35 protein-coding genes and 1 pseudogene (2 of these 36 cut by a window edge) are annotated in these 57,671 nt (G+C 49.9%); 14 read left to right on the top strand and 22 right to left on the bottom strand.

The genetic code is table 11. The annotated features are described in order from the left end of the window. Positions 1-1,232 carry the 5' portion of a metallophosphoesterase gene (locus NNX04_RS16130; protein ID WP_261946452.1) on the bottom strand. 814 nt of this gene lie to the left of the window's left edge, so the window shows 1,232 of its 2,046 coding nt (coding positions 1-1,232); it begins with the start codon at positions 1,230-1,232; its stop codon lies beyond the left edge, outside the window. A gap of 351 nt (positions 1,233-1,583) precedes the next feature. On the opposite strand from NNX04_RS16130, the gene NNX04_RS16125 reads away from it, so the two are divergent. Next, on the top strand, positions 1,584-4,376 hold the full coding sequence (locus NNX04_RS16125) for a TonB-dependent receptor (RefSeq protein WP_261946451.1): 2,793 nt from the start codon (positions 1,584-1,586) through the stop codon (positions 4,374-4,376). 80 nt (positions 4,377-4,456) lie between these two features. Here NNX04_RS16125 and NNX04_RS16120 read toward each other — a convergent pair whose 3' ends face one another. From NNX04_RS16120 to NNX04_RS16110, 3 genes are all read right to left on the bottom strand, one after another. Then, positions 4,457-5,842 (bottom strand): ADP-ribosylglycohydrolase family protein, encoded by a 1,386-nt coding sequence (locus tag NNX04_RS16120; RefSeq protein ID WP_261946450.1) that lies wholly within the window; start codon positions 5,840-5,842, stop codon positions 4,457-4,459. A 102-nt stretch (positions 5,843-5,944) separates the two neighbouring features. Then, positions 5,945-7,576: a glycoside hydrolase family 16 protein gene (locus NNX04_RS16115; RefSeq protein ID WP_261946449.1), complete on the bottom strand. Its 1,632-nt coding sequence runs from the start codon at positions 7,574-7,576 to the stop codon at positions 5,945-5,947. A 110-nt stretch (positions 7,577-7,686) separates the two neighbouring features. Beyond that, entirely contained in the window at positions 7,687-10,236 is a 2,550-nt protein-coding gene (locus NNX04_RS16110; protein ID WP_261946448.1) for a glycoside hydrolase family 3 protein, read from the bottom strand. 655 nt (positions 10,237-10,891) lie between these two features. Between NNX04_RS16110 and NNX04_RS16105 the strand changes: the two genes are divergently transcribed. Together NNX04_RS16105 and NNX04_RS16100 are read left to right on the top strand one after the other, a co-directional pair. Beyond that, positions 10,892-11,518, top strand: a complete 627-nt coding sequence (locus tag NNX04_RS16105; protein WP_261946447.1) for a hypothetical protein — start codon at positions 10,892-10,894, stop codon at positions 11,516-11,518. 59 nt (positions 11,519-11,577) lie between these two features. Continuing rightward, complete coding sequence (locus NNX04_RS16100; protein WP_261946446.1) at positions 11,578-12,288, top strand: DUF6445 family protein; 711 nt, start codon at positions 11,578-11,580, stop codon at positions 12,286-12,288. A gap of 19 nt (positions 12,289-12,307) precedes the next feature. Here NNX04_RS16100 and NNX04_RS16095 read toward each other — a convergent pair whose 3' ends face one another. The 7 genes from NNX04_RS16095 to tkt form a co-directional block, all read right to left on the bottom strand. Then, complete coding sequence (locus tag NNX04_RS16095) at positions 12,308-13,783, bottom strand: tryptophan halogenase family protein (RefSeq protein WP_261946445.1); 1,476 nt, start codon at positions 13,781-13,783, stop codon at positions 12,308-12,310. A gap of 124 nt (positions 13,784-13,907) precedes the next feature. Further along, a complete protein-coding gene (locus tag NNX04_RS16090; protein ID WP_040390979.1) occupies positions 13,908-16,823 on the bottom strand; it encodes a TonB-dependent receptor in 2,916 nt (971 codons plus the stop codon). Positions 16,824-17,284: 461 nt separating this feature from the next. Further along, positions 17,285-18,187: a transporter substrate-binding domain-containing protein gene (locus tag NNX04_RS16085; protein WP_261946444.1), complete on the bottom strand. Its 903-nt coding sequence runs from the start codon at positions 18,185-18,187 to the stop codon at positions 17,285-17,287. 133 nt (positions 18,188-18,320) lie between these two features. Continuing rightward, on the bottom strand, positions 18,321-21,206 hold the full coding sequence (locus tag NNX04_RS16080) for a di-heme oxidoredictase family protein (RefSeq protein ID WP_261946443.1): 2,886 nt from the start codon (positions 21,204-21,206) through the stop codon (positions 18,321-18,323). Between the two features lie 474 nt (positions 21,207-21,680). Continuing rightward, positions 21,681-23,873, bottom strand: coding sequence for an AAA family ATPase (locus NNX04_RS16075; protein WP_261946442.1), 2,193 nt, complete (start codon positions 23,871-23,873; stop codon positions 21,681-21,683). Positions 23,874-23,945: 72 nt separating this feature from the next. Continuing rightward, positions 23,946-25,118, bottom strand: coding sequence for a phosphoglycerate kinase (locus tag NNX04_RS16070; protein ID WP_040390983.1), 1,173 nt, complete (start codon positions 25,116-25,118; stop codon positions 23,946-23,948). A 133-nt stretch (positions 25,119-25,251) separates the two neighbouring features. Continuing rightward, entirely contained in the window at positions 25,252-27,255 is a 2,004-nt protein-coding gene (tkt, locus tag NNX04_RS16065; protein WP_261946441.1) for a transketolase, read from the bottom strand. Positions 27,256-27,684: 429 nt separating this feature from the next. Between tkt and NNX04_RS16060 the strand changes: the two genes are divergently transcribed. The 4 genes from NNX04_RS16060 to metF all read left to right on the top strand — a co-directional run bounded on the left by NNX04_RS16060 (position 27,685) and on the right by metF (position 32,373). After that, entirely contained in the window at positions 27,685-28,710 is a 1,026-nt protein-coding gene (locus tag NNX04_RS16060) for an ArsR/SmtB family transcription factor (protein WP_007638495.1), read from the top strand. Positions 28,711-28,755: 45 nt separating this feature from the next. Next, complete coding sequence (gene metK / locus NNX04_RS16055; RefSeq protein ID WP_151055672.1) at positions 28,756-29,910, top strand: methionine adenosyltransferase; 1,155 nt, start codon at positions 28,756-28,758, stop codon at positions 29,908-29,910. Between the two features lie 128 nt (positions 29,911-30,038). After that, positions 30,039-31,427: an adenosylhomocysteinase gene (ahcY, locus tag NNX04_RS16050; protein WP_151055670.1), complete on the top strand. Its 1,389-nt coding sequence runs from the start codon at positions 30,039-30,041 to the stop codon at positions 31,425-31,427. Positions 31,428-31,521: 94 nt separating this feature from the next. Further along, entirely contained in the window at positions 31,522-32,373 is an 852-nt protein-coding gene (gene metF, locus NNX04_RS16045; protein WP_261946440.1) for a methylenetetrahydrofolate reductase [NAD(P)H], read from the top strand. Between the two features lie 87 nt (positions 32,374-32,460). On the opposite strand, the gene NNX04_RS16040 is transcribed toward metF, so the two are convergent. Next, the gene (locus tag NNX04_RS16040; RefSeq protein ID WP_151055666.1) at positions 32,461-33,303 is read right to left on the bottom strand and encodes a hypothetical protein; all 843 of its coding nucleotides are present in this window, start codon (positions 33,301-33,303) and stop codon (positions 32,461-32,463) included. Positions 33,304-33,712: 409 nt separating this feature from the next. Between NNX04_RS16040 and NNX04_RS16035 the strand changes: the two genes are divergently transcribed. Further along, a complete protein-coding gene (locus NNX04_RS16035; RefSeq protein ID WP_225318540.1) occupies positions 33,713-34,447 on the top strand; it encodes an FKBP-type peptidyl-prolyl cis-trans isomerase in 735 nt (244 codons plus the stop codon). Between the two features lie 101 nt (positions 34,448-34,548). Here the strand turns inward: NNX04_RS16035 and rsd are convergent. Then, positions 34,549-35,012 (bottom strand): annotated as a pseudogene (rsd, locus tag NNX04_RS16030) (sigma D regulator). 155 nt (positions 35,013-35,167) lie between these two features. Beyond that, positions 35,168-35,668 (bottom strand): disulfide bond formation protein B, encoded by a 501-nt coding sequence (locus NNX04_RS16025; RefSeq protein ID WP_151055662.1) that lies wholly within the window; start codon positions 35,666-35,668, stop codon positions 35,168-35,170. 244 nt (positions 35,669-35,912) lie between these two features. Here NNX04_RS16025 and NNX04_RS16020 point away from each other — a divergent pair, with 244 nt between their 5' ends. Then, positions 35,913-36,530 (top strand): flagellar basal body-associated FliL family protein, encoded by a 618-nt coding sequence (locus tag NNX04_RS16020; protein WP_261946439.1) that lies wholly within the window; start codon positions 35,913-35,915, stop codon positions 36,528-36,530. 61 nt (positions 36,531-36,591) lie between these two features. Here NNX04_RS16020 and gshA read toward each other — a convergent pair whose 3' ends face one another. From gshA to NNX04_RS15995, 5 genes are all read right to left on the bottom strand, one after another. Further along, a complete protein-coding gene (gshA, locus tag NNX04_RS16015; RefSeq protein ID WP_410004060.1) occupies positions 36,592-38,205 on the bottom strand; it encodes a glutamate--cysteine ligase in 1,614 nt (537 codons plus the stop codon). A gap of 111 nt (positions 38,206-38,316) precedes the next feature. Beyond that, the gene (locus NNX04_RS16010) at positions 38,317-38,667 is read right to left on the bottom strand and encodes a hypothetical protein (RefSeq protein WP_191966528.1); all 351 of its coding nucleotides are present in this window, start codon (positions 38,665-38,667) and stop codon (positions 38,317-38,319) included. A gap of 207 nt (positions 38,668-38,874) precedes the next feature. Beyond that, on the bottom strand, positions 38,875-44,517 hold the full coding sequence (locus tag NNX04_RS16005; protein WP_261946438.1) for an alpha-2-macroglobulin family protein: 5,643 nt from the start codon (positions 44,515-44,517) through the stop codon (positions 38,875-38,877). A gap of 325 nt (positions 44,518-44,842) precedes the next feature. Beyond that, complete coding sequence (locus NNX04_RS16000) at positions 44,843-47,095, bottom strand: arginine/lysine/ornithine decarboxylase (protein WP_261946437.1); 2,253 nt, start codon at positions 47,093-47,095, stop codon at positions 44,843-44,845. 307 nt (positions 47,096-47,402) lie between these two features. Beyond that, complete coding sequence (locus tag NNX04_RS15995) at positions 47,403-47,903, bottom strand: helicase (RefSeq protein WP_261946436.1); 501 nt, start codon at positions 47,901-47,903, stop codon at positions 47,403-47,405. A 206-nt stretch (positions 47,904-48,109) separates the two neighbouring features. Between NNX04_RS15995 and ubiE the strand changes: the two genes are divergently transcribed. From ubiE to NNX04_RS15970, 5 genes are all read left to right on the top strand, one after another. Beyond that, on the top strand, positions 48,110-48,859 hold the full coding sequence (gene ubiE, locus NNX04_RS15990; RefSeq protein ID WP_007638521.1) for a bifunctional demethylmenaquinone methyltransferase/2-methoxy-6-polyprenyl-1,4-benzoquinol methylase UbiE: 750 nt from the start codon (positions 48,110-48,112) through the stop codon (positions 48,857-48,859). Beyond that, positions 48,859-49,476 (top strand): ubiquinone biosynthesis accessory factor UbiJ, encoded by a 618-nt coding sequence (locus tag NNX04_RS15985; RefSeq protein ID WP_261946435.1) that lies wholly within the window; start codon positions 48,859-48,861, stop codon positions 49,474-49,476. The genes ubiE and NNX04_RS15985 overlap by 1 nt, the downstream gene beginning before the upstream one ends. Further along, a complete protein-coding gene (gene ubiB, locus NNX04_RS15980) occupies positions 49,473-51,131 on the top strand; it encodes a ubiquinone biosynthesis regulatory protein kinase UbiB (RefSeq protein ID WP_261946434.1) in 1,659 nt (552 codons plus the stop codon). Before NNX04_RS15985 ends, ubiB begins: the two co-directional genes overlap by 4 nt. A gap of 203 nt (positions 51,132-51,334) precedes the next feature. Further along, positions 51,335-53,173, top strand: coding sequence for a putative bifunctional diguanylate cyclase/phosphodiesterase (locus NNX04_RS15975; protein ID WP_261946433.1), 1,839 nt, complete (start codon positions 51,335-51,337; stop codon positions 53,171-53,173). 27 nt (positions 53,174-53,200) lie between these two features. Next, the gene (locus tag NNX04_RS15970) at positions 53,201-55,969 is read left to right on the top strand and encodes an ATP-binding protein (RefSeq protein ID WP_261946432.1); all 2,769 of its coding nucleotides are present in this window, start codon (positions 53,201-53,203) and stop codon (positions 55,967-55,969) included. Between the two features lie 15 nt (positions 55,970-55,984). Here the strand turns inward: NNX04_RS15970 and NNX04_RS15965 are convergent, their stop codons facing one another. The 3 genes from NNX04_RS15965 to pip all read right to left on the bottom strand — a co-directional run. After that, a complete protein-coding gene (locus NNX04_RS15965) occupies positions 55,985-56,353 on the bottom strand; it encodes a ribonuclease E inhibitor RraB (RefSeq protein WP_261946431.1) in 369 nt (122 codons plus the stop codon). A 53-nt stretch (positions 56,354-56,406) separates the two neighbouring features. Further along, positions 56,407-56,847 (bottom strand): D-aminoacyl-tRNA deacylase, encoded by a 441-nt coding sequence (gene dtd / locus NNX04_RS15960; protein ID WP_261946430.1) that lies wholly within the window; start codon positions 56,845-56,847, stop codon positions 56,407-56,409. A 94-nt stretch (positions 56,848-56,941) separates the two neighbouring features. Continuing rightward, positions 56,942-57,671: the 3' portion of a prolyl aminopeptidase gene (pip, locus tag NNX04_RS15955; RefSeq protein ID WP_007638533.1), read on the bottom strand. The gene runs 242 nt beyond the window's last position; 730 of the gene's 972 nt are visible here — the last part of the coding sequence; the start codon falls outside the window, past its right edge; it ends in the stop codon at positions 56,942-56,944.

Raw genomic sequence — 57,671 nt, 5'->3', positions numbered from 1 at the left:
CCGGCGACGTGAACTTTCAGGCCGGTATCTGCCAGTAGCTTGCTGGTGTGCGCACTGGGATTGCGGTTCAACTGGAATTTTCCGTCGCCCATCAAATGCGCTATGTCTTCAGCTGCACCATCATAAAATTCACTCATCGGAAAATGCGAAAATGCAATCAGGGTTTTGCCTTGGGCCTGCGCTCGCTGCACAAGGTCGCGTATCCATTCCACTAAATGTGGTTTATGGGTAATCACTTTGTTGTAGCCCGCATCACTGGAGCCCAAAAAATTATCCGCATCCAGCGCATTACCATTGCCACCCAGCTTGGGCTGATAAACATTGGCATCAATCGCCAACAACCAAAGCCCCGGTGTGGGTTCAACGAGATAGCTGGTATCTGCCACCCAATAACAATCGCTGTAATGCGGCTGTTTGTATTTCCCCCCGGCGCCCTGATGACAAATTTCGTATTGGCGCTTATCAAACTGCGCAGCCTCCTGTGCTACTGCATGGTGATAAGTCGCATCGCCATAAACGGAATTATTAGGGATGGTGAGGCCAACAAGCTTGCTGTAAGGGGTTTCATAATAAACATAATGGGAACGCGGAAAAAAACCTTGCTCACTGAATAAATTCATAATGGGCTGATAACCCAGTTCCTGCACTTCATCCGAACAAATAACCGCATTGGTTTGCTGAGATTTTTTTTCGGCACACAAAGGATGTTGCAGGCTAAAAATAGGTTGTTCTTTTCCATCCTGCCCCAAAAAATCCATTTTTCCCGCCGGATGAGAGACGGGGCGCGTTGGGTCGTGATTACCCGGTGCCATAAAAAATTCAATGCCGTGTTCACGCTGATATTTATCAAGAATTGTTTTTAACCCGCGCAGGTGCAGTGGTTGGCCGTCATCACTAAAATCGCCCGGTAGGGCTACATATTTTATTTCCCGCTTGACTATGTCATCCAGCGCGGCGAGTAGTGCAAAATAATTTTCGTTAAACAAGCGAGTGGAATGCAATTGTGCGCGCATCGAACGAATACTGGCGTGTTGTACACCCTGCTCAGTATGGGTTGGCAAGCCCTTGAATGAGCCATCAGTAAACTCACCATAAATATCGTGAAAGTGGATGTCCGGCATAAATGCGACACGCACAAACTCAGCGTTGTTGGGGATTTTTTCACTGGGCGACTCACAGCCGGATAAAAATATCACCAGATTTACTAACGCGAGGACAAAAAATAATTTCATGGTCACAGCAGATTCAACTGGAAAATAACCCGCGCAACAGATCATAGGCGAGCATGGAGAAGGGACTTTTTGCAAAAGCGGATTCTATGAAGCAATAACGACAGATTGATGACAGAAAAATATTTTTTACTGCTCACCGCACAGCAAATTGTTAATTACTGTTAATAGTACAAATAACAACAATGCCGCAATAAAACTGAAACGCAGCGGCATTACCGTGCCCTCGCGTTTCTAATTCCTGTTGGGGACTCTAAATCTGCATGGGAAGTAAGATGGAATTTTCTCTTTTTATGAGAGCTAGAAATGGTTGACCGTTGTTTTTCTAACTGTGATAGATAAGAGGAAATTAAAGTGAAAAAGGGCAAAAAAATCTCCCCGCTAGCAACACAATCAGCCTTAAGCCACGCCTTGGGTAACATTATTATGGGTACCGCATTAGCAACAGCCGCATTACCTGGCTGGGCGCAAGATGCCGACCTGATGGAAGAAATTGTAGTGACCGGCAGCTACTCCAAAAGTTTGGAAAAAGCGATTGATATTAAACGCAATACGGTTGGCTTTTCTGACTCCATTGTCGCCACCGACATTGCCGATTTCCCGGAACAAAACCTCGCCGAAGCATTGCAGCGTATGCCCGGTGTTACGATTGAGCGCAACAAAGGTTTGGGCAGTAAAGTAAACGTGCGCAGCCTGCCCAGTGAATTTACCCACGTCTCCATCAACAACCTGTCCACCGCTTCTGGCAGTGGCGGCCGTGATGTTGAGTTCGATATTTTTGCTTCCGAAATTATTCAAAGTGTGACCGTAAAAAAATCACCTACTGCCGCTGACGAAGAAGGTGGCATTGCCGGTTCAGTGGCAATTTCAACGGCACGCCCTTTTGACTACAGCGATGCAAAATTTGTGGTGTCCGCCGAAGGCGCACACAATTCTATTTCTGAAGAAATAGACCCCAAAGTTTCCTTCCTCGCCAGCGACACCTTCGGTGATTTTGGTGCGCTGGTTTCTGTTTCGGTGGCGGAGCGTACCAACAGAACAGATTCCAATTCCGGCATTAACTTTCGTCCGCTTTCACGCTGGACCGAAAAAACCGGTTCGTCACAATGGCAAGCGACTCAAACCCTTGAGGTACTGGAACGCGATACCGGTATAGTGATTAATGATCGCTTTGACAAAGAAGAAACCAACCGCATTGTATTTCATGACAAGATTGGCGATCGCGCTTATTTAAATGAACAGGAAAAGTGGGGCGCAACGGCGGCATTCCAGTATCAACCCAGCGACGTATTCAGTTTGACGCTTGATGCGATGCTCGGTGGTTACGATAATACCGAAGACGAATACGATGCAGCAGCCTACACCGCATCCAGTATTAGTGCGCTGGAAACGGTTCACGAATACGACAGCACCACATTGGCTAAACACGGCATAGTGGTGTTGCGCGATGTTTCTTACGCCGCTACCCAGCACGAATTTCTCAGCAAAGAAAATGTCCATGAAACTGATTTTTCCCAATACAGTTTAAATTTGGATTGGGAGATTGGCGGTTGGTATGTTGAAGGTTTGGTGGGTTATTCCGGCGCGGAAAAAACCTCTGACACCAGCAATTTGAAACACGTTGCCTTTGCGCCGTCACGCAGCCGTTACACCAGCAATGGTGGTGAAACACTCGTGAGTGCTAATCCGGCAAGTTTTGATATGTACAACTCGCCGGAAAAATATTTATTCGATTCCTATGAAGTGAATTTGGAAAAAATTCAGGACGATAAATATGCCGCGCAGTTAGATTTTATCAAACCACTGGAATTGGATTTTCTACCGGCATTAAGCCAAGTGCAATTTGGCTCACGCTATACCGACAAATCCAAAGAGCGCAACCGCGGTACCAATACCGTGCGCGGGCCACAAGCGGGCGACAATTCCTGGCGCAACGTACGCACCCTGCAAGACAGTGAATTGACCTTGGTGTCTGACATAGTACCGGGCGGAAAATACTTATCGCAATCCTCCAATAGTCCGCAGTGGGCTCAAGTTGCCAACAGCTATGCACGCGAAACCTTCCGTTATGACGGCTTTGCGGTGGACTTTGCCGATAGCGAATATTATCGCGTGGATGAAGAAGTACTTAGCCTGTATGCCATGGCAGATTTCAAATTCGATGTCGCCACTATGCCGGTTATGATCAATGCCGGTGTACGTTCAGTTGACACCGACGTATTGTCATTTGGTTATCACCAGGTGCAAAACTCTGACGGCTCTACCGGTTACACACCTGCACCGATTTCCAAACAAGGTAATTACAGCGACGTATTACCCAGCCTGAATATGAGCATGGAATTGCGCGATGGTTTGTTGTTGCGCGCTGCCGCATCGGAAACCTTAATTCGCCCTGTATTAGGCGACATCGCCTACAAACGTACCGTGAGCCTGAATGATTTTAAATATCGCGACGGCAACCCGGATCTGAAACCCACCTATGCCGATCAATGGGAGTTGGGTTTGGAATGGTATGTCGGCGAAGGCGCACTGTTTGCAGCATCCTATTTCGAGAAAAAAATTGAAGGTGTAGTGCGTGAATCACTGACCGGTGTGGTGCAGGACGTTGTTAAATACAATGCCAACGGCACTGTCGATGGTGTGTATGATTTTGAAATTTATCAAAAGGTTAATGCTGAAGGTGATTACGACGTATCCGGGGTGGAATTAATTGCGCAATTCCCACTGAATATGTTGCACCCATCGCTGGAAGGTTTTGGTGTTAATGCCAACTTCACCATGCTCGACAATTCACTGACCGGTGAATCCGATTTAGGCATTCCCACCCCACCCGAAGGTTTGGCAGACGAAACTTACAACTTGACCTTCTATTACGAAAATCAAAAATTTGATGCACGTATCGCCTACAACTACAAAGACAAATATGTGGAATATATCGCCAGCGATATGTACCCGGTGTACCGCAAAGCCTACGGCCAAACGGATCTGTCAGTGGGTTACCAGTTGACGGATTTCATCAAATTCACACTGGAAGGTATTAACGTCACCGATGAAGAGACCAGTGCGTACACCATCGACCCGTCATTCCCCTCCATGTACGAATTTTCTGGTCGTCGTATTAGTTTGGGGGTAAGAGCAGATTTTTAAGTTGTAAAAAATTATTGCTTGAGCCTGTTGCAAAAAAGGATGCTCTACACAGAGCATCCTTTTTTGTTGGAGTTTACTTATTATTTGATTGGAATCATCCAGCGATCATTTTCCATGTCCACACGTCCGCCCATCAGTTCAACCACTACCTTATCCACTATAGCAACACCGGTGTTCGCCATCTTGTCGAAAGTATCTATACCGTTGTTAGGAAAATTTTTTCGTGTTCTGTGAATATTGAATTGATTTGAAAACTGCTGATTAAACGTTCTTTCTATTTCTTTCTTACCATACATAAAACCTAATAGGCCGCCCCAGGTCGCCGTTGGATTATCCGAGTCCCACCCCATCAGCGCTCCGATTTTAATAGTTTCTTTTAAATCGCCTTCGCCATAAAACAAGCTGACCAAACTGGCAGCGAAATTAATACCGGCAGCAAAACAACCGTTGCAGTATAAATTTCTATCGGTGAGGTCATAACCATCGCGCTGATATTGCTGGTAGCGAATATAAAGCGTATCGCGGGCTTTTTCCCAGGGAACATCGGCGAGGTACATGTCTTTTACTAAATCGTACATGGCCGCTGGGTACTGCTGCGCCGGCATTTTTTTGCGTGCCTGCTCTGCCATCCACATAATTTGTGCTTTCAGCGGGAGAGTTTTGTCGGCAGCAGGGGCCAGTGAATAGAGCGTGATATAAAAATTGGCGATATCGACTGCCTCTTTATCTGCAACTGTTCGCACCGGCAGTTCACTTATTTTTAATGCGATGTCCGGGCGTGTGGGTGCAAAAAAACCAAAGATTTCCGTAGTGAGTTGCGCATCGATCATATCGTAGTGGGGATTCAAGGTTTTGCTTCCGGTTAAGGGTGGCAAAGTACCCGCTTGCATTAAATCAAACGCTTTTTGATTGGATACCCACAGAAAATTTTCGTAATTTCCCTCGGGGTCACGACCGAAAGGTGTCGGCTCTTGCGAGGAATAGATATGTTTGAGCCAACCATCGCGTATCTGTTCAGGTGTTAGTATGACCGACGGACTTTTGTTTAATAGCTCCTGGTAGATATATTCAATATCGGTGTCGTCATCCGCGCCCCAAATGCCTTCAGGTCCCACAGTCACAAAATCAATGGTCGACGATAAATCGCTCGGAACACCTTGCCCCCAAATACTTGGCTGATCGGGTTTACCCCAATCATGGCGCGTATAAAATTTGCCTGTTTTTAATTCCCCGATATTGCCGATCTTATCCATTTCCGTGACCAATCCGGTCCAGTTGGCAATACACTGCCCCAACCAAAAACCATAAAGTGAATCGCGATAGGCACTACGCGATATCGTAATAACTTCAGCAGATTTTATTGCATGATTGTCATGCAGACCAGTTTCTATCGCGGTATGCGATGCGCACCCCACCAGTACGTTTACAAACAGAACGATACTTATCGTGGGGTAGCGCATCAACATAATTTCTTCCACGAACAAAAAGATTTATTGTTATTGCAGCATTAAAAACACGTTTTGAATGCTGCGTTTTGTTGGCTGCACTTTTTATCGGGTACAACCAAATTAGTCAGGCACAACCAACCGCACATTATCAAACGATACGTTCATCGCTGCGTTGGGTTCAACCACAAACACATTGGAGATTTTTGCCAGGTTGGCGCTGCCCGGTTCAATGGAGTTGCCGCGCGCGATCAGGTTAGCAACCGAAATACGGTATTCACCCCAAGTGCCGGTGGCGGGTAAGGTTGCCTCTACGTCGCTCACACTCGGCCAGCCACTGTCCATTTTGATCAGTAGTTTGGCACCGGCCGCCATGGAGTTAACCTTGAGGTCAAATACCAGTTCACCCGCCGTGGCCCAGCCGGTTAAATCGGCGGTGCCGGCGGGGATATTAAAATACACATTGCCGGTTGCGCCGGTTTTGATCACGTTGAGCACCTTGCCGCGGCCTTCTTCATCCAACTGTGAATAGCTGATTTGGCCCTGTGGGTTGTAGGACTCAAACTTCAAGCCAGTCGCCAGCGCGTCGCTGTACATAGTGAACAGCGGCGGCTCCGCAAAGTCGCCCGACACTTGTGGATGGCCGGTTAAGGGCACAATGGCCGGGTCGACATTGGTCGCACAGCCTTTGCCGGTTTCAGGATTGGTTGCGCAGCGATAGACTTTTACCGATTCAACCTGCATTTCCTGCGGGAAGCTGGTGGCGTTGTTGGGCACACCCGGCCAGTTGCCACCCACGGCGACGTTCATAATCATGTGGAAGGATTCATCAAACGGCGCATTTTCGGCGGTTGACGCAGAGGTATACCATCCCGCCTTGGTTTGGGTGGCATAGTGTTTGTCGTTGATGTACCAGCGAATTTCGCCCTCTTCCCACTCAACGGCGTAAGTATGAAATTCTTCCCAGGTATTGGCGGTGGGTGTAGTGCTGGTGCCGGTGTATTTGTTGTTGGGCCAGACATCACCATAGTGCAAGGTGCCGTGAATAGCGTTGCCACCATTGGTGGTGTTGAGGTTTACTGCCTCCATAATGTCGATCTCGCCACTGAGCGGCCAACCGCCATATTTCCACTCGGTCGGCAGCATCCAAATCGCCGGCCATACGCCTTGCCCTTGTGGCAATTTGGCGCGAATTTCCATACGTCCGTATTTCCAATCCCCTTTATTTTTGGAGCGCAGGCGCGCAGAGGTGTAGTCGCGGGTGACGGATTTGTCATCCACGTTGTAAGTGGGGTCATCATCGCCCTTGGCTTGACCGGCGAAGGTTTCCTTTTTGGCAACTATGTGCAATTTGCCTTCGGCAACAAAGGCGTTATCGGCACGGTCGGTGTAGCACTGCAATTCGTTATTGCCGCCACCCATGCAATTTTTTTCAAACGACCATTTAGTGCTGTCGATGGTCTCGCCATCGAACTCATCGCTCCAGACCAATTCCCAACCAACCGCGGCGGATGAACTGGATGCAGCCAAGGAGCTTGCTTCGACGCTGCTCGAGCTGGCCTCAAGACTGCTCGAACTCGCCTCTACGCTCACTGCACTGCTGGATGCTTCCGCTACCACGCTCGATGGCGCGCTTGAGGAGCTGGCCGGCGAGCTGCCGCCGCCCGAACCGCCACAGCCAATCAAACTGAGCAATGCCAGGGTCAGGGATGCTTGAACCAGTGGTTGGCTCATACCTCGTTGTTGAATTCTCATACTTCTTACCTCGGTGCTGTTTTATTAGGTTTTATTATCGAAAGCGCTTGGTGGAACACTGCTAGCTACCGGCGCTGCGCGCTTGAACAACGCCGGCATTCACAGATGGGTTACTCGGGGCAGGCAGGTGCCTGGGTATTTTTCTCGATGCGCAGGTTGTACAGGCTGATGTCCGCGGTACCGCTGGTGCTGAGCGCAAAGGGTGTTAATACCATGTCCAGTTTCGTGCGTTTTTGCGCAAAACAGTCGAGCGCGATGCTCACACTGGTCCATTCACCTGCGGGCGCATTATTTAGCTGCTGGGTGATGGGAAGGGCGCCGCCACAATCGCTGCCGCAGAAAATTCCCACATTGACCTCGGCGCTGGGTTTGGCATCGACTTTGACATCAAACACCAAGGCGCCACCGGCATATGCACTCAGGTCGCTGCGCTCGGTGGAAGCAAAGTTCACACTCGCCAGTGCGGAGCCGTCCCACTGCAGGCGACGTGCATCTTCCTGCACTTTGTGGTCGATGGAGGACACAGTCACCGCCCCCAGAGTGCCGCTGCTGGTGGTCACTGGTTGCATATTATTGAGATGATCGAGCAGCACTAATTGCCAGGGGTTCATTACCCGCTGATTGAAAATAGGCAGGCTGTCAGGCGTGACGCTCGCGGCGATTTGACCGGCAGTTTCATCCAGCAAACCGGTCTCCGTGTTGTCGGCATAAGTCAGCCCAAAACCGTAGGCGAATTGGGGCTCATAATCCGCATCACCGACATTGAGTGGCGACTGGACGGGCGATGCCGGCCAGGAGAAGGGCAGTTTGCCTTTGACCGCGGCATTCACCGAACCATCGGCCTTGGCGAGCACTACATCGGCCACACCCGCCCCTTCGGAACCGGGCAGCCAGACCACCGCAAAAGCGTCGGCAGCGTTAATAAATTCATTGGCCCAGAGCGGACGACCGGTGATAAACAGCGCAACCACCTTGATGCCATCGGCATTTAATTTTTTCAGCAAGGCCAAATGGGTTGGGTCTTTATAGGCCAGTTGGTTTACATCGCCCTGCATTTCCGCATAGGGGTCTTCACCAAATACCACAAAGGCAACATCAGGCTTTTGTTGATAATTACCATCCACACTCAACTCCACCGAGCCACCGGCAGTGGTTACTGCGCTGGCGATGCCTTGATAAATAGACGTACCGCCGGGGAAATCCGCATTGGTATTGCCTGTGCCTTGCCAGGTAATACTCCAACCACCGGCTTGTTTACCAATATTGTCGGCACCATCACCCGCCACCAATATTTTGGCAGTGGGTTTAACCGGTAATACTTGCTGATTGTTTTTCAATAACACGATGGATTCACGCACCGCTTGACGAGCGATAGCGCGATGCTCCGGCGAACCAATCACCTCGCGTTTGCCGGCCAATTCGCGCGTAGAGGGAGCACCTTTTTCAAACAGCCCCGCACGCAATTTCACCCGCAAAATCCGCGCGACTGCATCATCCAAGCGCGCCATGGGAATTTCGCCGCTTTTCACTTGCGCCAAGGTGTTGTGATACAGCTCTTTCCAGTTGGCATCGGGCGCCATAAAAATATCCAGCCCGGCATTAATGGATGCCGCACAACTGACTGGCGTACAGCCAGGCACAAACGCATGACCATTCCAATCGCCCACCACCAAACCGTCAAAACCCATTTTGTTTTTTAGCTGATCGGTAAGCAGGTATTTATGGCCATGCATTTTTACATCCTGCCAACTGCTGAAGGAGGCCATGACCGTTTGCGCGCCGGCGGCCAGTGCGGTCTCGTACCCAGCGTTGTGGATACGCACTAATTCCGCTTCGCTGATTGCCGCATTGCCGCGATCAACACCACCCAGGGTGCCGCCATCGGCGAGAAAATGTTTGGCAGTGGCGATCACATGGCGCTCACTCAAAAAATTATTGCCTGCCGTGCCCTGCAAGCCCTCTACCATCATGCCGCCGTAGGCGCGCACCACCTCCGGATCTTCCGCGTAGGATTCATAAGTGCGCCCCCAGCGATCATCGCGCACTACTGCGAGCGTCGGTGCAAAGCTCCAGTCGATGCCAGTCACTGCAATTTCCGCCGCCGTCGCCGCGCCGATTTGACGAATTAATTCCGGGTTGCGCATCGCACCCAAACCGATGTTGTGGGGAAAAAGTGTTGCACCAATAATATTGTTGTGACCATGTACGGCGTCGGTTCCCCAGATCACCGGGATCGCAACGCGCCCGCCGTCGGTACTCATGGAAGCGTGATAAAAACCATCCGCCAATGCCAGCCAATCATCCACCTTCGCGTGTTTGTTTTCGCCGGGGAATGAGCCGCCACCATTTAAAATCGCACCGACGGAATATTCTTTAACATCTTGCGGGGTGACATGGCGCAATTCCGGTTGCATCAGTTGTCCCACTTTCTGCTCCAGCGACAACTGAGCCAATAATTCAGTAATTTTTGCCTCTAGCGCCGGGTCTTTTTTAACCGCGTTCTCAATACTGGGCCACAGGGATTTTTCAACAGCAACCGGCCCATCACCACTATCGCTTGCGCTGTCTTTCTCGTTGATATTTTTATCGCAACCGCTCAGCGCGGCCACTACAGTGAAACTGCACGCAGCGGCCATTAATGGTTTGTAAAAACTGGGCATAACCTACCTCATTGAAAAATCACTGTTCTTGTCTATGTACATTGCTGCCATGGGTTGATTGATAAAATGCTCGCCACCAAGAAAAAAGCCCCCGCTTTCTGCAAGACTGGAGAACGCGGGGGCTAAGCAAGGAGAGCTAACAATAGTAGAAGGATGACAGTGCATACTCACCACTCTTGCTAACACCCAAGGGGACCTGACATCACCCAGGGGTTCAACAGCTAATGAAAAAATCACATCAGCAAAAACACGCACGCGGCTCAACCACGGGCACATCGTTTGTGTTTACCAATTCAGAGTGACAGGAAATAAAAAGAGTGTCGTCCCACTTTCGCGGTATGCCGAACATGGGGCGGGTAGCACCTGCGGATGAATAAAAGAGGGAAGTTCGTTCGTGTAAAACACAGCAAAACAATATTACTCGAACAATAAAACGTCTCACTTTCGGTAAAGCACCGCAACTCAAACCAATCCACCCACGACCAGGATGTGAATCAATAGCCAGATTGCCACCACTGCTCATCCCATGTTCAGGTCGCCGCCAAAGTGGGACAACAAATCAAAAAAACTTTTGTTAAGGTTGCGACGTTCTGGCAGCGTCGCCGCTACCTGCCCAGAGCAACCAATTCCAGGGAGCCACACAAGGAGTCACGCAATGGTGCAACTAAAAACACTGGTGGGAACCACCGTTATTGCCGCACTCGGTGGTGCATTCGCCGGCTATTCCCTTACATCCCCAACAACCGCAACAGTACCCCCCACAAATGTGGACAATATTTCGCCGCAAGGCAGTCAAGTTGACTATGCCGCACAGCGAACCAACGCCGCACTGACAAAAACCATTGAACAACTACAGCAAGAAAATAATCGCCTGAAAAAATTATTGGCTGAGCAGCACTCTCCAAAAAAAGCAACACAAGCCGCCGCAACACCCCATAACACACCGGTGGAATTACAACAGCAACTCCACCAACTGGAGATGGAAAAACACCTGCGCAAAGCCAACGACTTCAGCGATTGGCTGCTGAAAACCCAGCAGGAAAACCCTGATTTCAACCTCAATCAGACACTGACGCAGCATTTTGACAGTGAAGTGCGCGACCCGCAGTGGGCCGACCAACAGGAAAACAGCTATCGCAATTTATTCAGTGAAACGCCGGAACTGTCCGGTTTTGCCCTCACCAATAGCCAATGGATTCAATACTCATTGAGTGACTTCTCACTGCACCAATATTTAAAATTATTATTCTTAACGTTTAATAACCCAACGGAGCATAGATAAAAATTAATAAAACATGGTATCTATGCTGCCATATACATTAATAATTTTAAGCCAATCATATGAATAACGCAGATGACTTTTCTATTAACAAAAACATTAGTATTAACATCCAGAACGTTGGCCTTGAGAAAGAAAAAATCCTTATTATCGATAACTTTTTAAATAACCCGAAACTACTGGTAAACATGGCGGCACATCAGCCTTTTATTCCTTACCATACTCAATACCCTGGGGTGAAATCCCTTGCGCCAGCAGAATACACTCGCCAGTTGTTTGGCACCGTTGTGCCTATTATAAAAAAACATTATCAATTGCCTGAGCAATGCACCATAGAGCACACAAAATGTTTATTTTCACTGATAACACATAAAGAAGATGATTTAAATTTGTTTCAACGCGCACCACATCGTGACTCATCTTACGAATATCAATTTGCAATATTGCTCTATCTATGTGGACCAGAACATGGCGGCACTTCCTTCTATCGCCACAACCTTACACACTTTGAAACTATTACCCGAGCAAGAAGTGCAACTTACGATCAAACTTACGACGATGACGTGAAACAACATGGCGAACCTGAACCTCGCTATCAGTTGGACAGCGACAGGCGCTACAGCAAAACAGGTGAAATAAATGCATGCTTTAATCGGCTGGTGATTTATCGCAGCTGCCTGCTGCACTCTCCTTATATCAATCTACAAAAAAGCATTGATACCAACCCCCATACCGGCAGACTAACGCTTAATTCTTTTCTGGCCTTTATGTAGCTAAAGCAATTATTAACACCTAATCAGGAAGCGGATATTTTTTTAGGTATTCAGCATGCAAAGGTAGGCCATTTAGTTTTTTACTAATCGTGTCTTTTATTTTCAAAAGGAAAACGGTCAACTCATCACGCGACATAGTATCCACTAATGGATTATGAGAGCTCGGCATCAACCCCTGCCCTATCATCACCTGTAACCATGAGTCATCAAATAGCTCGTTGCCTTCGCGGAACATACGCCCCGTTTCTTTAAACAACTTAATCCGATGCGCCAAAGAATCCGGTAGTGACATGGTGCGACAGTGATTCCAGAATGGCGAATCGGTACGTTCAGTCACGCAATAATGCAAAATAATAAAATCGCGAATATGCTCCAAATCAAATTTTGCTTGTTTATTAAATTCATCTATATCCGACTGCACTATGCCCTGAGCCGGAAACATACGCATAAAACGCACAATATTTTGTTGGATTAAATGAATACTGGTAGATTCGAGTGGCTCAAGGAATCCACCGGACAACCCCACCGCCAGACAATTTTTGTTCCATTGCTGCAAGCGGCGCCCGGTACGAAAATGAATCAGCCGCGGCTCGGTCAATAGTTTTCCTTCGACATTTTCCAGCAATAACTTTTTTGCATCTTCATCTGCCAGATATTTACTGCAATAAACCAAACCATTTCCCACGCGTTGGCGCAATGGAATTTGCCATTGCCAGCCAGCAGAGTGCGCAATAGAACGAGTATAAGGCACAGGCTCACGCACAGATTCCGTTTGCACTGCAATCGCGCGATCACAAGGAAGCCAATGCGACCAATCTTCATAGCCTGTGTGCAAGGCTTGTTCAATCAGCAAACCGCGCATACCACTACAATCAAAGAAAAAATCACCTTCAATGATTTTCCCGGAATTAAGTGTGACCGATTGAATAAACCCTGTTTGAGGCTCTGTTGTCACCTGCTTAATAGTTCCCTCTATCCGGGTTGCCCCCTGCGCCTCACTGAATTGGCGCAGAAATTTTGCGTAGCGCGAGGCATCCAGATGAAAGGCATAATTGAGGCCATTATTGGGCATATGGGCAAACCTTAATTGCTCTGCAGCTTGCCGCTCGAAACAATAATCACCAAATTCACCAGCAATACCTAATTCTAATCCGCGCCGCCAAAAATGCTGGAAGCCTGCGGCCCAACAATCATTTCCGGTTACACCAAATGCATGCAGATAATGCTTGCCTTGTGCGCGCCAATTTTCAAAACGAATACCCAGCTTGAATGTTCCCTGGGTAGCACTTAAAAATTCCGCCTCATTAATTCCCAATAACTGGTGAAAGAAAACCATGGTAGGTATGGTTGCTTCACCAACACCTATAGTGCCTATTTCCTCTGACTCTACCAGAGTGACATTGACTATCTTCCCGTATAGCTTGGTAATGGCCGCCGCTGCCATCCAGCCTGCAGTACCGCCACCAACAATCACCAGGTTTTTTATTGCCGTCATATTGCTAGCCTCTCTTGTTGCAGTCGAAATAATTATTTTTTATTTGTTTTTAATAAATTGGCACTACAAAAAAACACAGCCGCATAAGCGGCTGTGTTTCCTCCTTAAATCACCTTAGCGATTATTAGAACTTATAACGTGCACCAATGTTGTAGCGTGCACCTTGCTCAATTGCTGCAATAACCATATTTTCATGACGGCCATGCAAACGACGATCCTCTTCAGTTACATTGATACCTTCTGCAAAAATAGAGAAGTTTTCATTAATTTCGTAACTGATATTGATATCCACTTGGCCATAGGCTTCGGTGTAAATCGGATTGCGCTCGCCGTTGCCATCGAAGGTTGAGTTGAGGAAATCATCGCGCCAGTTGTAGGCAATACGCACCTGGAAACCATCTTTGTCATAGAAGCCCACCAGGTTAGCGGAATCACTCAAGCCAAACAGTGCAAATTGGTTTTCGACACCTTCACCCTTATTGGTATTGTAGTTGTCGTAACCAATATCACCATTCACCGTGGTGAAGTTAACGATGCCGCCAAAGCCACTCTCACCAAACAAATGCTGTACCGCAAATTCAAAGCCATCGATTGACGCCTCTTTAGCATTGAATGGAGCGATGATAGTGAACTCAGTTGATGGATCACCTTGACTGGCATCACCCACGATAGGCGAACCATATTGCTCTTCCATATAAGCGCGTACGGCTGCTGCATCGCTGGTACCCAATGCCGCTACCGCTTGCTGGTAACGCGGCCCTTGTGCCGGGTGCGCCAGCTCAAAAATGGTCGAGGTGTAGCTGTCCTGACCGATAAAGTTTTTCACGTCTTTTTGATAGTAACCAAAAGACACGTAACTACCTTCTGCATAATAAAACTCAGCAGAAAGGTCAAAGTTTGTTGATTCAAAGGGATCGAGATCCGGGTTGCCACTACCACCTGTACCGCCGTTAAAACGCACCAGCTGATTGATGGTTACGCCACCTTGAATATCAGAGTAGCTTGGGCGTGTAATTGTTTTACTTGCCGATGCGCGCACCAACAGGTTTTCAACCACTTCGATATCAAAGTCGATATTGGGCAGCCAATTATCGTATTCACCTTTTAGCGTAGTGAAGCCAGAGCCATCAGCCACCGCACTAAATTCGTTCGCGCCTGACCACACCAAAGAGGTGTACACCGGAACCAGCGCATCGGAAGTCACATCCGTTGATTCGTAGCGCACACCCACTGCTAAATTGGTTGGCATGGTGCCAGTTTCCCAACCCAGATTGGTTTGTACATAAGCCGCTTGCTGCTCTTCCAGTGTGCGACGATCGGTAGTGAATTCAGGGCTTGCTGCCAGGTCAACACCCAGCTCACCCATGCGGGCTCTAAATCCATCAAAATCCACATTAAAAAAGGTACGCTGGGCATTGGTACCCTTGAGGGCAGAAAATTCCGAGTGCAGGTCACCTTGGGTAAACAGTGAGTCATCAAAATCTGCCGGTGTAAATACACCACCCCAGGTATCACGCTGAGCGTTTGAGAATGCCGAGCGGTTGCTGTTTTCGGTTAGCGCAATACCGAAATCAATACTCTTCACGAGACCGTCATCAAACGCATAAACACCCTTGATTTGAGTCTGCTCGATTTCAGATTCCATGATTGCATTGCGGAAAGAGGAACCTGAATCCAGTAACCGGGATGCTTCCAAATCGGTCACACCCGCAGAATGCTGGAAGCTGGTGACTGGGAAGTATCCGCTGTAGTCAACGGTTGCGCCTGCCCGTGATAATTGCTGCACACCAATGATGTTGTTACTACCACGGTCATCCAAAGCACCCGCTTCGGCATCTGAATTGTGGTAATCGAAAACAAATTTAAGGTTGTCAGTAGCATCCCACTCCAGGTTCAAACCAACCGAGTTATTTTCGTTTTTGGTGCCAAATGCCGCTACACCCACTTGAATATCAGCGCCTGTCGCATCTGAATAAATAATTGGGCCGACGACTGAACCAACGGTATTGGTACCTTGAGTGTATTCACCCGTGGTAGGAACACCGTTAAACCAGGCTGACAGCTCTTGACGTTGCTGTTCAACTTCCTGCTCTGCGTAGGTGTAATCCAATGTGGCTTTCAGCGTATCCACTGGAGCCCACTGGAAGGTCAACTGGGCGTTAGTACGCTTACGCTGAATGTCATTCATGCTGTAAAGAATGTTACGCGGTACGGCGTAAACATCATTTTCCTGGGGGCGATTAACAAACGCATCGCCAGCAGGCAATGAGCCCCAGTCGCCCGCAGTACCTTTAATGGTGTACCAACCGCTGCTTGTTTCAGCGCTGTTAAAACCGCTGTCGCGCTCTTGATAGCTACCAGACAACGCAATACCAAAGGTATCGTCAGCGAAGGTATTACTGAAAATACCCGAAACTTCCGGTGTGAGATCCGAACCGTTACGGTTAGTCTCATCCATCACCCCTTTCACACCAACACTCGCATTAATACCGGGTGCGTCGAGTGGGCGGGCGGTTTTGATATTGATTAATGAGCCAACACCACCGGTGGTTTGATTAGCGCGGCCTGTTTTGTAAACCTCGACACCTGATACGCTTTCAGCGGCCAGGTTGGCAAAATCGTATGAGCGCGAAGCCGAAGCATTGGTAGCCTCAAGGTTGGCAGCGGGCATTTGACGACCATTGAGTGTCACCACGTTGTAGTCAGGGCCAAAACCACGAACGGTCACACGGCTGCCTTCGCCATTTTGACGGTCGATAGAAACACCCGTGATACGCTGCAGGGATTCTGCGAGGTTGGTATCAGGCATTTTGCCGATATCTTCCGCTGAAATCGCATCCACCACACCCGCGTTATTGCGCTTTACATCCATAGATTGAACAAGCGATCCACGAATACCGGTAACCACTACTTCTTCAACATTTTCATCTTGCTGAGCGATGGCAAAGCCGTTTACGCCCATCATTGCCGACGCAACCGCCGTTGCTACCAGCTTCTTTTTGAAACTAGTCACTTGAGTCGTTGTTTGTGTTTTGCTCATGGAGAACTCCATCTTTATTTATTGGTATTGATTGGTTGTGCTGTCCAGACGGCGCCTCTCAACACCGCATCAAAAAGCTGGGTCACAACTCGTTTTCTAGCAACTTCATAATCCCGCTTGTCCCCATAGGTGTCGTCCCACCTTGGCAAAATATGAAACCTGACTCATTTCACTTTAAGCACCAATGAATGAGACGACAGTAACTTCATATTTTTCATAGACTTAAGTGAAAAATTGACCATAAAACAGACTGTGTATTTTCTTCCCAAGGCTAAAAATGGAACTCAAAAAGACAGAAGTGAGACGCTAAAAACAAAAGGTGAGAAGCCAAAAAACCAAAAGCGGAACGCGTGAATAGTTTTTCAGACGCCATTTAGGGGAATTAACACGCCAGAGGCGAGCAATAAATAACCCACACAAGGCTCAACAAAGAACTGGAATAGAGGTTAAGAATGCGGATGTCAGGGTTGGTGTTGCAGCAGAACCGGTGTTTCAGTGCACTGGCCAGATAGAGGGAGGTAGGGAGTGACCATACAAAAATACCGCCGCTGGTGCAGTGCCAGAAACTTTAAATCGGCAGCGTGATACTGATCGAACAGGGCATCAAAACGGCCATTGTGGATGAGCTTGGCCAAACCCAACTCCAAACGGCGCGCCAGCTCGGGGGATTTTTTACTGACCTGCAAGTAAATGGGGTGGTCGTAATAAATCAGCAGCTGCGGCTCCAGGGTCAAAAATGGGTAGTCGGCTTTTTTCTCCCGCCAGGTGAAAACCACTTCATCGGCGCCAAGCGATAAACATTGGTAGCGCTTAACCGCGAGCATATCGAACAGGGCTTCAAAACTGGGCGCCTCGCGTACCGGAATGTCGTTGAAGCGGTAGATATCCACGTCGGACCAATTCAACCCCTGCCCTATCACCATATCGCTCAAATTGCGGATAGCGGGCGGAAAATTGGCTGGATTTATGAGGCAGATGCGATAACCCAGCAGGCCTTTGAGAATATCGACAGGGATGGCAATGACATCGGCATTGGCAATCACGGTGCCGGGAGAGGCCCAGGTCAAATTCAGCACCCGCCCCTCGGAGATAAGCAGTGCCTGACGCTTGGCACTGGATTCAGCATCAAACGGGACTACTTTGTAATCGCCATACTCGGCGCGAGTGGCCTCCAATAGTTCATGGATAAGCTGGTATTTGTAGGCGTGACGCGCGTCTTTTTTGCCGCGATCAAAGTAGCGCACTTCCATGACCGGGACGGCACTGGCGGATTCAATAGCGGCTTGCTGCGCGGCACAGGGACTCCCCCCGCTGAACAGGAAGCAGAAGAAACCGACAGTAAAGCCCAGATGCATCCGTCGCATAGGTACCTCGCTAGATGCTGTAAGTGTAGAGGACCTGTTGTACTTTTCCGGTTATGAGACGACGTATCAAAAGAAAAAAGGGGGCTGAAGCCCCCATAAGGTGAGGAGTTAAACTCCTCCGCAGCACGAGTCGTTATAGGGATTTCAGGAATGCCTGCAATGCCGCTTTGTCGGTGGCAGAGAGGGCGTTGTAGTTGGCGCGGGAATTTGCACCTTCACCGCCATGCCAACGAATGGCTTCCTCGATGGTGCGAGCGCGCCCATCGTGCAGGTAGCTCTCTTTGGGTACACAAACTTCCTGACCGTCCAAGCCAAAAGCGGGAGCGTTGCCGCGCAAACCGGTCACACCGCCAGTCACACAAGCGGATACACCCAGGCCCCAGAGCGGGGCGGTGCGCCATTCGGCACCGCTGGCGTCACCTTCACCCAAGCTGTCAGCGAGTTCCGGGCCCATGTCGTGCAACAACATATCGGTATAGGGTTGGATCAGCTGGCTGCGCAACTCTGCAAAGGCCGCAAACTCACTGGTGACAAAACTGGGGGTATGGCACCCCTGGCAACCAATCGCTTCAAATACCACCTTGCCTTGAATCACCTCGGGTTTGTTGTAGTCGCGCTGACCACGCACCCCCAGCAGGGCGACATATTTGACGAGATTGTCCAGGTGCTCGTTGGCCAACTCGGCGCCGCTCGGGCCACAGTCAGTTTGATTGGCACCGCAGTCCGGGTTGGGCATAACGCTGGTCATCACCCCCATGTCGGTATTAAACGCCGCTGCAATTTGATGTTTGAGGCTGCCGGTGCCAGCTTTGTAACCAAAACGACCGAGACGGGTATCGCCGGTGACGGGGTCTATCACCCGCTGGGCTTTACCGGAGATACCATCGCTATTGCTGTCGTTGACGTCCTCATTGGCGAGGATCGCGGACTCGGGAATGGCTTCCAGTAAACCCATGCCCACCAATTGCGGGGCGAGACGCGCAGAGAAGGTCTCTGGCTGCACGCCGCTGAACTGGTAGTTAGGCTTACGCAGACCGTTGCTCTCGGTCCAGGAGGCGATAACCGCTTCACCTTCGCTAGTGGCGCCGCCATTGGCTTCGGTCTGCAATACACGGCCCAACAGCGGATGCGGATTGCCCAAGGCATCACCCACTTTAAACACCCACAGATCCAGCGATTGACCTACACCGGCTACCTCAGCGCGACCATTGCGCTCGTGGCAATCCGAGCAGCGATCATTGATGTAGCGCGTACCGGCTTTGCCGACCATCTCGGTGAAAACCCCGTTTTCGTAGTTTTCATCGTGTGAACCATCCTCGAACGAGGTGTGATGCACACGGCGCCCGAGCACAAATGGCTGGCCGTTTTCATAACCCAGGTTGTTTGCCATTTGCTGGAAGTGTCCGTCGGGCTCAGCGGTCATTTGTACGTGCAAGGTGGTATCGCCACCGAGACGCGCGCTGACTGGCAGGGGGATGGAGTCGCGCTGTTTAAACAGGCCACCAACAAAAGCATTGCGGTCGGTCACATCCCAGGGCACCAAGCCTTGACCGACGATGTACAGGTAGGTGGTACCGTAATAGTTGTCGCGCCCACGCAATACGCCGCCCTTATCCAGGAACTGGCTGATTTCAAACTCCATCTGGTCGCCTATTTGAATAGCGCGGCCTTCGCGACAGTTGAAGCTGTCCTCTTTGTAGTAGTGAAAACGGTTATCGCCCGGCACATTTACGCGCTGCATAACACCATTGCCACAATATTCGGCAAGAGTATTGCGGCCTACGTACCACCAACGATTCTCCGCTTGGGCATTGTCCAGCAAACCTTCGGCGCGCACGTTCATCACAATTTTGGTACCGCCTTTGGCCACATAATCGACAATTTCGATGGCCGCCGTGCGCTGCTCCCAATAGAAGGTGAGGTAGTGATCGTAGGCCTGGAAGTGATTTTCTTTGGCATGGCGATCGCGGCCGCGGTCACTGAAGCGGGTAACTAATGCATCGCCACGGTCGTATTGGATAACGGGCTCAAGCGCAGTGTTTTGGTTAAACAATGGAGTGATGTCGCCCAGTGCGACGCTGCTGGCCACACTGCTGGAGCTGCTAGCTACCGGACTTGAACTGGGGACACTGCTGGAGCTTGGCGCAACACTGGAACTGGGTGCACTACTTGAGCTGGGCGCTATGCTGCTGGAACTTGGTGGTGCACTACTGGGCTGGGAAGATGAGCTGAGCGAACCAAAGGTGTAACTGGCCAGCGCCGTCTCACGCGCAAAACCCGCTGCCGTATCCCAATAGGTACAGCGATAACTGATCTGATTACCCGCCGCCAGACCGTTAATCACATAACTATTGTTACCACCGGACTGGTTCATGCTCACATTGAGCTGACCGCCGCCATTCACGGCGTAGTGTAAGGTCGCCCAGCTGCTGCTGGTCAGGTTTACCGTGGCACTGGTGGGGCCTGTCTGTTGCATCTGGCACAGGGTACTGGCGACCGAACTGCTGGATGCCACACTGGCACTTGAAGGCGCAACTGAGCTGGACGGTGCTATTGAACTGGAAGGCGCCGCCGAGCTAGGTGCGGATGAACTGGATACCGGAGCGATTGAGCTGGATACAACCGAGCTGGAGGAGAGGCTGCCCAACGTAAACGTACTCCAGGGCGCATCCACCGCGAAACTGCCATTGAAGTAGGTAAAGCGATATTGAATGGTGGCGCCAGCCGGCAAATTGGTGAGGTTGACGACTTTTCGCCCATCCTGCGCGGTCATGGCTACGTTTAATTGCCCACCGCCATTGATGATGTAATGCGCATCGGCCCAGTGAGTGGTATTCACATACAACTGCGCGGCAGTGGCCGCAGTCTGGGTGATACCGGTAGTACTGGCAACTGATGCCGCGCTGCTGGAACTGACGGTTTGCGCCAATACCGAGGGTGCAAAACCGGTAACGCAACTAATGGATGCTACTAGCGCCAGCCCCCTAAGGGACAAGCGATTGTTTGATTGACTCTTCATAAATGACCCCAGTGCCTTATTCGTTATTAACAGGGAATGTTGTTAACCGTGTCAGCAGACGTGGAATCGGGTAAGGGCTCGCCGCTGAGACTGCTTTCACACTTTCATGCTACCAGCCAATTTTTAGCTGTCGTCTCAGTCAACGCAGGATCAATCGATGACACCCATTTTTTTAGGATTAGCGGAAGGGGAAATTAAATCTATTTATTTTTCAATAGGTTAAGAAAGTGGGAAGAGTTACCGCCAGTGTGTAGATACCACTCACGCCGAAAAGTGGAACCTAGTCGCACGGTACGAAATTCCTTATTTGAGACTAAAAACCAGGCGCTGCCCCATAAAAAAAGCGACCCGCAGGTCGCTTTTTCGCTGTGTTTGAGGTGGATTCAAACAATCACGCCTTGGCGCGCGCTCTTTCAGAACTGCATCCCCACAACAAATGGCTCACACGACTGCTATCACCAATACCAAGCACCTTCACTGAGCATCAAACAATAGTTTCTGAGCGTTCAATTTAGCCTCTGCAGACATATTGGATGAATTATCTAAGCATGCCTGTAGATCTTCCTTATGCTCAATCCACAGCCTTTTCTGATCTGGGTAGGCGCCATACAGACTGACTCTCAGCTCACTGAATAATTTTTCAGGGTCATCGCGCATTTGATCTATAAACAAGGCAAAGACATCCTCCTTATTTTTTTCACTTACCTTGCTGACGATAAATGTTATATCGGTAGAACTAACATTTGGGAGATTGTTGAAAAATATATCTTTCCCATCCCTACAACTCCTCACCATAAAATCAATAAATACTTCAACAATACGTTGTTCCACTTTTTTGGTGTTCTGGCAACTGTAACCAACAAGCTCTATAAATTTCTCCGACCAATATTTGGAGCCACACAACTTATTCATGAATGCCTCATCACAATGGCGATCCCCTCCATGTATTCCCAAAAAAAATTCAAGATCTGTCTCAGCTTCATGTCTTGGAGATATTTTCTCAGTAAGAATGCGCTCTAAATATACTCTACCGAGTCTGCCAGCGACACGTTGCACATTAAAATTGAGCGGTACCCCATCAGCAGAGTGCCATGATGGCCACAGGATTTTTATGAGACTCCGAGCATTTAGTTCATCAACACCTGCTTTAGAGAGCAAATCAATTGCCTTACCAGCTAGTGCATCCCTCATGGGAGAGTCGACATCCCTCACGCCTTCTCTCATTTGATCATAATTTTCGACCATAAAGTCAAATGCCTCAGGGGCACAATAGCGCAACACATTGACAGCCATGAGGTCATACATATTCACTTCGCCATCCAAACCTTTTTCCCATGCATTAAGCGCACGCCGTAATACGTATTTTGCATCGCGCGGCGTTTTAATACATTTACTCATTGCACGTACAAATTCATCGGTTTCCAGTGGTTCATCGCCGAACCAAGCTCCGTCTTTTCGTTTGACGCAAGCCTGCATTAAATCTATTGTGTTCTCGACAAGGCTTTGCGCATCAAATGACAAGAGATCTTCACGATACAAGGAGATTCTACTTAATATGTAAGATGGCACGCCGGGCGCAAGGCACACTATGAAATTAATTGACCGTAGATCCCTTAGCCTGTCGAGTAATCCAGCGACTTCATTCATGATGTTTTCTTCCTGAGGATTTCTATCAAAATCCTCAAGTACCACCACCATGGCTTTTCCAATCGACAAAAGAATAGTTTCTATTTTTCTAATTAATTCTTCGGGTGAGTGATGGCTATGTAATGGCAATATTTTTGCCAGAGTAGAAATTCCTTTAAAGTCCGCACCACTTAAAGCAGCCATATACTCTTTGGGAACATTTCGAATGCTCGCACAATCGACGTAATTCGTTAGGGTGGCAACCATGTCATCAATGATTTGTGCGGCAACCGTACCTTCTCCTCGCCCCCAACCCTCAACGGGAACAAAGATGTAGTCGTCACCCAATTGCTGCTTTACACTTTTCCAGGTACTGGTTTTACCAATTCCAAATGGCCCAACTATGGCAATGTGGTTCGCCTTGTGTTTACGCTTGCCGTCAACAGGCTCAAATAACCGGGCTATGCGAGTAACATAAACTCCTCGCCCAAGTATATCCTTGTCGCATTCATCAAGAGGACGCTCCGACATTAACCAACGGTAGTGATTTTTCTGTTCTTCATCTGTAATACAATCAGGAACCAGAACCAGCTCTTGTTTATCCTTTCGTTTTTCACTGTAAAGAGAATCATAGGCACATAAGAGCGACAACAAAATTATAAATAACAGTGCTGCCGCCAGAAAATAACTGACAAATAAGCTGCCTCTGAAGAAGTTGATGACATCAAACTGCGACAAAAACAACAACAGGCAGAGAACAATAGAAAATGTAATCGGAGGGTACGCCAAGCACAACTGAATATTTTTAAGCTGGCGCTTGTGGATGACATTGAAAAATAAAAGTAAGTGACGAGCGCAGTAAAACCCTGTTAGCGCCAATAAAATTTGAACAGCCATATGCAGCGATGAAAATAGACTGACCCATTTACCAAATGCAACCTGAACAGCACTAACACTCGCGATTAGGTACGCCCAGGCGTAGCTAACCAAACCAAGCAAAATTACGTCGCTCCAACGGCGAAAATTTATTTTTCTATCCATTTTTTCCCTCGCCAAAAAACAAAAAAGCTCGCACCAATTACGGATACGAGCTTTTAATTACCTAGTCAACAATCAACCCTTGGCGCGCTCTTCCAGAATCGCTACTGCTGGCAATACTTTTCCTTCTACGAACTCCAGGAATGCTCCGCCACCGGTAGATACGTAGGAGATTTTGTCTGCCAGATTCCACTTATCGATTGCAGCCAAGGTATCGCCACCACCGGCTACCGAGAAAGCGTCGCTCTCGGCAATCGCGCGCGAAATGGTTTCAGTGCCCTGGGCAAAAGCATCAAACTCAAACACACCACAAGGGCCGTTCCACAGTACGGTTTTGGCGTTTTTGATGATCTCGGCTACACGTGCTGCGGTTTCCGGGCCGTAGTCGATGATCTCTTCGTCCGCTTCAATTTCGCTTGGCTTTTTAACGGTCGCCACTGATTTGTGGTTCCACTCTTTAAAGCCTTCTTTGGTCACACGCACATCAGTCGCAAATACCACTTCGGTGGTTTTGCACAGGCGCTGTGCTTCGGGGATTAAATCTTTTTCGTACAGCGAGTTACCTACTTGATTGCCCGCGGCCGCAACAAAAGTGTTGGAGATACCACCACCCACCACCAGAATGTCAGCGATTTTTGACAGGGCATCCAACACGCTCAATTTGGTTGATACTTTTGAACCACCCACAATCGCCACCAAGGGGCGCGCCGGGTTATCGAGCACTTTTGCCAAAGCGTCCAACTCACCTGCCAACAATGGGCCAGCACAGGCAACGGGGGCAAACTTGGCTACACCGTGAGTCGATGCTTGCGCGCGGTGCGCAGTACCAAAGGCGTCCATCACAAACACGTCGCACAGCGCTGCCATTTTTTTAGACAGCTCATCAGAATTTTTACCTTCGCCCACATTGAAGCGAACGTTTTCCAGCAACACCAGGTCGCCGTCCATCGCAAAACCATCTACCCAATCTTTTACCAGGGGTACAGCGCGACCGAGTTTTTCGCTCAGGTATTTAGCCACTGGCGCCAGTGACGCTGACTCATCGTAAACCCCTTCATCGGGACGCCCGAGGTGCGACATCACCATTACTTTGGCACCGGCCGCCAGCGCCGCTTGAATGGTAGGAATAGAAGCGTCGATACGCACCGCACTGGTGATACGTCCATCTTCCAGGGGCACGTTCAGATCCTGACGAATCAATACACGTTTGCCAGCGAGATCCTGATCTTTCATCAATTTAACAGTCATGCTTTTCACCTTTTAAAAAGGGCTCCGAATAAAAACCAATGCCATTGTAATCAGTTTGCCTATTGTTTTTGCACCAGGTGGTGATAAAACAAAACACCCGACTCGCGCCGGGTGTTTGTATGCTTTTACTTGCTTAGTCTTCCAACAACTCTTCCACAGTGTTCACTATGTTATCGACAGTGAAACCGAAGTGTTCGAGCAGTTTGTTGCCGGGGGCTGATTCACCAAAGGTGGTCATACCAACGATGCGGCCGTCGAAGCCGACGTATTTGTACCAGTAATCGGCATGTGCAGTTTCAACCGCAACACGGGCGCCAACACTGATCGGCAATACCGATTCTTTGTAGGCCACGTCCTGCTGATCAAACACTGATGTAGAAGGCATAGAAACAACGCGCACATTACGACCTTTGGCTTTCAGTGCTTCGGCGGCTTTTACGGTGACGCCCACTTCTGAACCGGTGGCGATCAGGATTGCCTCGGGCTCACCTACCGAATCAACCAATACATAACCACCTTTGGCGATATTGGCGACTTGCTCTGGGGTACGCGCAAAGAAATCCAGGTTTTGACGGCTGAAAACCAACGCAGCTGGGCCATCTTTACGCTCTACTGCCGCTTTCCAAGCCACGACTGACTCAGTGCTGTCCGCCGGGCGCCAGGTGTCCAGGTTGGGGGTCAAACGCAGGGTGCCCAATACTTCGATTGGCTGGTGCGTCGGGCCGTCTTCGCCTTGGCCGATGGAGTCATGGGTATAAACGAACACGTTGCGCAGTTTCATCAGCGCCGACATACGCACCGCGTTAGCCGCGTATTGTTGGAACATCAGGAAGGTTGCGCCGTAGGGGATAAAACCACCATGGGCAGATACGCCGTTCATGATCGCGCTCATACCAAATTCGCGCACACCGTAGTACACGTAGTTACCGCTCGCATCACCCGCTTCAACGCCTTTGGATTTTTTAACCAGGGTCAGGTTGGAACCCGCGAGGTCAGCGGAACCGCCGAGGATTTCTGGCAGCCACTCAACGAATGCCGCGATAGTATTTTGTGACGCTTTACGGCTGGCGATTTTCTCGCCTTTGGCTTGAGTCTCAGCGATAAACGCTTCAGCTTTGGCAGCGAAGTCGGCTGGCAAGTCGCCTTTGATCACACGGCGCTCAAATTCGGCGCCCAGTTCTGGATAAGCAGCTTTATAAGCAGCCAGTTTTTCGCCCCAGGCTTTTTCTGCCGCCGCACCTTTGGCTTTTGCATCCCAACCTTCGTAAACATCGGCAGGAACCACAAAGGGCTCGTATTCCCAGTTCAGGGTTTTGCGCACCAGTGCGACTTCTTCCAAACCGAGTGGTGAGCCGTGGCAGTCGTGTGAGGCTTGTTTGTTCGGTGAACCGAAACCGATGATGGTTTTGGTAACGATGAGGGTTGGCTTGCTAGTTTCAGCGCGCGCCGCTTCGATGGCTGCTTTAATAGCTGCTGCATCGTGGCCATCAACCGCCGGAATTACGTGCCAGCCGTAGGATTCAAAACGCTTGGGTGTGTCATCGGTAAACCAGCCTTCAACATGGCCGTCGATAGAAATACCGTTGTCATCGTAGAAGGCAATGAGTTTGCCCAGACCTAAAGTACCTGCCAAAGAGCAAGCTTCGTGGGAAACACCTTCCATCATGCAGCCGTCGCCGAGGAAGCAATAGGTGAAGTGATTAACCACTTGGTGGCCGTCGCGGTTGAATTGCGCCGCGAGTACTTTTTCTGCCAGCGCCATACCCACAGCGTTGGCAATACCCTGACCCAAGGGGCCGGTGGTGGTTTCAACACCGGGGGTGTAACCGCGCTCCGGGTGGCCGGGGGTGTTGGAGTGCAATTGGCGGAATTGCTGCAGGTCTGCCATAGAAACCGCGTAACCGCTCAGGTGCAGCAGGGAGTAAATCAGCATGGAACCATGGCCGTTGGACAATACAAAACGGTCGCGATCGGCCCACTCAGGGTTTTGCGGGTTGTGTTGCAAAAAGTCGTTCCAGAGAACTTCGGCGATATCCGCCATGCCCATAGGGGCGCCCGGGTGGCCTGAGTTAGCTTTTTGAACGGCGTCCATCGAGAGGACACGAATAGCATTGGCAAGATGTTGGCGAGTTGGCATGAAACTCAAGGCTCCTTACGTATAAGTTGATTGCTGTTGTAGGTGGGCGCCGCTGCCCGAGCCGATGAATTCGAATCAGGAACGCCCCGGGGTTGCAAAGCACTAATGGGCAAATGCCACTTATTTACAGGCCTCTGATGGGCTTTTATGTCGTTGGGTTCCAGCCGCCGTCGCTGGGAGCGCGCTTTTAGGGAGAAAACAAAAGCCCGCTGACAAAATGGGCGAGCATTTTCGCCCAGCAGGCGCTGCCCGTAAAGGAATAACCGAGGGCATAGACACAATTAATCAATAAAAACCGCCCCAAAGATCGAAAAAGCCATTTATTTGCTCAATTCGAACTAAAAACGACTAAAACCTATATCAAAATATTTTGATATAGGTTTTTCAGGCTGCTAGACTGCACAGCACTTACCAGCCATTGATCAAACCATGAACCACTCCCTGCACGACACCACTGACGGCCTGCCCGTACTGACCGATATGGTCGAATTGGAAACGCCGCTCAGCCCCCTCGCCAATTTGCTCAAGGCCGCAGGTGATCCGCTGCGCCTGGAGATATTGCGTGTACTCAGCCAGGATTCGTTCGGGGTATTGGAGCTGTGCCGGATTTTTGCGATCAAACAGTCAGGCATGAGCCATCACCTCAAGGTGCTCAATAACGCCGGCTTACTGAGTTCGCGGCGCGAGGCCAATTCGATTTTTTATCGCCGCGCCTATTTAGCGCCGGATCATCCGCTCGCCGCCTTACAGCAACAATTATTTGCAACGGTGGATACTTTGCCGATTGCCGAACATTTGCGCGCACCCATCCGCGAATTGCAGCAAGAGCGCAGCCAAGCCGCACAAACGTTTTTCAGCGAGAACGCGGATAAATTTCGCGCGCAGCAAGATTTAATAGCCAGCTATCCGGTGTACGCCGAGCAGATGACACAACTGCTCAACAACACTGCGCTGCGCGCCAAAAATCTCGCACTGGAAGTTGGCCCCGGCGAAGGTGAATTTCTGGCGGTACTTGCGCAACAATTTAATCAAGTTGTTGCGCTGGATAACGCCGCCAATATGCTCGACAAGGCGCGTGCATTTGCCAGCGAAAAGAATCTGCGCAATATCGAATTTATCCACGGCGATACCCAGAGCTTACTCAACCACAAAGTATTGGCCGATTGCATACTGGTGAATATGGTATTGCACCACACACCATCGCCCGCCGATATTTTTCAGGATTTAAGCAATGTGCTAGCGCCGGGCGGCGCGCTGCTGATCTGCGATCTCTGTCGCCACGAACAAGCTTGGGCGCGCGACGCTTGCGGCGATTTATGGCAAGGCTTTGAACCACAGGATTTTTCGCGCTGGGCGCAAGCGGCAAAATTAGATGAAGGCCAGAGTGTGTATTTTGCCTTGCGCAACGGTTTCCAAATTCAATTGCGCCAATTTTTTAAGCCAGCGAATTTTTGATTTAGTTAATTATTTTTTGATTTAATTTCTTTAAGGGAAATCACCATGTCCGAATATTCCGTCTTTACCTCCGAATCGGTTTCCGAAGGTCACCCCGATAAATTAGCGGATCAGATTTCTGATGCCGTGCTCGATGCAATTTTAAAAGATGACCCCAACGCGCGTGTTGCGGTAGAAACATTAGTAAAAACCGGTATGGCGATTGTCGCCGGTGAAGTGCGCACCTCTACCTATGTGGATTTGGAAGATTTAATTCGCCAGGTAATTTTGGATATTGGTTACGATTCAAGTGATGTCGGTTTCGATGGCGCCTCTTGTGCCGTATTAAATGCAATCGGCAAACAATCATCCGATATCGCCATGGGTGTTGATGAAGCTGACGATAAAGATTTGGGCGCAGGCGACCAGGGTTTGATGTTTGGTTTTGCCACCAATGAAACATCTGTGTTAATGCCCGCGCCGATTTATTACGCGCATCGCCTGGTAGAAAAACAAGCACAATTGCGCAAGAGCGGCGAATTACCCTGGCTGCGCCCCGATGCAAAAAGTCAGGTAACGCTGCGCTATGAAAACGGCAAACCCGTAGCTATCGACGCGGTGGTTTTGTCTACCCAACACAGCCCCAGCGTAAAACAAGCAGAAATTCGCGAAGCAGTGCGCGAATTAATTATCAAAAACGTATTACCTGCTGAGTGGCTGCACAAAGATACGCAATACCATATCAACCCCACCGGCCAATTTATTATCGGCGGCCCCGTCGGCGATTGCGGTTTGACGGGTCGCAAAATTATTGTGGATACCTACGGCGGTATGGCGCGTCATGGCGGTGGTGCGTTTTCCGGTAAAGACCCATCCAAAGTAGACCGCTCTGCGGCTTACGCTGGTCGTTACGTTGCTAAAAATATTGTTGCTGCCGGTTTGGCCGATAAGTGTGAAATTCAAGTGAGCTACGCCATTGGTGTTGCTGAACCCACGTCAATTTCCATCAATACTTTTGGCACTGGCAAAATTTCGGATAGCGCGATTATCGATTTAATTCGCGAAAACTTTGACCTGCGCCCACGCGGCCTGATCCAAATGCTCGATTTGAAACGCCCAATCTATCGCCAGACTGCGGCTTACGGTCACTTTGGTCGCGAATTGCCCGATTTTACGTGGGAGAAAACCGATAAAGCGGATGCATTGAAGAAAGCGCTGTAAAAATTTATTTATAAACCATCGTCATCCCCGCGCACGCGGGGATCCAACCCTTGTAAAAATGGATTCCTGCGTTCGCAGGAATGACGGAATAAAATATCAACCATCTGTTGATTAATCAGGAAATTATTATGAGCTTCACCGACTACAAAGTAGCCGCCAAAACGGCCGAAGAATTTGCCAAAGACGCAACTTGGGGCCGCAAGGAAATTGAAATCGCCGAAGGTGAAATGCCGGCGCTGATGGCACTGCGTCGCAAATATGCCGCGAGCAAACCACTGGCTGATGCAAAAATTATTGGCTGTATTCACATGACCATTCAAACCGCGGTGTTAATTGAAACACTGGTGGATTTGGGTGCAGAAGTGCGCTGGTCTTCGTGCAATATTTTCTCCACCCAAGATCATGCCGCTGCTGCTATCGCCGCTGCCGGCATTCCGGTATTTGCATGGAAAGGTGAAACTGAAGAAGAGTTCTGGTGGTGTATCGAGCAAACCATCAACAAAGATGGCAAGCCCTGGGATGCGAATATGATTCTGGACGACGGCGGCGATGTGACGCAAATCGTGCACGAAAAATATCCGCAGATGCTGGATAAAATCCACGGCATTTCCGAAGAGACCACCACCGGTGTTCACCGCTTGCTCGATATGTTGAAAAAAGGCCAATTAAAAGTGCCAGCCATCAATGTGAACGATGCGGTCACCAAAAGCAAAAACGACAACAAATACGGTTGCCGTCACAGCTTGAGCGATGCCATCAAACGCGGTACCGACCATTTGCTGATGGGTAAAAAAGCCTTGGTAGTCGGTTACGGCGATGTGGGTAAAGGCTCTGCTGCTTCACTGCGTCAGGAAGGTATGATCGTGAAAATTACTGAAATCGATCCGATCTGCGCCATGCAGGCTTGTATGGATGGTTTTGAAGTGGTATCGCCCTACAACGACGGTATCAACACCGGTAAATACGAAGATATTAATCACATCGTACTGGGCACTACCGATTTGTTAGTCACCACGACCGGTAACGTCAACGTGTGTGATTCTGCCATGCTGCGCGCACTAAAAAATGGTGCGGTGGTGTGTAATATCGGCCACTTCGATAGCGAGATTGATACCGCGTTTATGCGCAAAAACTGGGAGTGGGATGAAGTTAAACCCCAGGTGCATAAAATCTACCGCGACAAAGCCACCAACAATCATTTGATTTTGTTATCGGAAGGCCGCCTGGTAAATCTGGGCAATGCCACCGGTCACCCATCACGCATTATGGATGGCTCTTTCGCCAACCAAGTGCTGGCACAAATGTATTTGTACGAGCGAAAATTTGCTGACCTGCCTGCCGAGCAAAAAGCAGAACACCTGTACGTTCGTGTATTGCCGAAAAAACTCGACGAAGAAGTAGCTAAAGATATGGTGGAAGGTTTTGGTGGTGTAATTACCAAACTGACCGCACAGCAAGCCGAATATATCGGTGTAGAAATCGACGGCCCGTTTAAGCCGGAATCTTACAAATATTAATTTTTTAACCGTAGGTTGGGCCGGGCTGCGCAAGCAGTAATGCCCAACACGGTCGCGATGTTGGGCATTACTGCCTAACCTACAGGAACACGCTATGAACGACTCACAACCGCGTTTAAGTTTTGAATTCTTTCCGCCCAAAACGCCGGAAGGAAAAGAAAAACTGATCAAAGTACGCGACCAATTGAATGAATTTGCGCCGGACTTTTTCTCTGTTACTTACGGTGCTGGTGGCTCAACCCGCGATAACACCAAAGGTTTGATCACCCAATTTAAAAGCGATGGTATCGCTGTCGCGCCGCATTTGTCTTTTGGTGGCGACGACGAAACCACCATCAAAACATTAATTCAAGAATACAAAGATGCCGGCGTAGATCGCATCGTTGCCCTGCGTGGCGATATGCCTTCTGGTGTAGGCGGTGCTTACCAATTGGTTTATGCCAATGAATTGGTCGCCTTTATCCGCAAACATTATGGCGAGCATTTCCATTTGGAAGTGGCGGCCTATCCGGAAATTCATCCGCAGGCTAAAAGCTACAGTGATGACGTGGGTTATTTGAAAGGTAAATTTGATGCGGGTGCTAACAGCGCCATCACCCAATACTTCTTTAACCCGGACTCCTACTTTTATTTTGTTGATCAATGCCAAAAAGCGGGTATCACCCAGCCAATTTACCCCGGCATTATGCCCATTATTAACTACAAAAATTTAACGCGCTTCTCCGATACTTGCGGCGCCGAAATTCCGCGCTGGTTGCGTAAAGCGCTGGAAAATTATGGTGACGATGAAGCCAGCTTGCGCGCCTTTGGTACAGAGCTGGTCACTGACCTGTGCGATACCTTGCTGGAAAACGATGCACCCGGTCTGCACTTCTACACCATGAATCAAACCGAACCCACCGCCGAAATCGTACGCAACTTAGGTCTGATTCCTAACGACGAATAACTTACTACCAGTGTAAAAAAGCACAGCAACAAAAAAGGGCGCGATGATCGCGCCCTTTTTATTTCATTGCAGTATTTTTGTAATCAATTAACTCAGCGAACCATTGTCATCGTCAAATGGTAGCGTTTCTGTCATCACGGGTGCGGCTTCTGGTGCAGGGGTCGCCTCAACGGAAACCGTTTCGGCGACTACTACAGCCTCTACATCGGCAATTACTTCCGGCACTTCTACTGCAGGTGCAGCCGCTTCGACTGCAGCTACCGGAGCAGCGACAACTTCCACAGGGGCTTTAGGTGCAGCTACTTTTTTAGGCGCAGGCTTTTTGGGTGCTGCTTTTTTTGGCGCAGGAGGAGTTTTTTTAACGGCCACTTTTGGTTCTGCTACTTTCACTTCCGGCGCCACTTCAGTTTTAGTTTCTTTCACTGCTTTTGCTGGTTTTGCTACTTTCGCTGGTTTAACGGCTTTTTCTGCTTTAGCAGGCTTGTCAGTTTTGCTTACTTTTTTCTCCGCTTTTACTTTGGCGGGTTTTTCTGTGGTGGCAACAACAGCTTTAGCCGCCTTTTTCACTTTTTTGGTTTTGCCCTTACCTTTAGTTGCAGCGGCTACTTCCTTGGCAACTTCTTTGGCTGCTTGTTCAGCTGTTTTTAATGTCGCTACTGCATCCTGTGCAGCCGCTAACATTTTGGTTGCATCCAGTTGATCTTTTTTAGCCTGCGCCAAACGTGCTTTTGCCGCTGCAGTGACTACCCCCTTGGCAGAAATATCGGCAACTTTTTTCTTGGCGCTCGCCACGGCTTTTTGCCCAGCGGCAACTGCTTTTTGTGCGGCAGCAAATTCTTGCGCACGCGCCTTATCCAGAGCGGCACTGACTTTAGCGATCTGCTGTTCCAATTCAGCAACGGAAATTTTGGTTTTGGGAGAGGCGGCCATAAACAATACCTGCGTGAAAAAGCGTTGGGAATCTACGATGAGGGAGCATCACAAAACAGCGGATGCAATGGAGCGAATTGTAGCTGCGCCCCGCGCAAAAGTGTATGCCCCCTGCGCAACATCACCACAAAGAGCCTTAATAAGGTCTGGAACTTTCATAAAACACCAGAGTCTGAACTGGCTCGGCAAAGCCAAGGTGGCAATCGCTATTCACAAATGAGGAATAGCACAGGGTTTGAGGCTGCAGCACAGCGCAAACGTCGCTAAAAACACGCACATTTGATCAGACTTGGTATACCATTGGCCCCTGTTCTGGTGCTGCACAGGCTGTCGGCTAGGAAGAAGTGAGGCAATGCCCATTTCACACAGACAACAAATACAAATCAATGATTACAAAATAAGGTGCATTATGTTTAACAAACGTTTATTGGTTGTTGGCTTGATGGCTGCGACTGCAGGCTTGATTGGCTGTAATAAAGAAGAAGCAAAACCAGTTGATGACAGCGCGAAGCTGGCAACGCTGGAACAAAAAGCCAACTACATCATTGGTCAAAACCTGGGTAAGAACCTGCAAAACGGTGGTTTAACCATCGAGCCGGACTCTCTGGCATTGGCATTGGCTGATGTGCGCGACGGCAAAGAATCTCGCATTAGCGAAGAAGACATGCAAAAAATCATGCAAGAAGTTCAGCAAAAAGCCATGGCTAAACAAGAAGAAGAGCAAAAGAAACTGAGCGAAAAGAACATTGCTGATGGCAAAAAGTTCCTTGAAGACAACAAAGCCAAAGAAGGTGTAACCACCACCGAAAGCGGCCTGCAATACAAAGTAATTACTGAAGGTAAAGGCGCCAAGCCAAAAGCAACTGATGTAGTGACTGTGCATTACACCGGCAAGCTGATCGACGGCACCGAATTTGATAGCTCAGTGAAAAATGGCCAACCAGCTACTTTCCCACTGGACGGCGTAATTCCTGGCTGGACTGAAGCACTGCAATTGATGCCACAAGGTTCCAAATGGGAAATCGTAATCCCGTCTGAATTGGCTTATGGCGCTGGCGGTCAAGGTCCAATCCCACCTTCATCTACATTAGTTTTCGAAGTTGAATTGCTCGAAATCAAAGCACCTGAAGCAGCTGCAGAATAAGCCTGGCGGGAGCGATCCCGCACTGCCATACACCAATGGCAAGACATAAAAAAACCCGCTACGGCGGGTTTTTTTATGCTCTGGCAAAGTCGGTTAACCCATCAGTTAACCAGATCCTTATGCGAGGTATGAAGTACCGAGATCAGACGGTCTTCGGCACTGAAACGCACTTCCAAGGCTTCGCCCAACAGGGACAAACGCTGGTCAGTGAGCTCAGGTCGTCGGTTTCCAAATACTTGTCATTAAAATCGAGTAACTTTTCGGTGGTTTTATCGACTACATCGTAGAGTTTACCCGCCTCTTGCAGCGCGTCAGCATCGTCAAACTCACGCCCCTCTTTGATCAACTGGTCGTAGACTTCAAAGTGACCTGCCGATACATAGTCCACCAGGATTTGGCAAAAGCTGCGCAACTTTTCACCGCGCTGCACATCGCTCAAGTCCTGATCCAGACCACTCAGGGCGCAGTATTGCACCAGCATTTGCTGACGCTCTTCCAACCAGCGGTCGATAATTTCACTTACACCGCCCCAGCGTTCTTTGGCACTTTTGCAATTTTCTAACATCAGTTATTCCTATCCATTTTCGAAAGAGGTGTGCTTTGCGCGGATGTGCTGTGCGCGAAACAGTCCGCGACAACCGCTGTTTTCAAGCGCAGGTGCATAAATTCAGTTGGTCACAATAGGCGATCTGACGCATGAGGGCAAGACTGCATCGCGCTTTATGCCTGTGTGCGGTGCGCAGGGCGCAGCGCTTGGTATAAATTGGCGCCAGCCAGCGCAATAAATGCCATAAAAGTCCAGGCAGCAAGGCTCAAACCGAGGATCTTATCTACATGGGCGCAGTTGCCATCCCCCTGTAACAGTAATTTCAGCGCATCCATAAAAGGGAAGACTTCAAACATATAGGCGAGACCTGGCCCACAAGCGGGAACCTGATCTTCCGGCAAACTTTGCAACCAGAGTTGGCGACCCGCAAAACACGCACCGAGGATGGCGCTGGCAATACCGGCAAGCGCATAGGCACGACGGCCGCGATTAGCCGGGTTATGAATCGCAGCAATCAAGGCTAAGAGTCCGGTTAGCACCACAAACCCACGTTGGGTGATGCACAGCGAGCAGGGAACCATTTTCATCACATGCTCCATATAGGCAGCAGCCAACATCATGGCGGTACAGATAACAAAAATAAGCAGATTGGTTTGACGCACACTGGGAGACATGAACAATCCTTACTTGAAGAAGTTAACGAGATAGCGGTCGTTTTATGGCTATAGGAATAATGATGGCTATGTTAAGCAATTATGCGCGCCCAGAGCCAGACATTTAGCCCGCAGCGATTTAATTCAGCGCAGGTTTGCACAGTTGGACAAACGAATAGACTATGCTTTGGGGCATTCGTCAATCGCGCCAAGCAGCGCCTTGATTTGAGCGAGAAGAATGGCTGAAGTTCACAGGGGAGAGATTATGAAACGCGGTAGGTTTGGTCTGGCATCCAGTCTGATTAGTAAAAGAGCGGGTATCGCATTGGGTATTACATTGGGCATTGCACTAGCACTGCCTGCGTTGGCTTCGGGTGGTGGCAATAAAGGTGCACCTGAGGGCATTAACTATATTCCCATCACCCCACCGCTGGTGGTGAACTACGGTGGCCCCGGCAAGGCGCGTTATATAAAAGCGGAACTATCCATTCGCAGCGAAAATGCGGCGGACGCCAATACAGTGACTCACCACCTGCCGCTCATTCGCGATCGCCTGGTCAGTATTTTGAGCGCGCAGAGCGATGAAATTGTAAGCAGCGTGGAAGGAAAAGAATATTTGCGCACTTACGCGTTGGCAGAAATTAACAAAGCCCTGCTGCAAGTACAGGGGTTGGCGCCGCAGCCAGCCGCAGAAGCAACACCTACCGCCGTAGCGCCAACAACACCTGCAGCACCCGCAACAACAATCGCGCCTACAGAGGGCAGTTCAGCGGCAGCGACGTCAGCAACCGCCGCTGCGACCGCTAGCACTTTACCCGTAGTGACAGCTGTTAAAGGCCCCGCATCGGATTTATATTTCAATAATTTTGTCGTGCAAAAATAAGCGCAGAATTCAATACCAGAGCATCACCGCCGCGCAGCCTCTGGCGACGGTGATGCATCACTCAGCTCGCGCAGCGACAGCCGCGATATTGGGCGTAATAATTTTCCAGATATTGATCAAAACTGATTTGCTGATCGGCCTCCAGCACAGCTTGCGCCTGTAGGGACGTTTCACTCATCTGCGCAAATACCGCCTGCTGTGCTGCCGCCAAGGGGCGATCCGCAAAATACGCGCGCTGCTGTTCTGCGAGGGCCAGGGCGTGGGCGTAAAAGCTTTGCCCCGCCTGAGTCATATCGCGCAATACCCGCGCCGAAGGTGTTAACTCCGGGTTGGCGATTTTAGCGCGCTGATGCTCCAGCGCCTGCTGATGTGCCGCCCCACCTTTGGCCTGATCCAACAATTGCGCCGCCGCCATACTGCCCCGCACAATTTCCTCCGCCCACTCGCGCATGGCGATTTCATGTTCACCGCGCAGCAACTTCAGCGCAGGATCGCGCCCGCTATTCACAATACGCTTCTGGTTTTCCTGCCCCTGATAAAACTCCCGCTCGTCGGTTTGCGGGCTATCGCTCAGCAGGCAATAAAGCAAAAACGCATCCATCACTTGCATTTGCTCTTTGGTGATGCCAAGCGGTTCGTAGGGATTCAAATCCACGCAGCGCACTTCTACATACTCCACCCCGCGCAGACGCAGCGCTTGCAGTGCCGTCTCGCCGCGCCCGGTAGTGCGTTTGGGGCGGATGCTGGAATAAAACTCGTTTTCGATTTGCAGCAAACTGGAATTGAGTTGCTGGTAATTGCCCTGCCCGTCTTTCACCCCAATCTGCTCATAGGCGGGATAACTCTGGGTGATACCGCCGCAGAGCGTGGCCAAGTAATCGCTCAGGTTGTTGTAATTCACCACGAGACTTTTTTGTGCGTCGCTCTGGTAGCCCAAATCACCCATGCGCAGCGAAGTCGCATGAGGCAAATACATGGTTTGTTCGGCAGCGGGGAAGGGCTGGAGTTTATGGGTGCGATCTTTCACAAAACAGGAACAGACCGCGGGCGATGCACCAAACAGATAAATCAGCAGCCAAAAGTTGCGACGGAAATTGCGGATCAACCCAAAATAGCGCTCGGTTTTAAAATCCTGCAGCGCTTGTTGATTGCCCGTTTGTTGTTGCAGCGCCAACCAAAACTCATCGGGCATACTGAAGTTATAGTGAATCCCGGCGATAGTCTGCATGGAGCGACCATAGCGGTGCCCCAGGCCCACGCGGTACACCGTTTTCATCCTGCCGGAATTGGACGAGCCGTAACGCGCCACCGGAATCTCATCATCCGTACCCAAGGTGCACGGCATGCTCGCAGGCCACAGGCGCTCGTTGTTAGCGGCCAAGTGCTGGTAGGTAAAACGGTGAATATCATCCAACTGCGCCAGCAGTGGCTCCACATCAGCAAACGGCTCGGTGATAAATTCCAGCAGCGCTTCACTGTAATCCGTGGTGATATGCGGATGGGTTAACGCAGAACCCAGCGCGCGCGGGTGATCAGTTTGCGCCAGAGTGCCCTGGGGGGTTACGCGCAGGCTCTCTTTTTCCAGACCGCGCAAAATACCGCGCAGACTGGCATTAGCCGCAGGCTCGGCAAACGCACTCAGCAATTCGCTGGATAAACCGTGATCATGTGACAATTCAAAATCCTTGGGCGACAAGCGCAATCAAGCACAAATAAAAAAGCCGCCGCAGCGGCCCACTAACAAAGTGTAGAACAGGAAGCGTCTAGCGACAGCACTGCGCAGGGATCAGCGCGATGGCTCGTCGGGCAAGGCAGCCACCGGATCAACAACAGCTTGATCAGCATGCGCCTGCACTGCCTCCGCCTCAAGCGTCGCCAACAGATCTTTACCCAACTTGGGCAATGGCTCGGGCAGAATTTCCGGGTCAATCGATGGCAAGCCCTTCTCATTGGGTGAGCAGCTAATGATCTTGATACGCTGGGTATAGTCCTTGGAACTGGCCTCAACCATCTGGTTAATCGCTTCATCTTTATGCGGCGTTTTGTACAGCGCGTTCAAATCGCGACCATCCAACCAGTTGTTTTGTTTACCAAGAAAGAGATTGTGCTGATTTTGCAGAATAAATATTTCACTCATAACCTGAGCCATCCGGAATATGTGAAAGCAGAGTAAGTCGCGAATGTTGGGGTGATGGTGCAGAGTTTCAAGGGTACAAGACGATTCATAAATTGTTGCGGTTCATTCCTCACCAGCAACCTACAAAGCACCCTGTAGGTTGCTGGTGAGGAATGAACCGCAACAAAAAATTAACACAAACCCACAATCTCTAATCAGAGTTAGGTTTTATTTTCCCACCACCTCAACCCAATAGCCTTTGCTCTTCGCCTGTATTTTTTCGTTGTACATGGCGCTTGCGTTCCAACCGGGCAAATAAAATTTCCCTGCGTAACTCGCGTTTAAAATTATGCGCAGGGTGACGCTGGTTTGGTTGCGTTCCTGATAGCGATAATTCCAGTAGTAATCGCGCCACAAACTGAAATAACCCAGCACTCGATCATCGCGGATATCCAAATAATCAATACCTTTAGGCAGTTGTGCCCCCTCCAGACGTTCATTGCGGATTTGCCAGCCGCTGGGCATTACGGCGGTAAGCGCGATGTTTTCGATATTGCTGGTCAATAATTTATCGAACTCGCCGCTGACGGTAACTTCGGCTACAAAGTCGGTGCCTTGTGGCAGTTGCTCGACATCCAGCGGTTCGTTAGCCAGCGTTAAAAAATTAACCTGTAGTGCCAAACCATTACTACTAGCTTCTTCACGTAAGTTGGCTGGTGTGCCGCGATTACTCACCACCACGCGAATGGGTTTGTCGTGATCGTTGCGTACCGATACTTGCGGTGAGTCCAGCGCGCGGCGGAATAAGGGGCTGTTACTGCCTTGACTGGTCCAATCGCTTTCGCCTGTTTGTTGATAAGAAAACTTTATGCCGTTGCTACTTTGATTAGCGCTGGCAAATTCACTCATCGCCAACAGTGCCCAGGCGATACTTTGTGTGGAGTACCAACCGTCACTCGACAATTCATTGGCAACTTGTTCAGCCACTTCCCAGGTTGTTTCTTTATTTGCATTCACGCTCACCAGAGTTGCTAACAACAACCCGCGGTCACGCATTTCGGAACCGTAGGTGTACCCTGAATCTTTGTAACTCGGCACAGTATTGGCAATTGTGCCCAGCACATCCTGCGCAGCATCTTTTAAACCAACATGTTGATAAGACATAGCCAACAACCAGCGCGCAGGCATGCGGTAGTCCTGCAGATTCTGCTGATTATTTTTAAAGGTTTCGCGCAAACGGTTCATTGCCGGTAGTTCAGCGCTGTCCGCTAAGGCGAGTGTATAGAGGCGATAGGCGAGCACCATCTCGTCGTAATAATTACCCTGAATTTGCGGGTTGCGCGCCGCATTGCGCTGATAGTTTATCCAACCATTTAATAGCGCAGCGGGCACGGCGTAACCGGCACGTTTCGCCTCCACTAAAAAATGCCCCACATAACTGGATGCCCATTCATTCACATAGCCATCACCCGACCAATAACTGAATCCACCACTGGCATGCTGGAAACCATACAAGCGTTTAATGCCCGCGTTAATGTTGTTATCAATTTCAATTTTTTGTGCGTCACTCAGATTCACCAATTGCGCAAGACGCAATTGTGGAAATACCGATGAGGTCACTTGCTCCAGGCAGCCGTGCGGATAACTAATTAAATAATCCAAGCGCTGCTCAAGGTTGAGCGGCGGCAAGGTGCTTACTTCAAGGCTCGCCTGATTAGTGCCAATCATGCCGTGAGCTTGCAGGGGCGATTGCCAGACTTCGCCCGGCCGCAATAATTTGCTCTGCCACAGACTGGTAGGCGGATTCGCCGCGCGTGAGTCGATATAAATTTCTTGCGTGGCGGTTTCATTACCTGAGGTAGCGGTAATTTTCACACGGCCTTTGCCGAGGCGATCATTCACCTTCAATTGCAAACTGGCAATCGCATCGCCCGGTTCACTAAAGTTCAGTGTTGCAGCGCCTTTTTCCACGGTAAAAATTTCATTCGCTTCCACCGAAATTTTTACTTCGCGAATATCTTTTTCGCTCACAAATACATTAACCGGCAAATTCACTGCTTCACCGGGACCAAGCACGCGTGGCAAGGTGGCAAAAAGTGTGACTGGCTGAGTGACGGTCACAGTTTTCTCCACACTGCCGTAGGCGCTGGTTACACTGTTATTAGTTTTCGCGCTGGTATCACCCGCCACTAACATAACGCGCACCGCACCCATATAGGGTGGCAGGGTAATTTTATGCGCGCGGGTTTCCCCGGCTTTTAATTCAAACGCACCAAGGAATTTCACTACCGGTGGAAAGCGACGCTCGCGGCGTTTGCGCTCGGCTTCCAAGGCGGCATCGGAGCCACCAATTGCCAACACTCGCTCCAGCGACGCACCATAACCACCAACTACCTGATCAAATAAATCCCAGGTGCGCACGCCCAGCGCTTCACGTTTGTAAAAATAATCGTGCGCATCCGGTGCGCGGAAATTGGTGAGGCCGAGTAAACCTTCATCCACCATCGCCAGAGTATAGGTCATAGCACGCTGATTTTTTTCGCTAACCTTGATGCTAAATTCGGTTTCAGGGCGAACTTTTTCTGCCACGTCCAATTGCGGCTGCAAACGGGTTGCAGGGTCTTCCACCAGCAGCGGCACTATGCCGTATAAACGCATCGGCGCTTCAGCAACACGCTCCTGATGCGGCAATATCAGTGCAACCTGGGCGTAAACGTTAGGCGCCATCGCCGAGGTGATGGGAATTTCTATTTCGGTTTGACCCGCCTGCAAATCCAGCCAACGCGACTCCAATACTCGCGTGCCATTTTCAATACTCAGCAATACGCGCCCTTCACGCGCATTGGGCAAACGTACCTTGGCAACATCACCGGGTTGATATTTTTCTTTATCGGCCGAGAGCATTAATTGGGTGGCGGAATCAGCACTGGCCGATGAGTCGTAACTCCAACCTAAATAAACCACCTTGCCGGCGCAGTGCGCCTGGGCATCGCCTTCGCTGTTGTCGCACACGCGAATAATGTGACGCCCCCAATCGTATTTATTTTTTTCCAAGGTCCAATTTATGCGGCCATTGGTATCGCTCACCAGAGTTTCACTGTGCACCGGGCGATGACTACTGTTGGTAAAATATTCGGCAAGATTTTCATTGTTTTCATCCCACCACCAACGCCAGCCGATTTCATAAACCTGTAAATCCACTTTGCGCGACGCGGCCGCTTTGCCCTGTGCATTTAATGTTTGAATGAGTACAGGGTGATCGGCATCGCGACCAATGGCATCCATGTAACCGCTGCCTTTGGGAATATTAATACCTACCCAATGATCAAATGGCAGTAATTCATAGGGGCGCAAAATTGTGCTGAAATTACCGCTCTCTTCAAACACGCGAGTCACAAAGGTGGCGGTGAGTTTACCCGGCGGTGGCGATGACAAACTGACATTCACCGGAAAGCTGGCGTTGCCACTTTCATCCACGTGGCCATCAAATACTTTTTGCGCACTGCCCGCAAAACTGCGCACCGGGTCATCAAAAGTAAATTGCTCAAATCCCGCAAATACCGATTCGCGGGCACTCAGTTTTAATTCCGAATCTGCTTTTAAATTTTTGGCGGTAGCGCCCTGCAACCACTGGGCAAAGAGTGACACTTGCGTTGGCATATTGCGCAACCGCAGCGGTGTTTCTGTGGGTGTTAAATCCACTTTCAAACGGTTGGGCACCACCATTTCCACTTTAATAATTTTGTCGAAATAACGATTACCCACATGCACCACTGCGCGATAATTTCCGGTGGGTGCTGTCTCTTCGGTTTTTAACGCAAAGGTATAAAAATTATTGACCGGCTGCACATTGGTTTGGCTCTGCACTTTTTTGCCACTGGGATCAAATAAATCCAGCGTGACCGGGTGATTGGCGGGTAACTGCTGAGCTTTATCTTCCAAAATAAAACTGAGGAAAATATCATCGCCCGGGCGCCATACATCGCGCTCGCCGTAGAGGAAACCTTTTAGGCCACCCTTAATGTGTTCGCCACTTACATCAAATTGATTGGTGGGCAGCGCTTCACTGCTGCGCAGGCGCAGATAACCGCGCTGTTTATTGTGAGTGGCTTGAATATAAAAAGGCACGCCGTCGGTAGTTAATTGCAGCATGCCGTAATTGTCGGTAGTGCCACTGCCAATCGGCTGTTGCTGATAGTTGTAGGCAGTGATTTCGGTATTGCCCAATGGTTTAGCGGAATTTAATTCTGTGCTAATGACATGCAGTTGATTATCGCTGCCGCGTTTGGCGAGTAAGCCGATATTGGACACCAAAAAATTGCGTGCTGAAGCAATTTCATCACCATAGTAATAGTAAGTATCATCGCAGGGATTATTGCGCTCACTGTAATTGTAATAACCCTGGGATTGATAATATTGCTGATACCACGCCGGTTCCTCTACGCGATCGTAATAACTTTCACCATCGGAATCTTCCGGCATTTTGGCAACCGGTTCTGTCGGGCGCAGTTGTTCACAGGTGTAAATAGAGTTGCTGCGATCAATGCGCAGCTCCAAACGAATTAACCCATCGGGGTGTTGTGCCATTAGCTCGGATAAATCCAAATTAAAACGCTGGGCGCCCGCGCGGGGAATTTCGGGTAGCTGATAGGTTTTACGCCATAAATAGCGCCCGGTATCGGTCGCAGCGGCAGCAGCGGTGAGTTGGTAATCCTGCAGATATTGGCCAACATTATTGGCAAACACTTTAAAAGCAATCACTTGTACTGAATCCACACCTGCGGCTTCAAAGGGCACAGAAATTTGGCTGGCGGGAGGCAAAATACTGCTGCTACCGACAAAACGCACCAGCGGTTTTACCAACTCAAGCACCACTTTGTGCTCGTAGTCACTGCCCAGGCTTTGCTGCTTCAGGTTATTAATACTGCCGTTGATTTTTAGCGTTATTTCACCGGTATCGAGTTTTTCCGGTGTGTAACGCAGCAGGCTGCCATCGATTACGGCGTTCACGGCTTTACCGTCCAGTGTTACCAAACCGCTAAGATTTTGGCTACTATCGAGCGTGTCAGAAAAATGAATTTCAATCGCGGTATTGGGTTGGCGAATCACCTGTACGCCGGTCACTTGAAAGGTTTTGCGCGCAGGAATTTCCAATTCGCGTGCGCCTTTATCTGCAGAACCTATGGCGCTGCCATCCCAGTTCAAGACAATTTTTCCGGCACTGTCGCCACGCGTTATTGGTGCAATTAAAAAGCGATGGGTTTTACGATCAGTATCCTGCGTCCAAACTACATCGGCATTGCGCTCATTCACCTCAACGCGCAGAATTTTTTTAATATCGTTTAACTCGGCGGTATCGGCGGTGGTGAGTACACCGGTGAGCTGCATCTGACTTTCGTCTTCAGGCATTACACCCAAACTATCCACACGCAAATCAAAATCCTGTTTGATAGTTTGCACTTCAAACTCAAAATCACCGAGCGATTCAGTGATCCCCTGCAACTCACTGGCGTTTAAACGGAAACGAATTTTGCTATCACTGGGCAAGCGCTCAACGGGCTGGATACGCAATTCACTGGTGGAGGTAAACACCAAATTCACCGGCGTCTTGGCATCCAGTGTCAGCAGCTTGTCAGAGAAGGCGGTATTCACTTGCGCTTCATCTACCACCGGATGGGTGAAGCGAATAAATAGCGGGGCTTCTGTCGCAATCCAGCGTTTGGGATAATCTGCAATATGCGCTTCCCATTCCGGGGCGATGGCTTCTGCCGCTGGAGCTTGTTTGTTTTGCTCAGGTGCGGAATTGTCACAGGCACCCAGTAATAAACTCATTAACGCAATGGCACACCATGAAGACCAATGAAAGCGCATAGTAATTCCCTGTTTAATTGTGATGGTAAAGCTGTGTTTGTTACTACAAAAGAAACTGCAGATTAGCCCTGTAAGCGCACGGAGTGCAGCTCGATGGAGTGCGCGGACTCACTGGTTGTTTTGGATTTGGGGCGCGCACCACTCGGGCTAAAAAAATAAATAACCGCCGTTATTATCAGCAACACGACGATAAGGATCATAGATTGTTTTTTTCTGTTCACCGCGACACATCCCTTGGTGTTGTAATTTGATTGAAGTAAAAAAGCCACTCAGGTTACCCGGAGTGGCTTTTGAATTTATAACATTCTGCACATGAACGGCAGGTTTATTGTTTTACACAGTCAACGAAGTAGTCTTTTTTGCCATCCACTTCGCGTTTTACCAAACCGTGTACATCAGTTTCAAAGCCGGGGAACTTCTCGTTGAAATCGCGTGCAAATTTCAAATAGTCCACGATGGTTTTGTTAAAACGCTCACCCGGAATCAACAGCGGAATTCCCGGCGGGTAAGGCGTTAACAAAATCGAGGTGATGCGGCCTTCCAATTCGTTGATAGGTACACGCTCGATTTCGCGATGCGCCATTTTTGCAAACGCATCTGAAGGTTTCATCGCCGGTTGCATATCGGACAAGTACATCTCGGTCGTAAGGCGTGCAACATCATAGGCTTTGTAGAAATCGTGGATTTGTTGGCACAAATCGCGCAGACCCATACGCTCATAGCGCGGATTCGCTTGCGCAAACTCGGGCATGATTCGCCACATGGGTTGGTTCTTGTCGTAGTCGTCTTTAAATTGTTGCAGCGCGGCTACCAGTGTATTCCAGCGGCCTTTGGTGATGCCGATGGTAAACATAATAAAGAAGGAGTAGAGGCCACACTTCTCGATAATTACGCCGTTCTCTGCCAAATATTTGGTGACGATCGATGCCGGAATACCGGTGTCGCTGAACTGGCCATTTACCGATAAGCCGGGGTTAACGATGGTGGCTTTGATCGGGTCGAGCATGTTGAAGTTTGGTGCGAGTTTACCGAAGCCGTGCCAGTTGTCGTCGCTGCGCAGAATCCAGTCTTCGCGTGTGCCAATGCCTTCTTCAGCAAATTCTTCCGGGCCCCAGACCTGGAACCACCAATCCTGGCCCCATTCTTCGTCCACTTTTTTCATCGCGCGGCGGAAATCGAGCGCTTCAAAAATCGATTCTTCTACCAGTGCATGGCCGCCGGGTGCTTCCATCATGGCCGCCGCGATATCGCATGAGGCGATAATTGAATACTGCGGAGAAGTGGAGGTGTGCATCAAATAGGCTTCATTAAATGCATCCTGATCCAGCTTCACGCTTTCAGATTCACGCACCAACACTTGCGATGCTTGCGATAAACCGGCAAGCAATTTGTGTGTGGATTGGGTGGAGAAAATCATCGACTCTTTGGCGCGCGGGCGATCTTTGCCAATCGCGTGCATGTCTTTGTAGAACTCGTGGAAGGTGGCGTGCGGCAACCAGGCTTCGTCGAAGTGCAACGTATCGATTTTACCGTCGAGCATATTTTTCAGCGTCTCTACATTGTAGAGCACACCATCGTAAGTCGATTGGGTAATGGTGAGTATGCGCGGTTTTTTGTTCACGGCTTCGCGCGCAAAGGGGTTTGCTTCGATCTTGCGGGCGATGCTTTCCGGTGTGAATTCCTCCAGCGGAATCGGGCCGATAATGCCGAGGTTGTTGCGCGTCGGCATCAGGAATACCGGAATCGCGCCGCACATAATAATCGAGTGCAGGATCGACTTATGGCAGTTGCGGTCAACGACCACAATATCGCCCGGCGCCACAGTAGAGTGCCACACCATTTTGTTCGATGTGGACGTACCGTTGGTCACAAAGTAGCAGTGATCGGCGTTAAAAATGCGCGCCGCATTGCGCTCGGACGCGGCGATAGGCCCGGTGTGATCCAGCAATTGACCGAGTTCTTCTACCGCGTTACATACGTCGGCGCGCAGCATATTTTCACCAAAAAATTGGTGGAACATTTGGCCGATAGGCGATTTCAAAAAGGCGACGCCGCCGGAGTGACCGGGGCAGTGCCAGGAATAGGAGCCGTCTTGCGCGTAGTGCACCAGCGCGCGGAAAAACGGCGGTGCCAAACCATCGAGGTAGGATTTGGCTTCGCGGATAATATGGCGTGCCACAAATTCCGGCGTATCTTCAAACATGTGAATAAAGCCGTGCAGCTCGCGCAAAATATCGTTGGGAATATGGCGTGAAGTGCGGGTTTCGCCGTACAGATAAATCGGGATGTCAGCGTTTTTGTAACGGATTTCTTCCACGAAGGCGCGCAGGGATTTCAGCGCGTGGTCGGTCTCTTCCAAAGAGCCACCGCCAAATTCTTCGTCGTCGATCGACAAAATAAATGCAGAGGCGCGCGATTGCTGCTGCGCAAATTGCGACAGGTCACCGTAGCTGGTAACACCAACTACCTCCCAGCTTTCATTTTGGATGGCCTCCGCGAGTGCGCGTATGCCTAAACCCGAGGTGTTCTCGGAGCGAAAGTCTTCGTCGATGATGACGATGGGAAAGCGAAATTTCATGGAGTCTCCATAAAAGGTATAAGGCTGGAATTTCACTTGCTGGCGAAACGCCTCTGGGTGCTGCTTGTAAGGTATTGCTTATAGGGTACTACTGATTAGGTGATCAGGTTGGTTGGGTGGCGCACCATCCGGCCAGTCTGCCTGAGGGGAGACCGAGGAAAACCGGAAAGGAGTTGAAGCCATTTGGCCGCGCATTTCCCGGTTTACACCTTGGTGACCCGGTACAACTGCTCCGGCAATTGTAAAGCACTTGGATGGATTCAAACACCCATAAATTTGTCGCGGCGCCAATCAGTGCACTTAAAGATTAAGGTGCAGGTGTGACAGGTTTATCATCGGTGACGGGATTAAGTTCGGCATCGCGGGTGATTACCTCCCGTGCAGCGGGCATTTGCGCGTCTATCTGCGCCTGTTCTTCCGCCGTGGGCACTTTGTAGCCGCGCGGCCACATGCCGTCCAGATAATCCCAACCGTAACCCCAGCGATAGTTCGACATCCAATAGGGGCTGCCACCCCAGCGCACATTGCCGTAGATATAGTTGGCCATGCCCGTCCCCTGCGCCAGTTTCACGCAGGCGAGAATATCCACATCGGCCTGTTTTCGCTGCTCTTTGGTGCCGCCTTGCCAATAGGCCAAGTCATGGGCGACGCAGCAGTGGCGCCACAAATTGGGCTGCTCGGGGGTACCATCGAGCCACAGGGAACAGCCGTCGGTGGTAAAGGGTTTAAGGCTATTAGCCGCGCTCGGATTGGAGAAGCCTGAGCCACAGGTGACAAGCAGCAATGCGGCACACAAAAACACACGCATGGGTTAATCCTTACTCCAGACAATAGTTGCGGAATATTAAGGAGGGCGATTTTACCCACTGAGGGGATAAACACTATCACTTTTTTCCCGCGCGATATGGCCTCGCCCCTTACGCCCAATGCCAGTACAATGCTGCCAGTCATCAGAGACTGCCACCACACAGTGCTGCTATCCCGCCCGCTGGGCGCCTAGTCTTGGAACCCGCTATGAACGAGAAAAAAACCACTCACTTTGGCTTTCAACAAGTTCCTGTCGAAGAGAAAGCAGAGCGTGTCGCCGAGGTATTCCACTCAGTCGCCGCCAAATATGACGTGATGAACGACTTGATGTCCGGCGGCATTCACCGCTTGTGGAAGCGTTTCACTATTGAAGCCTCAGGTGTGCGCGCCGGTCACAAGGTTTTGGATATAGCCGGTGGCACGGGCGACTTGAGCTATCAATTTGCCAAGCTGGTCGGCGCCAATGGGCAGGTGATACTCGCCGACATCAACGCCTCCATGCTCGGCGTGGGTCGTGACCGCCTGACCGATCGCGGCATCGCCGGCAACATCAACTTTGCCCAATGCGATGCGCAGTACCTGCCGTTTCCCGATAATACTTTCGATTGCATTACCATCGCCTTCGGCCTGCGCAATGTCACCGATAAAGACCTCGCCTTGCGCTCCATGCTGCGCGTATTAAAGCCGGGCGGACGATTGCTGGTGCTGGAATTCTCCAAACCGCAGAGCGAAATCCTCAGCAAAATTTACGATACCTATTCCTTTAAAGTGCTGCCGTTTATGGGCAAGCTGGTGACTAACGATGCCGAGAGCTATCGCTACCTCGCCGAATCCATCCGCATGCACCCGGATCAACAAACCCTGAAAGACATGATGGATGCCGCCGGTTTTGTGCGCACCGAATTCCACAATATGACCGGCGGCATAGTCGCGCTACACAAAGGGATTAAACCTTAATGGCTGGCATGCTTAGCACCGCCGCACTCGCCAGCGCGGAAAAAATGCTTAACACCGCACTGCGTTACGATCCCGCTACACGCATTGGGCTGATGCAACTGGAAGGCAAAATTCTCGCAGTGCAAATCACCACACCGGCAATCACGGTATTTATGATGCCGATGGATGACGAATTGCGCTTGATGGGCAACTGGGATGGCGATGTAGATACACGTATTACTGGCTCGCTGCTGGCGCTCGCACAATTAGCACACACCGAAATCCACAATTTAAAAGACAGTGGTGTGACGGTGATGGGCGATTTAAGCCTGCTCGCCGACCTGCAGCGGTTGATGAAAAACCTCGATATCGACTGGGAAGAAATGCTCAGCCAATTCACCGGCGATATTATCGGCCACCAAACCGCGCAGCTGATTCGCGCGCAATTCGGCTGGGTTAAAGATCGCACCACCAGCGCCCAGCGCCTGACCAGTGAATTTCTCACCGAAGAATTAAAAGCCCTGCCCGCCAAACCGGAATTGGAAGATTTTTACCAGCAGGTAGATGATTTGCGTTTGGCGGTAGATCGTGCAGCCGCACGCATGGAAAAACTCATTAAAGAGAAATCAAACCCGTGATTGTTTTTTTTCGTCTGTTAAAAATCCTGCGTGTATTTGCCCGCTATCGTCTCGATCAACTGCTGCCAACTAACCTGCCGTTTGCGGCACGCACGCTGTTGCTCTTGTTCAAATTTTTCCCCCAACCTACATCACCCAGCGGAGAAAAACTGACTCGCGGTGAATGCTTACGGCGCGCCTGCGAAGACTTGGGGCCAATCTTTGTAAAATTTGGTCAGCTGCTGTCAACACGGCCGGATTTAGTGCCCGGCGATATAGTGCTCGAACTCAATCACCTGCAGGATAACGTCGCACCGTTCGCCAACGACGAATTCCAGCGCATTGTTGAAACTTCACTCGGCGCCGGTGTCGATACCATTTTTGCCAGTTATGACAAAGCACCGCTGGCCTCAGCTTCCGTCGCACAAGTGCATACGGCGGTATTAAAAGATGGCCGCGAAGTGGTCATCAAAGTCGTGCGCCCCGGCATTGAACAGGTGATAGAGCAGGATATTGAATTGCTGCTGCTAGTCGCCCGCTGGGTAGAAAAAAATACGCTGGACGGCAAACGTTTGCACCCGGTGGAAATTGTGCAGGATTATCGCACCACCATTTTTGATGAATTGGATTTACAGCGTGAAGCCGCTAACGCCTCACAATTGCGCCGCAACTTTTTAAACTCGCCGCTGCTCTATGTGCCCGAAATTTATTGGGATTACACGCGCAGCAATGTGTTGGTGATGGAGCGCATTTACGGTATTCCAGTAACGGACATCAACGCCCTGACCGCACAACATACCGATATGAAAAAACTTGCCGAGCGCGGCGTGGAGATTTTTTTCACCCAGGTGTTCGAGCACAATTTTTTCCACGCCGACATGCACCCGGGCAATATTTTTGTGTCCACTAAAAACCCGCAGCTGCCGCAATACATTGCGGTGGACATGGCGATTGTCGGCTCGCTTACGCGCGAGGATCAATATTATTTAGCGCGCAACCTGCTCGCCATGTTCCGCCGCGATTATCGTTTAGTAGCTGAACTGCACGTGCAAAGCGGCTGGGTGCCCAAGACGGTACGCGTAGAAGAATTGGAAGCGGCGATCCGCACTGTGTGCGAACCCATTTTTGAAAAACCACTGAAAGAAATTTCCTTCGCCAATGTACTGCTGAGTTTATTCCGCACGGCGCGCCGTTTTGATATGGAAGTGCAACCGCAATTAGTGCTGCTGCAAAAAACCCTGCTGAATATTGAAGGTCTTGGTCGTCAGTTGTATCCCGATCTGGATTTATGGGCAACGGCCCATCCGTTTTTGGAGCGCTGGCTGAAAAACCGTTTCCATCCCAAATCACTCTGGGGTGAACTCAAACGCTACGCACCCGAGTGGATGGAAAAATTCCCGCAGGTGCCGGATCTGATTTTCAACAGCCTGCAACAGTTGCCACTCATCAGCCAAAAGCTGGATGCACTGGAACGCGATGTAAGCCGCCGTAATATGCAACAGCATCGCGGCCGCCGTAAACTAATTGCGCTAGTAGCTTTTGGAGCGGCAGGTTATTTCCTCTACCAGGACACCCAAGGCTCAGCGGTATTAAGGGATTGGCTGGTGACGGATTTGTCGGCGGCGAGCATCGCGCTGGTGGCGATTGGTTTGGTGGCCCTCTGGTTTAAAAAGTAATAACAAACTCATCGAACCAGTGATGGCAGCCTACCTATGTGTGCAAGTATGGTTGTACGCATACAAGTATTTGCGCCTATATAACATCCTTCTGCGCTACAGCCTGAATGCTAAACAAAACTTCATAATCACCGCGTAGCTATTCTGATTCCTTCTGTTATTATCAAATATCAATAATAGCGACAGCGAAGGATTTCATTGTTATGTCGAGTACGACGCGTATTCTGTTAGTGGATGATACCCCGGAGAATCTGGATGTGCTGAGCGGCATTCTGGAGGATTTGGATTGCCAGCTGATTGTTGCCACCTCCGGGGAGCGCGCATTGGAGTTGGCAACTCGTCGCCTGCCCGATTTAATCCTGCTCGATGTGATGATGCCCGACATCAATGGTTTTGATGTTTGCACCCGCCTGAAAGGCGACCTTAGCACCACGGAAATTCCGATTATTTTTGTCACCGCGCGCACTGACGATATCAGCCAAGGGTTTCGCGTAGGCGGCGCCGACTACATTACCAAACCGATTAATGCCGACGAAGTGCGCGCCCGCGTGCGTCACCAATTGGAACGGCAGGCAATGCTCGCCGAATTAAAATCCTTTAATCGCGAGCTGGAAACCAAAGTGCGTGAGCGCACCTCCGAACTCACCATTGCCAATCGCCAATTGCGCGAAGAAATTAATGAGCGTCGCTATATGCAAGACCGCCTTAATTACCTCGCCACCCACGATTTTGTTACCCGCCTCCACAACCGCAACGCCCTTGAATCCTTTGTCTCCGAATTACTCGCCCGTATTCAAGTGCAGGACGTGGACGCGTCGTTTTTAATGATCGATATCGACCGCTTCCGCTTGATTAATGAAAGCTGTGGTTGTATTGCCGGCGATGAATTGCTGCGTCAATTTGCCGATACCATCAGCGGCTTATTAACACGCAATGATTTTTTTGCCCGCCTCGGTGGTGACCGTTTTGCGGTGGTGACTTATTGCGATGAGGGCGACAAAGGCTACGCGCTGGCGCAATCTATTTTGACGCACCTGCAAGATTTTAATTTCCAGTGGGAAGATCGCCAATTCAAATTAGCGGCCTCTATTGCGACGGTGCCGCTCACCCGCACCATGGTGAGTTACGATCAGGTGATGCTCGCCGCCGATGAAGTGATTTTTGTGGCCAAGCAGGAAGTGCGCGGCGGCATTTACAGTTATGAAGATGCGGCCAAACGCAGCAGCCTGCACAAGGAAAATATCAACTGGGCCTCGCGCCTGGTGGATGCCATTCACAACCAATCCTTCCGCGCTTATTTCCAGATGATCGAATATTTTCCCGCCACGCGGAAAGAAGATGCGCCGCAGTATCGCCTGGAAGTATTAATGCGCCTGTGGGATGCGGAACATCAACGCATGATCTCACCGGGTGAATTTATCGGACCCGCCGAGCGCTTGCATTTAATTCCGGAACTGGACAAGTGGATGCTCAACGCCACCCTGTCATTTTTTACCCAGCACCGCGAGTTACTGGAACAAATGGATATGGTGTCCATTAATATTTCGGCCTTCTCGATTCGCGAAACCCAATTCGCCCAATCCATCATCAATAGCTTCCGCCAATTTAATTTACCGCCGCAAAAATTCTGCTTTGAAATTACGGAAACCCAGGCAATTGTAAACGTCGATTCCGCTCGTCACTTTATGCAGCAATTGCGTGAATTTGGCTGTCACTTTGCGCTGGATGATTTCGGCAGTGGTTTTGCCTCCTACGCTTACTTGCATCAACTCTCGTTCGACAAAATAAAAATTGACGGTATTTTTGTGCGCGATATGGATAGCGACGCATCGCACTATGCGATGGTGAAATCCATTGTGGAAATGGCGGCTTCACTCAATAAAGAAGTCACTGCCGAATTTGTTGAAACCGAGGAAGTTGCGCAAAAGCTCTACGCTCTGGGTGTGCGCTGGGGTCAGGGCTACCATCATCATCGCCCACAGGCATTAAACTATCAGGCGCTGGAAACCCTGTTGCTAAATAAAGTGCAGCAGGGCAGTTAATAACAATAAGGAAACTCGCCAGTGGTGATGAGCAAGCGCAAAAAAATCTATCTCCTGGCGAAATTGCCAGTATTAAACCTGATGTTTGCAGTAGGGTATTTTTTTCTGGCGCAATGTGGTTCCGCCTGGAGTTCACTCACGGCGCAGGTTTCTTTAATTTGGCCTGCTGCCGGGTTTGCACTGTTTGGCCTTTTATTATTTGGTTTGCGCATCGCACCGGGTTTATTGGTGGGTGCTTTTGCCACCAACTTCAGCATTCATCTTTATCCCGCGTTTGGTATTAGCTTCACCACACTACTCGCAGGCGGATTAGTCAGCACCGCCATGTTGCTGCAAGCCATTATTATTGCGCGTATTAATCAGGGAATTTTAAGCCGAAATCTGTTGGTGAATTTACCGCGCACACTGGGTTTTATCAGTAGCGTATTTGGTTGTGCCTTAATCGCCCCCTCCGTGGGTATTGCTACTTTTTCTTACCTTGGTTTGATACCTGATGTGGAGTTGGGCAAGGCTTGGGCATTTTGGTGGATGGGTGACAGTATTGGCATGCTGACCTTCACCGCGCTGTTTGCCTGGGTGCTCATTCCCCGCGTGCGCCACAACACTCACGCCCAAGCATTTTTATTGCTGTGTGTGGGAGTGGGTTTAGTATTTTTTTTAGTCTCAGCTCTCGGTTATATCCAACATTCTGAAGCGCAGCGGCTCGCCCATGCAGCCAGTGCCATGACCTTGGCTGCAAAATTGGATGAAGCGCCCTGGTATCAACCCAGTTGGTTGCAATTTTCCGCACTCGCTATCGGCCTGACGTTAATTGGTTTGTTGTCAGCGTATATTCGCACGCGCCAACAGCACGATGAATTACTCAATCAAAACCAACGCAAATTGGAAGAGGAAATTCTCTCCCACACCCAGGCGCTGCGCAAAGCCAATGATTGGCTGTTAAACGAAGTCGTACAGCGCCAGCAAGCACAGGAACAACTGCAGGAATCGCAACAGGCCCTGCGCGCACGGGAACAACATTTGCGCAGCCTGCTCGATAATATTCCCGACCCGGTGTGGTTCAAAAATCTGCAGGGGGTTTATATCAGCTGCAACAAAGCCTTTGCCGCGATGCTGGAATTAACCGAGGCAGATATTATTGGCAAAAGCGAAGAGCAATTGGTGAGTGCGGAACTCGCTGCCTTGTTTCAACAAAATGACCAGGCCACACTCAATAGCGACGCCGCGCATCGCTATGAACAATTGATTACCATCAGCCCTGAGCAGCAATATTTACTCGACACGATCAAAGTATCGCTGCGCGATGACACGGGTGAGGTGGTGGGAATTTTGGGCATCGGGCGCGATATTTCCGCGCAAAAAAATGCTGAGCGCCAGCTCTCTTACGCCAAGGAGGCCGCCGAAGAAGCCACACGCGCCAAAAGCCGTTTCCTTGCCAATATGAGCCATGAAATTCGCACGCCGTTAAATGCCGTGTTGGGTTATACGCAATTATTAATGCGCGATGAAAAAATTACCGGCACCCAGCGCGAGCGGTTGCAATTAATTTTGGTGTCCAGCCAGCGCTTGCTGGGATTGATCAACGATGTATTGGATTTATCCAAAATTGAATCTGGCGTGCTCAACTTGCGCAAAGAATATTTTGATTTGCATCAGGAAGTGGCGGACATTCAAACCATTATGGCGGAGCGCGCCGACACCAAAGGGTTGCAACTTATCACCCAGGTAGATTTACCCAGTCCCTATATTGTGAAAGGTGATCGCCAAAAAATTGGGCAAATATTATTAAACCTGTTGGGCAATGCCATTAAGTTTACTCCGCAAGGCAGCGTCAGTTTGTACGTTGCCAATTTGCAGGGTGAAGTGGAATTTGTGATTGGCGATACCGGGCCGGGAATTTCAGAGGATGAACTGGCCGAACTATTTGCCGCGTTTAAACAAGGGCAAGCCGGTGAGGACGTGGGCGGTACCGGATTAGGTTTGACACTCTCGCGCCATTTGGCTGAAGGCATGGGCGGTAGCTTGCAGCTCTCCAGTGTCTTGGGTCAGGGCACACTCGCGCATCTGCGCTTGCCACTGGTGAGCGAAAATATTTTACTCGACCCGCGCGATACCAATACCCGCGTAACACGGATGGCCGAGGGCTGCCAGGTCAAAGCACTGGTGGTAGAAGATGATTTTGCCAGCTGTGAAATTTTAGTGGATTTATTACAGCAAATTGGCTGTGACACTTACGCAGCACACGATGGCCGCGAAGGTTTGGCTATGTGTCACGCGCACAACTTCGATATTGTTTTTACTGACATTCGTATGCCCGGTATCAATGGTTTGGAAATGTTTCGCCAATTGCGCGCGCGCGCTAATTACCAAACAACGCCGATTGTGGCGGTCTCGGCCTCCAGCCTTGAGCATGAGCGCAGTTATTATTTAGCCCAAGGGTTTCAGGAATTTATTGGCAAACCCTACGCGTTTGACGATATTTATAATGCCTTGCGCCATTTCACCCGCGCACATTTTGATGGTGATAATCACCATGAAAAGTCCGTGCCCAACCCCGCCGTTGAATTGCTGCAGCAACCCGATTTACAGCCAATCAAACTTTTGCTGAATGAATTTGTCGCCGCCGCCGCCAGTGGCGATATGGGCAATTGTAAAAAAATGATGGCAGAGTTAACCGCTGAACAACTAGGTAAACAGCGCCATCAACAATTGTTAACGGCACTGCGGCAATACGATTTGGAACGGGTGGAAGCGCTGGTTAGCGAGTGGCTAAATGCGCTGGCAGAAGAGAATTAACATATCCACTTTTGTTTATTCAATCACCGCGCCCCAACCGTCGGATTCACCGCCCAGCGGGCCTGCCAGTTCATTCAAATGTGCCTGAATCCGCTGTATTTCATGGTATTCCGGCACCATAGTGATAAACGCCACCACCGCCCAGAAAGGCCAGGACTCCTCATTCTCCGTAGTCATGGCTTCGCCCTCTTCCAAATCGCCCTCATCATAAAGCGCATGGGCTTTGTAGCCAGCCGTTTGTAGCACCTGCTCTATTTTCAGCGCAGTGGCCTCATCGGGGCAATGCACACCAAATTCCAAATCCATCGCCTGGGTTAAATCAATGCCGTGTTCGTGCAGCATTTGTAACAGACCGCCATCGTCATCATTCGGGAAGTTCATCATGTTCTCCGGTAAACATAAATAATCACTGCCCATAAGATCGGGCAGATAAGGGGTTATTCCATTTCAAGCAAAAAAGTTACTGGCCCATCGTTAATTAATGCGACTTTCATATCGGCCGCAAAAATACCCGTGGCGACTGAAGAGTGTTTACTGCGCAACTGTGCGACAAAATAATCATAAAGTTCCTGCGCTGCAGCCGGTGGTGCGGCAGAGGAAAAACTGGGGCGCAGCCCCTTGTTGGTATCGGCTGCAAGGGTAAATTGCGATACCACTAAAATACCGCCCGCCACTTGCTGCAGATTACAATTCATTTTGTTGTTTTCATCGGCGAAGATCCGGTAGGCGAGGATTTTGTCGATAAGTTTATTGGCTGTCTCCGGCGTATCGTTTTTTTGAATGCCGAGCAACAGCAAAATACCCTGACCAATTTCACCGACCACTGTGTTATCGACAGTGACTGACGCTTCGCTAACCCTTTGCAATAACCCTAACATGTAGTTTCCGTGTATCACCTGAATAAATTTTTGCCTTGCTAAAAACAACGGAGCCATCAGGCTCCGTTAGCTGTACGCCGAAACACTCGGGGCATCAGGCAAGGCGATCGCTGGTATGCAGAATTTTTTTGGCGAGATCATCGGTCGCGCGTATCAGGGCGTCCACAATTCCTGGCTCCCGCGAGGCGTGGCCCGCTTCGCGGATAATTTGCAACTCGGAACCCGGCCAGGCTTTGTGCAGCGCGTAGGCGTTGTCGAGCGGGCAAATCACATCGTAGCGACCGTGCACAATCATGCCGGGAATACCGGCAAGTTTATGGGCGTCGCGCAGAATTTGGTTCTCCTCCAAAAACGCATTATTCATAAAATAATGCGCTTCAATACGCGCGAGCGACAACGCGCGATGGGGTTCGGTAAAGGAGTCCACCACATCCTGACAGGGTTTGAGTGTCGCCGTGCGCCCCTCCCAGCCAGCCCAGGTTTTGGCGGCAGACATTTGTTGGATCTGGTTTTCACCAATCAGTTGGCGATAGTAAGCGGCGATCATATCGCCGCGCTCTGCTTCAGGAATTTGTGCGACAAAGTCATCCCAAAAGTCGGGGAATAAACGGCTTGCGCCCTCTTGATAGAACCAGAGCAGATCGGTGCGGCGGCAGAGAAAAATCCCGCGCAAAATTAACCCCAATACTCGCTCGGGATAAGTTTGTGCGTAAACCAGACTCAGGGTTGAACCCCAGGAACCGCCAAACAGCACCCACTTATCAATACCGAGCGTGGTGCGAATGACTTCAATATCCTCCACCAATTTTTGTGTGGTGTTATTT

Origin of the sequence: Cellvibrio sp. QJXJ, from assembly GCF_024452345.1 — a bacterium.
Classification (GTDB): Bacteria; Pseudomonadota; Gammaproteobacteria; order Pseudomonadales; family Cellvibrionaceae; genus Cellvibrio.
The sequence above is the reverse complement of the archived record's forward strand: the minus strand, read 5'-3'. Positions and strand labels throughout refer to the sequence as shown.

Bases quoted from the DNA above. Each gene is read 5' to 3' on its own strand.
- dtd (WP_261946430.1), bottom strand. From the start codon at position 56,847: ATGTTAGGGTTATTGCAAAGGGTTAGCGAAGCGTCAGTCACTGTCGAT.
- NNX04_RS15970 (WP_261946432.1), top strand. From the start codon at position 53,201: ATGAGCAAGCGCAAAAAAATCTATCTCCTGGCGAAATTGCCAGTATTA.
- NNX04_RS16005 (WP_261946438.1), bottom strand. From the start codon at position 44,517: ATGCGCTTTCATTGGTCTTCATGGTGTGCCATTGCGTTAATGAGTTTA.
- metF (WP_261946440.1), top strand. From the start codon at position 31,522: ATGAACGACTCACAACCGCGTTTAAGTTTTGAATTCTTTCCGCCCAAA.
- NNX04_RS16075 (WP_261946442.1), bottom strand. From the start codon at position 23,873: ATGGATAGAAAAATAAATTTTCGCCGTTGGAGCGACGTAATTTTGCTT.
- NNX04_RS16120 (WP_261946450.1), bottom strand. From the start codon at position 5,842: ATGTTGATGCGCTACCCCACGATAAGTATCGTTCTGTTTGTAAACGTA.
- ahcY (WP_151055670.1), top strand. From the start codon at position 30,039: ATGAGCTTCACCGACTACAAAGTAGCCGCCAAAACGGCCGAAGAATTT.
- NNX04_RS16060 (WP_007638495.1), top strand. From the start codon at position 27,685: ATGAACCACTCCCTGCACGACACCACTGACGGCCTGCCCGTACTGACC.
- NNX04_RS15985 (WP_261946435.1), top strand. From the start codon at position 48,859: ATGGCTGGCATGCTTAGCACCGCCGCACTCGCCAGCGCGGAAAAAATG.
- NNX04_RS16070 (WP_040390983.1), bottom strand. From the start codon at position 25,118: ATGACTGTTAAATTGATGAAAGATCAGGATCTCGCTGGCAAACGTGTA.
- NNX04_RS15975 (WP_261946433.1), top strand. From the start codon at position 51,335: ATGTCGAGTACGACGCGTATTCTGTTAGTGGATGATACCCCGGAGAAT.
- NNX04_RS16000 (WP_261946437.1), bottom strand. From the start codon at position 47,095: ATGAAATTTCGCTTTCCCATCGTCATCATCGACGAAGACTTTCGCTCC.
- ubiE (WP_007638521.1), top strand. From the start codon at position 48,110: ATGAACGAGAAAAAAACCACTCACTTTGGCTTTCAACAAGTTCCTGTC.
- NNX04_RS16035 (WP_225318540.1), top strand. From the start codon at position 33,713: ATGTTTAACAAACGTTTATTGGTTGTTGGCTTGATGGCTGCGACTGCA.
- NNX04_RS16020 (WP_261946439.1), top strand. From the start codon at position 35,913: ATGAAACGCGGTAGGTTTGGTCTGGCATCCAGTCTGATTAGTAAAAGA.
- NNX04_RS16085 (WP_261946444.1), bottom strand. From the start codon at position 18,187: ATGCGACGGATGCATCTGGGCTTTACTGTCGGTTTCTTCTGCTTCCTG.
- NNX04_RS16110 (WP_261946448.1), bottom strand. From the start codon at position 10,236: ATGCCCAGTTTTTACAAACCATTAATGGCCGCTGCGTGCAGTTTCACT.
- NNX04_RS16040 (WP_151055666.1), bottom strand. From the start codon at position 33,303: ATGGCCGCCTCTCCCAAAACCAAAATTTCCGTTGCTGAATTGGAACAG.
- NNX04_RS16105 (WP_261946447.1), top strand. From the start codon at position 10,892: ATGGTGCAACTAAAAACACTGGTGGGAACCACCGTTATTGCCGCACTC.
- tkt (WP_261946441.1), bottom strand. From the start codon at position 27,255: ATGCCAACTCGCCAACATCTTGCCAATGCTATTCGTGTCCTCTCGATG.
- NNX04_RS16025 (WP_151055662.1), bottom strand. From the start codon at position 35,668: ATGTCTCCCAGTGTGCGTCAAACCAATCTGCTTATTTTTGTTATCTGT.
- NNX04_RS15965 (WP_261946431.1), bottom strand. From the start codon at position 56,353: ATGATGAACTTCCCGAATGATGACGATGGCGGTCTGTTACAAATGCTG.
- NNX04_RS16115 (WP_261946449.1), bottom strand. From the start codon at position 7,576: ATGAGAATTCAACAACGAGGTATGAGCCAACCACTGGTTCAAGCATCC.
- NNX04_RS16010 (WP_191966528.1), bottom strand. From the start codon at position 38,667: ATGAGTGAAATATTTATTCTGCAAAATCAGCACAATCTCTTTCTTGGT.
- NNX04_RS15995 (WP_261946436.1), bottom strand. From the start codon at position 47,903: ATGCGTGTGTTTTTGTGTGCCGCATTGCTGCTTGTCACCTGTGGCTCA.
- NNX04_RS16095 (WP_261946445.1), bottom strand. From the start codon at position 13,783: ATGACGGCAATAAAAAACCTGGTGATTGTTGGTGGCGGTACTGCAGGC.
- NNX04_RS16090 (WP_040390979.1), bottom strand. From the start codon at position 16,823: ATGAGCAAAACACAAACAACGACTCAAGTGACTAGTTTCAAAAAGAAG.
- NNX04_RS16080 (WP_261946443.1), bottom strand. From the start codon at position 21,206: ATGAAGAGTCAATCAAACAATCGCTTGTCCCTTAGGGGGCTGGCGCTA.
- NNX04_RS16100 (WP_261946446.1), top strand. From the start codon at position 11,578: ATGAATAACGCAGATGACTTTTCTATTAACAAAAACATTAGTATTAAC.
- metK (WP_151055672.1), top strand. From the start codon at position 28,756: ATGTCCGAATATTCCGTCTTTACCTCCGAATCGGTTTCCGAAGGTCAC.